Genomic DNA, 54585 nt, shown 5'->3' with positions numbered 1-54585 from the left:
GGTAGCCCCGGCGCTTCGATCACGCGACGCGCCACATCGCCCGGCGACAGCCGCATTGAGCGCACCGGCAGCATGTCGGCTTCGTTGAACGCTTTGGCTGGCGGATGCGGAATCTCGATGCGTGGTGATGTCGCATCGGCGCGTGGTTGCAGGTTGAAGGCTTCGTAGTACGGCAAGGCCGACGCGCCGCCTCGGTCCTCGATGACAATCAACGTGTCGGCCTGGACGATCACCGACAGCCACGGCAGAGAGAGGCAGGCGGCGAGAATGGGCAGGGATTTCATGGCAGATTCCTTCGGGCGGTGATTTCCAGCTTGGAGGCACCCAGTATGCGGGCTAGGTGCTGGCCGACGCTGCGGCGGTAGCGCGCGGCTGGTTCGCCGCCAGCGGGGCGGTGGTAGCGGCCGATGGTGAGCAGCCAGTCGTCGCTTGGGGTGTGCTGTTCACGCAGAATTTCGGCGGCGATGGCGAGGTTGCGGTAGGGGTCGAGCAGGTCGCAGGGCTGCGCATAACGCTCCGCGTGGTAGCCGAGATTGACCTGGCCGAGACCGGCGTCAATGCGCTTGGCGGGTGTGCGCCTGAGTGCCTGGCGCAGCCCGCCGCAAGCCTCAGCACGGGTGGCGTAGCGCTGCGCCTTGCCAGCTACGTTGAGCGTCCACGGCCATGGCACCAGACGGCCACGCAAACGGATGCCGCTCTCTTGCAACGTGATGGCGTACAGCACGGTCGAGGGAATACCGGCGCGCTGCGCAGCGACTTGATAGGCCGGCGGCGGGATTTCCCGCGCCTGGATGGGGCCTGCCAGTGCGCAGGCCAACAGCACGAGTGCGTAGCGGCGTGACATTACGGCTGCCGCTGCCACTGGTTTCCGACCTGGCGTACAACTGCCGGCAGGTCGCCCTGCAAGTTCAGCGATTGCCAGCGTCCCGAATCGTGGTTGAGCGTGATCTGGCCGCTGCGCGTCTTGGCCGGGTCGATGCCGATGCGCTGTGCCCAGGCGCGGATGCGTGCGTCGTCGGCGCGGCTGTCGACGACGTAAATGTCGAACGCCATACCGGCTGCCTGCAGCCGCAGCGTGGATTGATCGCAGACTGGGCAGGCGTCCTTGACGAACACGGCGATTCGTCCACTCGTTGCGGGCGTGATCGGCGAGAATTCCGGGCCGGCATCGGGCAGGATAACGCGCGGTATATCGGCGTGGAGCCGCTGCCAGGCGTCGTCGTAAGCCCGTTGGTAAGCGAGCAGCTTTTCGACGCGGAGGGCTTCGGTCTCGACCTGCAACTCCGCGTAACGCTGCCGTTCCTGGTTGGAGCGTGCTTCGATGCCCAGTGCGGTAAGCGGATCAAGGTTGGGCGAATAGATACCCAGCGGCCCTTGCATGAGCGCCCGGTAGCGCGCCCATTCCTCGGCACCCAGGTTCCAGTCCCGTGCGTACTGCTCGTCGGCGCGTTCGGTGGCCGTCGGCTGCTCGCGGCTGGGAAGGTTGTCGGCGACGAGGTTTTCCGCGCCCTGGGCGAGCCCGCCGGTCAGTAGGACGATAAGTGCGGGGACGATATGGCGCGGCTTCATCTGCTGCTCCTACTGCACGGGAACAGGCAGGCGACGGGTGTCTTCGCCGTAGCGGAACACGGCGGTGTTCGCTTCGATGGTTTCGAGATGCCAGCCGGCTTCGGCCTCGCCGGGGCGCAGCAGGCGAACCTGCGAGAGCGCGTCCGAGATGGATGGCAGAATCGAGAGGAACTGCTCACCGGCGCGCAGCTCGACCCCGATCACTCGGAATGGCGGCTCGATGATCTTCGGTTTGGCGGGTGCGGAAACTCGCGGGCGGGTTGTGGCTGGTGGTGTCGGGCGAGGTGCGGTGAGCCGCATTTCCAGCTGCTCGATGCGGGCTTGCAGCGGCAGCAGGTTGTCCGCTGTCGGGCGGCTGCCGAGCGCCTGTTCGATGGCGTCCAGTCGCTGCTCCAGCGCTTGGCGCTCTGCTTCGTAGCGCGCTTGAGGTAGTGCGTCCGGTTGCTGCTGGGCTTGTTCGATCTGCTGGACCCGTTCTGCCAGGCGTTCTTCCAGCACGTCGACTTGCAGGCTGGGTGTGCTGGTTTCGACCTGTGCCGCTAGCCCCGACAGCGCGACATGATCGATCACAACGGCAGCGCTGATGAGCAGCAGCCAGGTGATAGTAGCTGCGCGCAGCAGCGTGCCGAGCCGGTGTTGCCCTCTGCCTGGCATCGTTGTCATGGCTGCGACTCCCCCGACGACATCGGGCTCTGTATCCGCAGTGGCGGGCGGCGCGTCGGCTGGCTTGTTGAAGGGCTGGATGAAGCAGACGCGACGGGCGCTGTGGTCGACGTGCAGCGTCCGCGCCGGCCCGGCCAAGGCCAGTAGGGCATTGCGCAGCTGCAGCGGGCCAAGGTGATAGTGCGCAGCCGGCAACGGGAGGCTGCCCAGCGTGTCGGTTTCACGTCCGTTGCAGAGTTGGTAGCCGGAACGCTGCAACACATGGCGCAGCGCGTCGGCGACATTGGCGTTAAGGGTGTCGGGAATGGATACGTCGACGACCTGCAACAGCAGATCCTGCTGGGCGACCGTCGGGGTCAGCTCGACAAGGTTGTAGCGACCGTAGCGGGTGAAAGGGACGTCCTGTGACGGAGTTGCTACTTCATCAGGAACGGGAGAGGGCGCTGGAGGCGTTGTACAGCCGGCCGCCAGTGCGGCCAGCAGCAGGCAGCTGCGGTAGGAATTGATGGCATGCATGGCTCGGCTCTCGAAGGTCCAGGCGTGACCATCGACATTTCGCAGAGCGAGATCAGCAAACAAAGGGAACTGCTGTGTTGCCGGTTTTCATGAGGCCCTACGCTGAGCCAATCTCAGGAGTGGTCAAAAAAACGTCAGGTGAATGAGGCGCCCACGGTTGTGAGCATTTCAGGAGTTATCGAAAGGGTTATTCACAGGTTTTGTGGATAACACGAAGCAGGCATCGCTGGGCCTCGACCACAGAGGTTCGATACAGCTTGGCTTATCAAGCAGGCTGACGATCTAGGACAGTACTGGCAGTGGGGCAGCAACCGGCAGAAATCGGCCACTAGCGGCCTGTCGTAAGCGGCATAATCTGTAGACGAGCCACCGATACTGCGCACAAGCGAAACGCTCCAGCTGCTCGATTGAGGCCATCTGGGTAAGGCGTTTACGTCGGGACTAGTCATGCTTCCGCAGTCAGCGGCGAGGTAGTCCCTGAGCTCACTGGAGCCCAGGGTTTCGAAGCAGGCCGTCTTCAGCGTCTTCCTCGATGAATTGACTCTCAAGCCAGCCTTAGCCGCGCTGAGATAAGATCGTCTCGAGCAAACCAGGAAATCGATAGTTCAAATCATCCCTGCGCAACGAGTTCATATGGGTCGTGCCGATGGTTTGGGTTTGGACCAACCCGGCATCTCGCAGCACCCTGAAGTGATGGGACATGGTGGACTTTGGTCGGCCACCGTCCAATTCGCCACAGCTGGCTTCGCCCAGTTCGGCAAGGCGTCGGACGATCTCCAGGCGCACAGGATCGCTCAAGGCGTATAGCAGACGCTCGAGGACGAATTCAGTGACGGGAGGGTGTTTGTAGGGGCGCATGAACGAAGCATACACGGGTTTGCTCTATCTCCATAGTTCGAATACTATCGAATGAACGTAATAGACAACCCTCGGAGAAACCAATGTCTGCGCTGTTCCAACCCTTCACGCTTAAAGACGTCACGCTTCGCAACCGTATTGCGATTCCCCCTATGTGCATGTACTCGTCAAACGATGGCCTGATCAACGAGTGGCACAGTGTTCACTACGCATCCCTTGCGCGTGGCGGGGCGGGGTTGGTGATTGTCGAAGCAACCGCTGTAGCGCCAGAAGGGCGGATCACTCCTGGCTGTGCGGGTATTTGGAACGATGAGCTGGCCCAGGCCTTCGTACCGGTGGTGCAGTCGATCAAGGCAGCCGGCTCGGTCCCCGGCCTGCAGATCGCCCACGCCGGTCGCAAGGCAAGCGCAAACCGTCCATGGGAAGGCGATGACCACATCGCTGAAGATGACGCCCGTGGCTGGCAGACCATCGCTCCATCGGCCATAGCTTTTGGCGGTCACCTGGCCAAGCAGCCGCAAGCCATGACGCTGGAAGACATTGCCCGTGTGCGTGAGGATTTCGTCGCAGCCGCTCGCCGTGCGCGTGACGCTGGCTTCGAGTGGCTGGAGCTGCATTTCGCCCATGGTTATCTGGCCCAGTCGTTCCTTTCCGAACACTCCAACCATCGCGATGACGCCTACGGCGGCAGTTTCGACAACCGTAGCCGCTTCCTGCTTGAAACGCTGGCGGCTGTTCGTGAGGTTTGGCCGGAGCACCTGCCGCTAACCGCTCGTCTAGGGGTTATCGAATACGACGGCCGGGACGAACAGACGCTGACCGAGGCTATCGAACTGACACGTCGCTTCAAAGATGGTGGCCTGGATCTGCTGAGCGTCAGCATTGGTTTCACCATCGCTGAAACCAACATTCCCTGGGCGCCTGGCTTCATGGGCGAAGTTGCCCAGCGCGTGAAGCGTGAGGCGGGGATACCAGTGGCTTCGGCATGGGGCTTCGGCACGCCAAGCGTTGCCGAAGAAGCGGTCAAGAGCGGTCAGCTGGACTTGGCGATGATTGGGCGAGCACATCTGGCCAATCCAAATTGGTCCTATCTTGCCGCCCAAGAGCTGGGCGTAGAGCGTGCGTCCTGGACCTTGCCGGCTCCCTATGCCCACTGGCTTGAACGCTACAAGTGATCCGTCGGGGCGAAGACGGCCGTCATGGCCTAATCGCCCGCTGCCTCAGCGCCGATGTGCGCTGGTGGCTACCTGGCTGGGCCGCTCATGGCTCGGCCCTTCCGATAGATAGCTGAGGATTACGCTATGTCTCGCGTCATACGCTTTCATCGCACCGGTGGACCGGAGGTTCTCCAGATCGACGAGATCGACGTGCCGGCTCCCGGCGCGAACGAGGTTCAAATCAACGTCAGGGCGCTCGGCATCAACCGGGCTGAAGTGATGTACCGCACAGGCCAGTACGTCATCGAACCGACGTTTCCCGCCATGCTGGGCTATGAAGCGGCTGGGACCGTATCTGCAGTGGGTCCCGGTGTGGTCGGCTTCGCTGTTGGCGATGCGGTCAGCGTAGTGCCCGCGTTCTCCTTTGACGAATACGGCTTGTACGGTGAATTGGTCAACGCGCCGGCTCACGCGGTGGTCAAACACCCGGAAGCGCTTTCTTTCACGGAAGCAGCGGCGACCTGGATGAAGTTTGTCACTGCCTATGGCGCACTGATCGAGCTTGGTGGGCTGCAGGCCGGCGAGACGGTGCTAATCCGTGCGGCGTCCAGCAGCGTGGGGCTTGCCGCTATCCAGATTGCGAACATGGTGGGCGCCGTTCCTGTCGCGCTGACCCGCACCAGCGACAAGCGCGAGGCCTTACTTCAGGCCGGGGCGGCGGCAGTCATTGCGACGCAGGAGCAGGACATGGTGGCCGAGGTCATGACGATGACTCATGGCAAAGGCGCTCGCATGGCCTTCGATCCCGTTGGCGGGCCCGAAGTGGCCTTGGTGCTCAAGGCACTGGCGAACCACGGCATCTTCTTCCAGTACGGCGCTTTGGACACTCGGGATATCCCTGTGTCGGTCATGGACCTGCTCGGCAAGCATCTGACGCTGCGTGGTTATCAGCTGTTCGAGATCACCCAGGATCGAGAAAAACTCGAACGGGCCAAGCACTTCATCAACGAAGGGCTCGCCTCTGGGCAGCTGCAGCCGGTAATCGACCGTACATTCAGCTTCGACGAGATGGCCGAGGCTCACCGGTACATGGAATCGAATGCCCAGGTGGGCAAGATTGTTGTAACGCTTTAAACCACGTGCAGGTCTTCGCGGCATGGCCGGTAGGGTCACTGTCGATAAGCCCATGCCAGCTCGATGCGTCTCTCACACATGCACAGACAGGAGGTTCGATGACCACCCCACTCACACTGGTTGCCACATTGGTCGCCAAGGCCGGCTCCGAAGATGAGCTCCAGCAGACGCTGCAGGATCTGCAAGGCGCAAGTCGCGCCGAAGCAGACTGCATCCAATACGACTTTCATAAAGATGCAGAACAGCCTCGCACCTTCCATATGGTTGAGCAGTGGCGAGACGAAGCGGCGCTGACTGCGCACGAGGCCACCCCGCATTTCCAGGCAGCGCTGCCCGTCATCGAACGCGCCGCCGAAAAATTCTCCGTCATGAAAATGTACCGCGTCTCCTGAGGAGCTCCGAATGAAAGCCATTGCACACTTCAAATGTCTGCCTGTTGAGAACCCTGACGCCCTCGTGGAGATCGATCTACCCGAGCCAGTGCCGGGGCCGCGCGACCTGCTGGTAGAAGTCAAGGCCGTATCGGTCAACCCGGTCGATACCAAAGTCCGCCAGGGCTACGTGCCGCATACAGACGAAACACAGCCGCGCATCCTCGGTTGGGACGCTGCCGGCGTGGTCAAGTCGGTCGGTTCCGACGTAACGCTGTTCAAGCCCGGTGACAAGGTGTGGTACGCCGGGTCGCTGATCCGCCCGGGCAGCAACAGTGAGTTGCAGCTGGTAGACGAGCGCATTGTCGGATCGATGCCACAGTCGCTGGAGTTCGCCCAGGCCGCGGCGCTTCCCCTGACGTCTCTGACCGCTTGGGAATTGCTATTTGATCGCCTCGGCGTAGCGCGCGACACCACCGACCGTGGCGAAACGCTGCTGATCATTGGCGCTGCAGGCGGGGTGGGTTCAATCATGACTCAGCTGGCGCGTCAGTTGACCGGCCTGACCGTCATTGGTACGGCTTCGCGCCCTGAAACCCAGGCCTGGGTCACCGAACTCGGCGCCCATTACGTGATCGATCACACCAAGCCACTGAGCGAAGAGCTCAAGCGCATCGGCCTTCCGCAGGTCAGCTACGTCGCAAGCCTGACGCAGACCGATCGGCATTACGAGCAGATCATCGAGTCACTGAAGCCACAGGGCAGGTTGGGCCTGATCGATGACCCGGCCACGCTGGACGTCGTACCGCTCAAACGCAAGAGCCTGTCGCTGCACTGGGAGCTGATGTACACGCGCTCGCTGTACGAGACCGAGGACATGCAGGAGCAGCACAACATCCTCAATGAAGTGGCCCGCCAGATCGATGCGGGTGTGTTGCGCACCACCGTTGGCGAAAACTACGGGCGTATCAGCGCCGAAAACCTACGTCGCGCCCATGCCTTGCTGGAGAGCGGCAAGGCAAAGGGCAAGATCGTTCTGGAGGGCTTCTGACGGTATCTGGCTACCGGCTCATGCGGTAGGTAGCCAATGCTGGATTCAAGAGTAGCGCCCATGAGCGATTCAGTGAGCGCCTTGAAATGCCTCCTATTGAGATCGTCTCGCAAGACCATCACCCAGCCGTCAACGACTTCATCCGAAACGTCCAACTAATAGGAATTGGTAGCGACTCCGGAGGAGGGCGTATCGGATGAGTCAAAAGCCTGATGTAGCGTAATTGTCATGTGAATCGCCCTTAGTTTCATCGATTCCCTCAAGCCTCAAGGGTCGTCTGATCTATTCAGTAAAGCCGGCCCCTTTTGGCCGGTTAGCGACGGCTTGGCCGAGGCCGTCGCTATGCCTCGCACAGTCAAACTTCGGTCTGCTCCGCCATCTCCAAGGCGTCGTCTATCTCGATCCCGGGATATCGGACAGTGCTTTCCAGATTCGTATGACCGAGCAGCAGTTGAACAGCTCTCAAGTTTCCTCCTGCGATAGATCAGGGAAGCCTTGGTACGTCTCATTGTGTGAGTGCCATACATGGCAGGATCAAGACCAATGACCTTCACCCAGGCTTCAACGATACGAGCGTATTGTCGAGTGGATAGGTGTTCAGAGGCGTGCAGCCGGCTCGGGAACAGGTAGTCCTCGCTGCGGAGCAGTGCCCGGTGGATCCAAGTTTCGAGAGCCGTCCTTGTTTGCTCTGTGATCTCAAACTGAACTGGTCTCTGGGTTTTCTTTTGCATCACGATGGCTCGCGATGCAACGTGCTTACCATGGGCAACATCACGAACACGGAGCCTGGTTAAGTCACAGGCTCGCAGCTTACTGTCGATGGCTAAGTCGAAGAGCGCTAGATCTCGGGTCTTGTCGGCGATTTGCAGCCGCACCCGGATCGCCCAGATATCTCTAAGGCGGGGCGGGGCTTTCTGCCCGACCAATTTTCCTTTGTTCCAAGGCTGATGGCTGTAGGTAGTAATTGTGTTCATGGGGTTGTCCTCCGCGTACGGGAAGACAAGGATGGTTAGCCAGGGCAAGGGGCGCTAACCGGCCCAGAGTGTGTAAAAACGCCCCCGGTAAACCCTTGCTATAATTTCCAAGAGTCTCATCGCAAGGGATGCCCATGAAACGGTTTATCCAGGGTGAACACCGAGGTCAAAGCACCTTACTTCCCGAAAGCCTCGACGACTACGTCAGCGATACCAATCCGGTTCGGGTGGTTGACGTTTTCGTCGATGAACTCGACTTGGCCAAGCTAGGTTTTGATGGCGTCATTCCAGCCGAAACCGGCAGACCTGCTTACCATCCCGCTGTCCTGCTAAAGATCTATATCTACGGCTACCTGAACCGCATCCAATCGAGTCGCCGTCTTGAGCGAGAAGCTCAGCGCAACGTTGAACTGATGTGGCTGACCGGGCGCTTGACGCCCGATTTCAAGACCATCGCCAACTTCCGAAAAGACAACAGCAAGGCCATTCGCGGCGTCTGCCGCCAGTTCGTTTTGCTCTGCCAGCAGTTGGGGTTGTTTGACGAAAACCTGGTTGCCATCGACGGCAGCAAATTCAAGGCAGTGAACAACCGTGACCGCAATTTCACCAGCGCCAAACTGAAGCGGCGCATGGAAGAAATCGAGGCGAGCATCAGCCGTTATTTGGCTGCGCTCGATGCGGCTGATCGACAGATTCCTAGCGCCTCCGCGCCAGACATTGCCAGCCTGGAAGATAAAATCGCCAAGCTTAAATCGCAGATGAAAGAGCTTGAGGGGATCGAAACTCAGCTCAACGATTCCCCTGACAAACAGGTTTCGCTGACCGACCCGGATGCCCGTTCGATGATGACGCGCGGCAGCGGTATCTGCGGATTCCACACCATCCGGCCACCCAGTCCACGCTCATCTGGCCAGGCATTCCACGGCCATCTGGCCACCTGTTCCACGGCCATCCGGCCGGGCAGTCGGAGCGCAGCGACGCAGGGGTTGCATTGTTAGTCTGAGGTGCCCGGTGTCGTCAATTTCTTCGTCTGTTTGCGCATCGATTCGCCCTTGAGGTTGATCCGATAAGCGTTGTGCACCAGGCGGTCGAGGATGGCATCGGCCAGGGTCGGATCGCCGATCAGTTCGTGCCAGTTGTCCACGGGCATTTGGCTGGTCACGAGGGTCGAGCGCTGGCCGTAGCGGTCGTCCAGTAGCTCCAGCATGTCACGGCGCTGTTCAACGGTGAACGGGGCCAGACCCCAGTCATCAAGGATCAGCAGGTCGGTCTTGGCATAGCCGCTCATCAGCTTGGCGAAGCGCCCGTCGCCGTGGGCTAGGCCCAACTCTTCCAGCAGGCGTGGCAAGCGCAGGTAACGCACGCTGTAACCCTCTCGGCAGGCCTGGTGGGCCAGGGCGCAGGCCAGCCAGGTTTTACCCACGCCGGTGGGGCCGCCGATGATCAGGTTGAGGCCGTCGCGTAGCCACTGGCCGCCGCTCAGTTGCAGGATCAGCGCCTTATCCAGCCCGCGCGGGCTGCGGTAGTCGATGTCTTCGAGGCAGGCGTTGTGCTTGAGCCGGGCCTGGCGCAGGCGGCTGCTGAGGCGCTTGTCGTCGCGTTCGGTCAGTTCGCGGTCGACCAACAGGCCGAGGCGTTCCTCGAAGCTCAGGCTGTTGATGTCGGGGGTTTTCAGTTGCTCGGCGAGTGCCTTGAGCATGCCGGTCAGGCGCAGGGTCTGGAGCTTGTCCAGGGTCGGATGGGGCAGCATGGTGGGATTCCTTGGGGTCAGTGGTAGTAGGCGGGGCCGCGCAGGTTGGCGTGGTCGTCCGGCAGCAGGGGCAGGTTGGCTTGAGCCAACGGCAGGTTTTCCAGCCCCTGGCGCAGGATCGATTCGAGGCTCTTGTAGCTGCACGCGCCGAGGCTGAGGGCGCGACGGCAGGCCAACTCCAAGCGCACTTCGCCATGGGTCTTGCCCAGGCGCAGGATGCCCAGGCAGGCCCGGTAGCCCTGCTGCGGATGGATGCGCCGTTCGAGGATGTGCCGGATCACGCCGGCCGTGTTCGGCCCGGTCTGCTCGGCCCAGCGGATCAGCCGCTGCGGCGTCCACTCGGCATGCTCGCGATGGCTCTTGGGCATGTGCTCGGCCTGCGTGCTGTGCCTGCCCTTGTGCATTGAGCGAAGGTGACTGGCCACCCGCTGATTGGCGTGGAAGCACTCCACCGTGCGCGCTGTCAGGCGTACTTCCAGTTGTTTCTTCACCAGTTGGTACGGCACCGAGTAGTAGTGCCCATCGACCTCGACGTGGTAGTCGATGTGCACCCGCGCCTTCTTCCACTCGGCGTAGACGTAGGGTTGCTCCGGCAGGGGGCGCAGCGCCGGACGATCCAGAGCTTCGAAGGCCGACTGCCGGGAGCCCGGCAGCTTGCGAAACGGTCGTCGGTTGAGCCGCTCCAGCAATAAGGCGATGGCGCTGTTGAGTTCATCCAGGGAGAAGAACTGCCGATTCCTCAGCGCGGCGAGGATCCAGCGCTCGACCACCTGCACGCCGACCTCGGCCTTGGCCTTGTCGCGCGGTTTACGCGCCCGCGCCGGCACCACCGCCACGCCATAGTGCTCGGCCAGATCGCGGTAGCTCGGGTTGATGTCCGGCTCGTAGCGATGGCTCTTACTCACCGCGCTGCGCAGGTTGTCCGGCACCACGATCTCCGGCACGCCGCCGAGGAAGGCAAAGCAGCGGGTATGCGAGCCCAGCCAGTCCGGCAGCTGCTGCGACCAGGTGGCTTCGGCGAAGGTGTAGCTGGACGCACCGAGCACCGCGACGAACACCTGCGCCTGGCGGATCTCGCCGCTGTGGCGGTCGATCACCGGCACCGTCTGCCCGGCGTAGTCGACGAACAACTTCTCGCCGACGCGGTGCTCCTGGCGCATCACCACGTCCAGCTTGCCCTGCCAGGCCCGGTAGTGCTCGCAGAACCAGCTGTACTGAAAGCCTTTCGGCTGGCTCAGGCGATACTCCTGCCAGAGCAGCGCCAAGGTCACGCCCGGCCGGCGTAGCTCGGCATGCACCCAAGACCAATCAGGCAGTGGCCGCTGCTCGCTGGGCACTGCCGGCGCCGGTGGGAACAGCTGCTGTTCCAGCTCGGAATCGGACAACGAACAGGGCCAACTGAGGCCGCTGGCGGCAAAGCGGTTGAGGTAATCGCCGACGGTGACACGACCGATCTGCACGCTGACCGCAATCTGGCGAGCCGATAGCCCGACCTCGAACTTGAGACGAAGTACTTCGCGAATCTTACGCATGGATAAACGCTCCACGACGACCTCTCTGCTTCGAAAAAGAGGTCGATGGTAGTGAAGAAATCCTGCGTAGCTGCCTACCCGGTTGGGTGGCCGGATGGCCGTGGAATCAGTGGTCGGATACGCGTGGAATGGGTGGCCGGATCACCGTGGAATCGGTGGTCAGATGCTCATGGAATGGGTGGCCAGATGACCGTGGAATCCGCAGCGGTATCGTCGGCTACAACGTGCAGACGGCTGTCGATACGCAGCACCATTTAATAGTTGCTCATGAGGTCACCAACAGCGGTTCCGACCGTGACCAACTCAGCTCAATGGCGAAGCAGGCTCGTGAAGCTGTCGGCGCAGAAACGCTGTCCGTGGTGGCTGACCGAGGCTACTTCAAGGGTGAAGAAATCCTTGCCTGTCACGACGCAAACATCACGGCCTACGTGCCTAAGCCAATGACTTCAAGCGCCAAGGCTGATGGCCGATTCAACAAAGATGCCTTCGTGTATGACTCGACGAAAAACGAATACACCTGCCCGGCGGGAGAGGCACTGATCTGGCGATTCTCCAGCGTTGAGAAAGGCATGAATATGCACTGCTACTGGAGTTCAAAGTGCCAGAGTTGCACGCTGAAAACCCAGTGCACGCCAAGCACAAATCGTCGAGTAAGGCGCTGGGAACATGAAGCTGTGCTGGAGGAAATGCAACGCCGGCTGAACCAAGCACCGGAGATGATGCGGGTTCGAAAGCGGACTGTTGAGCATCCATTCGGGACGCTCAAACAATGGATGGGGGCAACGCACTTCCTGACTCGAAAACTGAACGGGGTGAGCGCAGAAATGAGCTTGAATGTGCTCGCCTATAACTTGAAGCGGGTGATGAAAATCATCGGCACCGAAGGCTTGTTGAAGGCGATGGCGGCGTAAAAGCCCGGCTTTTACTGCCCCAAAGAGGTGCCAAAGCGCTTCATACGCGCTCTGAAGCGTTACCGGCGCTGATCCTGGTAAATAATCGGGAAGTCGCCACGCCCAGGAGCAATGGGCTGAAGCACGCACGATAAGAAAGAGTTTTTACACACTCTGGGCCAAGAGCAGCCGTCGGATGTCTACGAAACTAAGGGTGATTCACCGTGTATCAGTCCGATCAGTTGTCGAGCATTGAGTTCGAGAGTCCTTGCTACCTCACCCGCTGGCACGTCCCATGCCTGAGCCAGCAGCTCAGCCGTTTGGCCTGAGCTCCACGGCATGACTGTGGCACCATTGACCTGGGCGAACGGCCCGTCGCTTTCAGGAACCACGCGATCACGAGGCAGCTTCTTGGCAAGCGCCTTACCAGATGCCGAGTTGAACGCTGCCGGCCCGACGCTGAACCAGCATCCCATATCTGAGGAGGACTTAAGCTCAGCAGCTGTACCCGTAAACCAATGGAGAACTGCTGTACCAAAACCCGGGTGGTCATCGAGAGTCGCCAGCACGTCTGTCACGGCCTGGCGCGAGTGAATGCTAAGCACGCGCCCACCGACGCTGGCGCATTGCGCGACCACAGCAGTGAACACTTCACGCTGAGCGTCGAAGCTGTGCTTGAACCGTTTGGAACCGTCCAATCCGACCTCCCCGACAGCAGATATGTACTTGATCTGCTCAATCAAAGTGTCGAGTTCAGCGTAACGCTCATGGACGATTTCCGGATGCAGTCCCGGCGTAATGAGCACATTTTCATGACCGCCAAGCACTTTGCTGGTGGCGGAAAATGCACGGGGGCTGGTGGTTACCAGCCAGGTGAACATGTTCCTTTCCACCGCTTGCGCGAATACCTCCCGTGCATTGGGATAGAGGTCGAGATGGCAGTGAAAATCCATCAAAGCAATCCGTCTCCGGTCAAAAGTGCCTCCAGCTCATGGATTCCATTGGTAAGCACAGATCGATACTGAGATCGTTCAGGAATAGGGGCAAACGCTAGTGATGCTCCCAGGAACCTGTCGATACCCCTATCTCGCGCCGTAAGTACCGCCAATGCTACAGCCATTGGATCATCTGGCCCGCTGGATTTGCCGCTGCCTACCAACCTTGGGAAGACGTAGCGGGTTGCATCGACTCCTGATGTCCAGGCACCGAAAGCAGCCCTGCGAATCATACAAGGCACGCAGCGACCGCAGTGAGTTCGATTGTACGTACGAAATCGCCCGCAGCTGGTCGTGTCGGACGCTAGCGCTTGTAGGCGCGGCTGATCAAGGCACTCATTCATCATCTGCCCTTTGGTCTTGAACCGGTAGGGCAAGTCCAGCTGCACCGAGACGCCAATACCGTCGAGAACCTGCTGCAGTTTGTTGATGAACAGAGGGTGAGTCGTGCGAGTACTCAGACTCGATACTCGCCCAGGAACCAGTGGAGGGTTCACGCAAATGAATCCGTTTTCTGGGACGTGAATTGTCGGGCGCGCGGCACCGAGCCTGGATGCGGCCAGCACGGCGAAGGCATAGAACGCCAGTGAACGACCACGCGTCGACGGTTCACGCGGGCCTTTGAAGCTGATTCCATGACTCCACTGATAGTGGGCTGTTGCCGCTGACCGAAAACTGACCCAGTAGAGGCTGTTCTGCCGACTGAAAACTGACCCAGGTGTTCAACTGCTTCTGCTCAATTTTTGAGCAGGAGAACACAGGGTGATCAGTATGGAAATGATGGGCAAAATTCGCCGGATGTATTTCCGCGACAAGCTGTCGCTGCATGAGATAGCCAAGCGCACCGGGTTGGCGCGCAACACGATTCGCAAGTGGGTCAGAGCACCTGAGGCCAAGCCGCCGGTCTACCAACGCCGCGCGATCTTCAACAAACTCAGCCCTTTTCACGCCACGCTGGAGCAGGCGCTAAAAGCCGATTCGCTGCGCCCCAAGCAACAGCGGCGCAGTGCCAAGGCGCTGTTGGCGCAAATCAAAGCCGATGGTTATGACGGTGGCTACAGCCAGCTCACCGCGTTTATCCGTGCCTGGCGAGGGGGACAGGACAAGGCGTCGCAGGCCTTTGTGCCACTGACCTTTGCTCTTGGCGAGGCGTTTCAGTTTGACTGGAGCGAGGAAGGCTTGCTGGTCGGCGGCATTTACCGGCGTATGCAGGTGGCACATCTGAAGCTGTGTGCCAGCCGTGCGTTCTGGCTTGTGGCGTATCCGAGCCAGGGCCATGAGATGTTATTTGACGCCCATACACGCTCGTTCGGCGCCTTGGGCGGCGTGCCGCGCCGGGGCATCTACGACAACATGAAGACCGCCGTCGACAAGGTCAATAAGGGCAAAGGCCGGGCGGTGAATGCACGCTTTGCGGTGATGTGCGCGCATTACCTGCTTGATCCGGACTTCTGCAACGTCGCCGCTGGTTGGGAAAAGGGCATCGTTGAAAAGAACGTGCAAGACAGCCGCAGGCGTATCTGGCTAGACGCCCAGGACTGCCAGTTTCACTCCTTCGAGGAACTCAATGCCTGGCTGGGCCAGCGCTGCCGCGCGCTTTGGAACGAGCTGACGCACCCTCAATACAGCGGTCTGAGTGTGGCCGAAGTGCTGGAGTTGGAGCACGCTGAACTGATGCCTGTGCCAGCGCCATTCGACGGTTACGTCGAGCGGCCTGCGCGGGTCTCCAGCACCTGCCTGGTCAGCGTCGGGCGCAACCGCTACTCGGTGCCGTGTGAGTACGCGGGTAAGTGGGTCAGCAGCCGTTTGTATCCGACGCGAATCGAGGTGGTGGCTGACGACGCGCTGATCGCCAGCCATGTCCGCTTGCTGGATCGCGACCAGGTCAGCTATGACTGGCAGCACTACCTCCCGCTGATCGAACGCAAGCCCGGTGCGCTGCGCAACGGCGCGCCCTTTGCTGATCTGCCGGCGCCGCTGCGTCAGCTTAAGCACGGTCTGGGGCGTCATGCCGGCGGTGACCGGATCATGGCGCAAGTTCTGGCTGCCGTACCAGTCGCCGGGCTCGATGCGGTGCTGGTGGCTGTTGAGCTGGTACTGGAAAGCGGCAGCCTGAGCGCCGAACACATCCTCAATGTCGTGGCGCGCCTGGCCGCGACCGAACCACCACCCAGCGTCGAAACCCACTTGTCGCTCAAGGAAGCCCCCGTCGCTAACACGGCGCGCTACGACCGCCTGCGTGGCCAGGCCGAGGAGGTCGGTCATGCGTGATTTGATGGCGGAACTCAAGGAGCTGCGCCTGCACGGCATGGCCACGGCCTGGGCGGAGTTAACTGCTCAGGGTGAGTCGAACACAGCCTCGTCCAAGTGGCTGCTCGAACACCTGCTGGAACAAGAGCACACAGATCGCGCCATGCGCTCGGTGAGCCACCAGATGAACATGGCCAAGCTGCCGATGCACCGCGATCTGGCCGGCTTCGACTTCAGCGCCTCCAGCGCCGACGCTCGCTTGATCAGCGAGCTGGCCAACCTGAGCTTTACCGACACCGCGCAGAACGTGGTGCTGATCGGTGGCCCAGGCACCGGCAAAACCCACCTAGCCACCGCGCTGGCCGTGTCCGGCATCACCCGGCACGGTAAGCGCGTGCGCTTCTACTCCACGGTCGATCTGGTCAATCTGCTGGAGCGCGAAAAACACGACGGCAAAGCCGGGCGGATCGCCCAGGCACTGCTGCGCATGGATCTGGTCATCCTCGACGAACTGGGTTATCTGCCGTTCAGCCAGGCTGGCGGTGCGTTGCTGTTTCACCTGCTGTCCAAGCTGTACGAACACACCAGCGTGGTGATCACCACCAACCTGAGCTTCGCCGAATGGTCGAGCGTGTTCGGCGACGCCAAGATGACCACCGCCCTGCTGGATCGGCTGACCCACCACTGCCACATCGTCGAAACCGGTAACGAGTCCTATCGCCTGCAACACAGTAGCTTGGCGGCCCAGGCCAAGATCAAATCACGGGAGCGAAAGCGTAAGGGCGGCCAGGAACCGGAGGACGATGAGTCGTTCTGATTTCATGGCGACGACGGCCTGCTACATGGCTGCGTGTGGCAGGTCTTAAACAACTGAACTGGGCTAGCGAAGGAGTGGGGGCAACAGCAGCTGCGCTGGTAGACTTATCCACAGTTGCTGGTAACAAAATCAGCAATCCGCCCTGGGTCAAATTTCAATCGGCAGGGTGGGTCAATTTTCCATCAGCGCCAACAGCGCAGATCGTCTAGCGTGACAACCATCGGCGTTTCCACGGCGGGATCGCTCAGTGCCTGTGCAGTGGGACCGCTGCGAGAGAACGCATCGGCCATCAGCTTGCCGGCCATTTCCTGAGGCGTGACGTCAGCCATCTTGACCTCCCGATAGGCCCCGCTCTGCCCGGCGCAGTTGTGCCCAGGCATTCTGGCTTGCACGGCGATCGCTTGCCGTCGAGCTGGTGAATATCGGTGGCAGGCCCGTCTTCACGAATTTCAGGTGGCCTCCGGATGTGCGACAGACGCTCCAGCCATCATCCAAGGCGAACTCGATCAGCGGTAACAGCCGATTGTGGCCACGGCACAGGTCATGGACGCTCGACATGGCTTCGCCTCCTGTCGATCCGGCCGGTCACCTGGGCAAACTGCTCCTGCCAATGCGGGCAGAGTTCGGTTGCCAGGGTACGCATGGTCTCCAGCGCCGCGGGTGCCTGACGCCCGGACGGGCGCCGGTGTTCGATGCGATGTACCGGCTGGCCTGCTGTTGCAGCACGAGAAAATGCCTCGATGGCCGGTACTTCAGTACGCAGAATCTGGATCTCGTTATGTTCACGGAAGATGAGGCGCAGCGTTTGCTGGACCAACCTGGCGCTCGACGAAACGGCCGGAACGCGGTTGATCAGCAAATGCAGCGGTGGCGGTTGGATGCCCAGGTAGCGGTAAGCGGCGATTGCGTCGACAAGTTGGAGCGTGCCGCGCCGAAGTTCGCGGGCTGCCAGAATTTCCGGAGTGATCGGTGACACGGCGAAGTCAGCGGCGAGCATGGCCATCTCAAGTAAAACGCTGCGGGCACCTTGTGTGTCGATCAGCATCACGTCGTAATGTGGCTGGAACAATGACAGCAGGTTGCGTAGCCGCAAGCGTCCATCCGCTGCGTGCAGCAGCAATGTTCCCAGTTGCTGGTGCTCGTCATTGGATAGCACCACATCAAGTCCCTCGATGATGGTGTGCGAAACCAGGTGCGGCAGTGTTCTTTCGTTGAATGCCAGCAGCTCGTAGATGCCGTTCGGGGCACGGCTTGCTAGCTCGTAGTAGGACGACAGCGTGGGCTGACCATCCAGATCGAGCAGGAGCACGCGCTTGCCTGCGTCAGCGAGGAAGCCTCCCAGGTTGGCGGAGACGGTCGTCTTGCCAACGCCGCCCTTGGTCGAAATGATGGCGATCACTTGCATGACTCGCTCCTCTTGGGCAGTGGAGCGATGTCAAGCGCGCTCTTGGAGGCGTTCGGTAATCCATTGGTCGATTTCAGCTGAATCCCAGCCGACAGCGCGGATACCTAGACGTAAGGCCTTGGGAAATTTTCCGTCCTTCATCAGATTGTAAATATGTGCGCGTTTGAATCCAGTTTTGGCTTCAACTTCTGCGCGACGCAGAATGCGTCGATCCGCGATAGAGAAGGTGTGCTCGGTGGACATGGTGGTCACTCCTTTATGCTTGGTAGCACTCGTAGGCGTGACTCGAGTAGATGAGCCACACTGCATGTGTGCACCAAAGAATCGGATCTTGCTGACCACCGGATTCATCGGAGAGCGACTGCGTTCGCTGATCCGATTTCTACTAATCTGAGGACATACCACGTCAAGCTGACCCGTACGCGTTCCATATTGGTAAAGTATTTGGAGCGATCAAGAGCAAAAGGCACACTTAACCTCTGGAAGACCGACGAGCGGAAGCCCCAGTATTTTTTTGTCATGCCGGTGACAGAAAATGTCATGTGCATAATAAGCTTTGTTGTGGTTAGAGCTGAGTGGTGCGGTGCCGCACTCGTAGTGCGTTGTGGCTGGTGTTAAGTCTGGACTCAGCTGACTTTTACAGTCAGGGATCTGACGAAAACAGTAGGGCTCTGGTTGCTGGCACGGAGCCATACGTCTCATTTTGAGAAAGGTTTAGCAAATAGTTGGTGCTGCACCAACTTGCAGGGCTCGCGTGATGAACCTAGCCAGCTCATCCGATGGAGGCTTGTCTAGCATGGCAATGACGGTCGCTGTGCTGGGTACGTCGTCGGTGACAGGGCGTATGATGACGTCAGAGTGCTTGTACAGGGTGGCCTGCGACGACAGCCCTACGCCAATACCGTAGCCTGCTGCCACAAGCATCATCATGGGTTCGTGACCTGAAACGTATTCGGCGACGTTAAGTGATGGCAATGTGGGGGCGCAGAACCAATTGCGAATGACATCGTGCCCGCCCGAGCACCGTTCAGGATGGCAGAGAATCAACGGATGTCGGGCAACCTCGCGAAGCGGTATTTTATCGAGAGAAAGAAGTGGGTGGTTCCGAGGGATCGCGATAGCAGGACGATCTGTCCAGACCACTTCCTTGATGAGCCTACTACCGGGCTCAGTATGCACAGTGAAACCAGCATCAATCTGGTCGTGGTCTAGGGCTTTGACCATTTCGCTGACAGTCATCTCTACGATCTTTATCTCTGTGAGGGGCTCTTCCTCACGACAACACGCCAATAACCTGGTCAGTCTTGGCTGTGCAAGGTTATCGGCTAAGCCGATACGCAACCGACCACGAAATCCTCTTGCTGCAGCATGTACTCGTGCTCGTGCTCCATCCATGCGCATAAGCACATGGCGTGCTTCCTCCTGAAATACCTCTCCAGCCCAGGTCAGGCGAATACGCCCTTGGATACGATGGAACAGGCGGGTTCCTAGCTCTGACTCCAGTTCTTTGATCGCCCGCGAGAGGGGGGAAGGCTCAATATGGACTCTGGTTGCAGCCCGCGAAAAGCTCAGTTCTTCGGCCACAACCAGGAAGTAGCGCAGGTGACGTATTCTCATACCGTAGCTGCCTTACCGTGTCGTGAGTTTGTCCAAAGGTACAGAGCGCATCCTTCGCAAATCGGACCATTGGTCAGTTTTTGTTCTTACAAGTCAGATAGTGAACCAGACAGGAACGGGCGTAGACAATTCGCACGGGTCCCTGTCGATGGGAGTAGCATTGTCAGGATTGAGCACTACGTCCCAGTTGGGGTGGTGGCGATGGGGTTGGAGGGGATAGAGAATTGGACCTGTACCTGCAGTCCATCATGTCCGGGCGAAGGCGCCAGGCTGCAGGAAGCCAGTAGCTGTCTGTGAACTATCTTGGAATAAAATTGGCGTGGGGGTTGCCTGCCTGCCCAGATAAGTCCATACTTGTGTCCGCTAATCAAACAGCGGAATCGGAAACCCCTTTTAAATCAAAAGGTTGAAGGCTAGGCTCTAGTCTCGTTTCCCGCTCCAAATTCTCTTCGCGGCTTCTTCAGGCCTGCGAGGAATCAAAAAAGCGACCTAAGGGTCGCTTTTTTCGTTTTGCGTTCTCGACATTCACCTGGATAGCGTCAACGGTTCGCTACGGCCCAGGCCGGCGTGCTCGCCGAGGCTTGCGGTATCGATCGGTCGACAGCGGCTTGCTTCAGGTGTACTTGGTGAAAATGCTGCGCACGCGTTCCAGGGTCTCGCCGGTATCCTGGGTCTGATCCTGCAGCGCTTCCTCGATCAGGCACGTCAGCATCAGCCGGTAGGCCTTGTCCAACGCACTGCGCGCAGCGGAGAACTGCTGAGCGATCGCTTCACAATCCTCCCCGCGTCTGATCATCGCCTGAATGCCGCGCACCTGCCCCTCGACTCGCGCGAGCCGTTTCAGCATGGCCTGCTGCTGAGTCTGCAGTTCCGCGGATTCAGCGGCAGTGGTCTGGTCATTCATGCGTTTACCTCGAGATCACGAAAGAAGAACTGGCGGGTGTTCCGGTCGCTTGGCCGAGTGGCCTGTATACGGGTAGGGGCATGCTAACGATGACCGCGAGCACGGCCAACTTCTTTCGCTGACGGCTTGCCTTACATTATATAAAAAAATATATTGTATTCATCTTAACCGTACTGGTGACCGTCTCATGACGCCCGAGCTGGACATCGAACAGCTGCGAGCCAATGCAGCCTCCGCCGGCGCCTTGCTCAAGGCCCTGGCCAACCCGGATCGCCTGCTGCTGCTCTGTCAGCTGTCGCAAGGCGAGCGCAACGTCTCCGAGCTGGAACAGCTGCTGGGTATTCAGCAGCCCACATTGTCGCAGCAACTGGCTGTGCTGCGGCGCGAGGGGCTCGTTGCGACTCGCCGTGAAGGCAAGCAGATCCACTATCGAATCAGCAGCCCTGAGGCGCTGGCGGTAATCACGACCCTGTATCAGCTGTTCTGCGAGAGAGGTCAGGCATGACGATCGATTGGATCAATTTCACGCCCTGGACGGCGCTGGCCGGTGGCGTCCTGATCGGCGCGGCTGCTGGCCTGTTCGTTGTGCTCAACGGGCGTATCGCCGGAATAAGCGGTTTGCTTGCGAGCCTGCTCGAACGAGGTGCCGAAGGGCGCGGAGAGAAAGCGCTGTTTCTTCTCGGCATCCTGTTGGCACCACTGTGCTGGTTGCTGATGGCAGAGTTGCCCGCTGCGGAATTCCAGACCAATTGGCTGGGGCTGCTGGCTGCCGGGCTGCTGGTGGGTATCGGCACCCGCTACGGTTCCGGCTGCACCAGCGGTCATGGGGTCTGCGGGATCTCGCGCCTGTCGCCGCGCTCCATCGTCGCCACCTTGGCGTTCATGGCTGCTGGCTTCGCCACGGTCTTTGTGCTGCGTCATCTGCTGGGAGGTTGAACATGCGCAAGTTGACGTCATTCGCCGCCGGGCTGCTGTTCGGGATGGGGCTGCTCCTCTCCGGCATGACCAATCCGGCCAAGGTCATCGGTTTTCTCGATCTCGCCGGTGCCTGGGATCCCTCGCTGGCGCTGGTGATGGTCGGTGCCATCGCAACGGCAGTGCTGCCTTTTACCTGGGCGAAGGCGCGCACCCGTTCGCTGCTCGACGCGCCGATGCAGTTGCCGGCCAAGCGGAAGCTGGATGGTCGCCTGATTGGGGGCAGTCTGTTGTTCGGGGTGGGGTGGGGCGTCGCCGGGATCTGCCCCGGGCCGTCGATCGCCATGCTGTTGGGCGGGCACTGGCAGGTCGTTGTGTTCGTGTTCGCCATGCTCGCTGGAATGCTGTTGTTCTCTGCGCTGGAACGCCGGCGCGCTTGCTGACCGGGAGGTCATTATGAAAGCCAATGTTGGAACCATTGATCGGACACTGCGCATCATCGTCGGCCTGGCGCTGATCGCCTTGAGCCTGGCCGGCGTGATCGGCGTCTGGGGCTGGATCGGCGTGCTGCCGCTGGCCACGGGTATTTTCCGTTTCTGTCCGGCTTACACGCTGCTCGGCATCAAGACGTGCAAGAGCTGCAGCGCCAAATCCTGACGTGTGTTTGAAAAAGAGGCCGACGATGATGTCGGCCTCTTCTTGTTTATCGAGGGTGCCGAGCTAGTCGAAGCTCGGCAGGCTCGGCTTGACGACGGGCTTGTGCGCGGCGGTCCAGGCATCGAAACCACCGGCGATCGATTTCACCTGCAAATAACCCATGTCCTGCAGCGCTACTGCCGCCAGGGCAGCACGTCCGCTGGTCTTGCAGTAGAGGACGATGTTCATGTCCCGCGCGGCGAGTTCCGGGGTGGCGCTCAGCTTGAATTCCAGAACGCCCCGGGGAATGTTCAGCGCACCGTTTATATGGCCTTCGCGGTACTCGTCCGCCTCGCGGACATCGATCAGCACATCCGCTGCCTGAATCGCTGCCTCGGCGTCAGCGAGCGGTATTTCCTGGATGTGGCGCCGGGCCTGTTCGACGAGTTCGTGTGCGTTCTTCATCCTGCGTTCTCCTTGATGCTGGCAAAGCGTTCACGCGGCCGTTCGAGTGCGTGAAAGGTGGTATCCGGGTCCAGTGCAAGCAGCGCCTCGTACTGGCTGATGAAAACCTGGCCGCCGAAGTCAGAGAGGAAATTGCTGTGGCGCAGTCGATCCATGACCGGTCCTTTGACTTCGGACAGATGCAGCTGGATGCCGGCGGCGTGCAGTCGTGCCGTGATGGCCTCTAGGCTCTCCAGCGCACTGGCGTCGATGAGGTTGACGCCGGGACACATCAGCACCAGGTGTTCGGCCTGCGGATGACGGCCGATCAGCTCGGCGATGCGGTCTTCGAGAAAGCGCGCGTTGGGAAAATAGAGGCTTTCGTCGACCCGTACCGAGAGGACGCGGGGGCTCTGCACCACGGCGAAACGCTCGACGTTGCGGAAATGTTCGCTGCCCGGCAGCTGCCCGACCACGGCGATATGTGGCTGGCTGGTGCGCCAGAGAAAGAGCAACAGCGACAGGCCGACACCCAGAAGAATGCCGCTCTCCACACCAATCAGCAGCACGCCGAGCATGGTTGCCGCCATAGCGGCGGCGTCCTGTCGGGAGTAGCGCCATGTGCGCCTGAGTGCGGAGAGGTCCACCAGGCTGAGCACGGCGACGATGATCGTCGCGGCCAGCACTGCGTGAGGCAGGTTGTGGAATAGCGGAGTGAACAGCAGCACGGTAATGCCGATGCCCAGGGCGGTGAGGGCGCCGGCCAGCGGCGTCTGCGCGCCGGCGTCGAAATTGACCACCGAGCGGGCGAAACCGCCGGTCACCGGAAAGCCGCCACTGAGGGCCGCGGCGACATTGGCACCGCCGAGCGCAACCAGTTCCTGATTGGGCTCGATGCGTTCGCGACGCTTGGCTGCCAGGGTTTGCGCCACCGACACCGACTCGACGAAGCCGACCAGGCTGATCAGCACCGCCGCAGGCAACAGCTGCAGAATCAGAGCCGGGTCCAGCATTGGCAGACTCAGCGAGGGCAGGCCGCGCGGTACTTCGCCGACGACCCGCACGCCGACATCGGCAAGCCCGAAGGCGCTGACCGCCGCGATTGCCAGTAGCAGGGCGGCGACCGGGCCGATCTTGGTCAGCGTGCCGGCAATATGCGCGTTCATGCCCAGATGCTGCAGGCAGACGGAGAGCCGGCTGCGGACCAGATAGAGGAATAGCAGGGTGTTGCCACCGATGGCGAGCGTCGGCAGATGCGCCCCAGGCAGCGCCGTGAGCAGCGCGGCAAGCAGCTGCACGGCGTTCTCGCCGTCGATCGAGATGCCGAGGATGTGCTTGAGCTGGCCGAGGGCGATGAGAATCCCCGACGCGCTGATGAAGCCGGAAATCACCGGATGGCTGAGGAAGTTCGCCAGGAAGCCCAGGCGCAGCGCCGCCATGAGCAGCAGCACCGCGCCGGAAAGCAGCGCCAGCAACATGGCCGCTGCGGCGTATTCCGCGCTGCCCGGGGCGAACAGCGGCCCGAGAGCGGCGGCGGTCATCAGCGAAACCACCGCTACCGGGCCGACCGCCAGGGTGCGGCTGGTGCCGAACAGCGTATAGGCGATCAGTGGCAGCATGCTGGCGTACAGGCCGGTCACCGGCGGCAGGCCGGCGAGCATGGCGTAGGCCAGGCTCTGCGGGATCAGCATCAATGTCACGATCAGTGCGGCCAGACCGTCCTTCGTCGCGGCCGCGCGATCGTAGTGCCTGGCCCACGCCAGCATGGGTAGATAGCGGGCCAGGCGCTGCTTCATCCCTTCTTCTCCTGGGTGAAGTCGCAGGCGTTGCGTGCCTCGGTCGAGCGCGGTTCGAAGTCCAGATGCTTCGGTTCGGCCAGCCATTCATGCCCCTTGAGCATCATGTCGAAGTAGATCGAGGGCATCCATTGCGTCTTCAGCTTCCAGGCCAGCCGCCGCGGCACCTTCGGGTCGAGGGGGAAGGTCGGCAGCAGCTTTCCGCCGTAGCCGAACTCGGCGAGGATCACCTTGCCGTACTCGACGGTCAGCGGGCAGGAACCGTAGCCGTCGTAGAGCGCCCGCGGGCCGCTGCCCTTGAGTACGCTCAACACGTTCTCGGCGACCACCGGTGCCTGCTTGCGGACCGCCGCGGCGGTCTTCGCGTTGGGCGCGGAGCAGACGTCGCCAAGGCTGAAGATATTGCCGAAGCGCGGATGCCGCAGCGTCTCGTGCTCGGCCTCGAACCAGCCGTCGGCGTTGGCCAGGGCGCTGTGGCGGATGAAGTCCGGTGCGTGCTGCGGCGGCACCAGGTGCAGCAGATCGAAGTCCCGCTCCACCGTGCTGTGCTGTCCGGCGCCGTCGGTGACCTTGAACCAGGCCTTGTGCGCGGGCCCGTCCACCGCCACCAGGGAGTGGTTGAAGTTCAGTCGGGCACCGTAACGTTCGACGTACTGCATCAGCGCGGGTACGAAGTCGGCAACGCCGAACAGCACTGCACCGGCCGAGCAGAAGTCGACCTCGATATCCTTCAGTACGCCGTGCTGGCGCCAGTGATCGCAGGACAGGTACATGGCCTTCTGCGGTGCGCCGGCACACTTGATCGGCATGGGTGGCTGGGTGAACAGCGCCTTGCCGCCGCGCAGGTTCTGCACCAGCTGCCAGGTGTAGGGTGCGAGCTCGAAGGCGTAGTTGGAGGTCACGCCGAACTTGCCGAGGCTGTCGCGGGCGCCTTCGATGGCGTCCCAGTCGAGGCTTAGGCCCGGGCAGACCACCAGGGCACGATAGCCGATGCGGCTGCCGTCCTCGAGGACCACCTGCTGGTGCTCGGGTTCGAAGGCCTCTGCGGCTGCGCGAATCCACTGTGCCCTGGACGGAATGCAGCGGCTCATCGCGCGCTCGGTATTGGCACGGTCGAACACGCCGGCCCCCACCAGCGTCCAGCCGGGCTGGTAGTAGTGCTGGTCACGCGGTTCGATGAGGGCGATGCGCAGTTCGGGGTCGCGCTTGAGCAGGCTGGCAGTCACTGCGCAGCCGGCCGCGCCAGCGCCGATCACCAGAACGTCGTAACGCGGTGTGGCGGCAAAGGTCGAGGCGGCCGGAAGCGGCTGGTCGATGATCGACTGCCAGTACTGCTGCATGCGCGGCAGCAGGCCGCTGAGGTCGTAGCTTGCCTGCTGGGCAGTTTGCAGCAGCACCTGTGGGTCGAGATGGTGTGCCTCGGCCAGCGCCCAGAGTGAGGCAGAACGGGTACCGGTGCGACAGAAGGCCAAGGCCGGGCCCTTGATCCGTTCCAGCAGTGCTCGGAAGGCCGCAACGTCAGCTTCGGTGATCTGTCCGGATTCCACGGGGAGATGGTGATACTCCAGGCCGGACGCCTCGGCAGCGGCGCGCATGGCCTCGCTCGACGGCTGGCCCTCGCCCTCATTGTCCGGACGGTTGTTGATGACGCAGCGGAAGCCATTGCTGGCCAGCAGTGCCATGTCGGCCGGTTGCAGCTGGGCCGCGACGGAGAGAAAAGGGGTCAGTCGTTTTATTGTTTGCATGTCGACGTCCTCCGCATTCGGGGGTTACAGCACGTCCAGGGGGATCTTCAGGTAGCCCGTCCCGTTGCTTTCGGGCTCGGGCAGTTCGCCGCCGCGCATGTTGATCTGCACCGAAGGCAGGATCAGGGTGGGCATGCCCAGCGTGGCATCGCGTGCGGTGCGCATGGCGACGAACTGCTCCTCGCTGATACCGCTGTGGATATGCACGTTGTGCTCGCGCTCGGCGGCGATGGTGGTCTCGTAGAGAAACTCCTCACGCCCGGGCGCCTTGTAGTCATGGCACATGAACACCCGGGTCTCGTCTGGCAGGGTGAACAGCTTCTGGATCGACTGGTACAGGGTGCGCGCGTCGCCGCCGGGAAAATCGCAGCGGGCGGTGCCGTAGTCGGGCATGAACAGGGTGTCACCGACGAAGGCGGCGTCACCGATGACGTAGGTCATGCAGGCCGGGGTGTGGCCCGGGGTGTGGAGGGCGCGGGCCTGCACGTTGCCAACCTGGAAGCGGTCGCCGTCGTGGAACAGGTGATCGAACTGACGGCCATCGGTGGCGAACCCGCTGCCTGCGTTGAACAGCTTGCCGAAGGTGTCCTGCACCACGGTGATGCGATCACCGATCGCCAGTTTGCCGCCCAGGTGCTGCTTGAGATAGGGCGCCGCGCTCAGATGGTCGGCATGCACATGGGTTTCCAGCAGCCACTGCACCCGCAGGTCCTGGTTGCGCACGTAGTCGACCAGGTGCTGCGCGCTTGCATGGGAGGTGCGGCCGGATGCCGGGTCGTAGTCCAGCACCGAGTCGATCACCGCACACTGGCGCGTTTCCGGGTCGCTGACCACGTAGCTGTAGGTAAAGGTCGCGGGATCGAAGAAGGCTTCGACGTGGGCATTCATGGCGCGGGGCTCCTCTTCAGATTAATACCGGTGGGGGTATCTGTCCGGAGAGATCTTAGCCCTGAATTAGGTTATATGCTTAGATTTATTGGTTATTAGTGAAAGCCGCGAAATTCGTCCGGACGACCCGGCACAACGGCTCGCTGGGGCTGCCGCTGAGTTCAGCTTGCAAGCGGGTTGGCGGCATCGCTGACGATGCGGCCGTCGACCAGCTGGATGGTGCGCTCGCAGTCTGCGGCGAGTCGCGGATCGTGAGTGACAACCAGGATGGCGCAGCCGAACTGGGCGTTCAGGCGGTGGAACAGCTCGAACACGCTTTGCGCGGTGCGCGTATCGAGATTGCCGGTCGGCTCGTCTGCCAGCAGCAGCGGTGGACGGGTCACCAGCGCACGGGCAATGGCGACCCGCTGCTGCTGGCCACCAGAGATCTGCGTGGGTTTCTTGTCGGCGAACGGGCCGAGGCCGACCTCCTCGAGCAGGGCGCGCGCCAGGTCGGTCTCCGCCCGGGAGGGTTTGCCGTGGCGGATCATCAGCGGCATCAGCACGTTCTCCAGCACGCTGAACGCCGAGATCAGGTGATGGAACTGAAACACGAAGCCGATCGCCTGATTGCGCAGCTGCGTGCGCGCTTCGTCGTCGCTGTCGCGTGTCGCCTGGCCGAGTACATACAGCTCGCCGGAGCTGGGCGTATCCAGCAGGCCGATCAGGTTCAGCAGAGTGCTCTTGCCGGAGCCGGACGGGCCGACCAGCGCGGCCAGCTCGCCGCGCCGAAGCTGCAGGTCGATGCCGTGCAGCACTTCGGTCTCCAGGGGTGTGCCGATGTTGAAGGCCTTGCGCACCTGTTCCAGGCGCAGGACTTCCTCGGCAGGGGCCATTGGTGCGCGTTCACACATAGCGGATCGCCACCGCCGGGTCGTAACGCGCCGCACGTCGCGCGGGCATCGCCGCCGCCAGCACGCCGGTGACCGTCGCCACCAGCATGGCCAGCGGCACCAGCGTGGGGTCGACCGGAATGATGAACAGCCGCGGGCCGAACAGGTTGAACACCTGCACCAGTCCCCAGCCGACCAGCCCGCCGCAGGCCGAGCCGAGCAGCCCGAGTAGCCCGCCCTGCAGCAGGAATACGCGCAGGATCTGCCCGCGCGGGCTGCCCATGGCGCGCAGGATGCCGATCTCGCGGGTACGCTGGACCACACTCACGGCCAGTACGCTGGCGATGCCGAAGGCCACCGAGATGCCGACGAACGCACGGATCATCTCGGTGGTCATGCTTTGCGAGCTGAGCGCGTTGAGCAGCTGGCCGTTGGTTTCCATCCAGCTTTCGGCGCGTAACCCGGTCAGGCGCGCCAGGCGCCTGGCAACTTCGTCGGCCTGGAAGATTTCGGCGACCGTGGTATCGATCACTGTCACGCCGCCGGGCAGGTCGAGCAGCGTCTGCGCCTGCTTGAGGTCGAGATAGACGTAGCGCGCGTCCAGCTCGCGCACGCCCAGCTCGAAGATGCCGGCGATGTCGACGACCGCTTCGCGGCCTTCGCCGGCATCCAGGCGCAGCTTGTCGCCGATGCCCAGGCCGAGGTCGCGGGCCAGCTCCTTGCCGATCACTGCGTTGCCCGCACCCACCAGGAAGCGGCCGGCGATCAGGTCGTCGGCCAGCGGGATGATGCGCTGATAACGCGGTGGATCGATGCCCAGCAGCGCCACGGAGGCCCGGGCGACGCCGCGCCGGGCAATGGCCGGGCCGCTGATCACCGGCGACACCGCGAGAATCTGCACGTCCTGGTCGAGGACGTCACGCACGTCCCGCCAGTTGATGATCGAACGCAGACGCTGGGCGCGCGGGCTTTCCAATACCAGCGACCAACTGTCGGCGGCGGCTGGAAGCGTGCGGTTGACCTCGTCCGGGGGCAGGATGCGGATGTGGGCCTGGGTGCCGAGGGTTCGTTGGATGACGTTGGCCTGCAAGCCGGTGATCAGGGCGGTAATGAAGACGATCACCGCCGAACCGACGGCGATGCCGAAGGTGATCAGCAGTGTCTGCATGCGGTTGTCCAGCAGGAAGCGCAGGGCGATCTTCCATTCGATCCACAGCGAGTCGGCCAGGCGCATGCGCTCAGTCCTGGCTGCCGCTGGGGATGGGTTGTACGCGCGGCCGCACGCGCTGACCTTCTTCGGCGTCGCCGATCAGCACCAGATCGCCGGCCTCCAGCCCCTCGCTGATCTCGCTGAGCGCCGTGCCCAGCATTCCCAGTCGCACACCGACGCGCTCGACCACGCCATCGCGCACCCGTAGCACCTGGGCGCGCGACCCGTCGCGGGCGCGCAGCGCATCATTGGGCAGCACCAGTGCCTGCTCGCGCCGGCCTGTCTCGATGTTCACCGACACCGTCATGCCCTGGCGGAGAAAGGCTGCTGGCTCCTGCAGGTCCAGATGGACATCAATGGTACCGCGCGCCGTGTCCACGCTCGGTGCGATGAAGCTCACCTTCGCCGTCAGCACGCGGTCCGGATAGGCGTCGGCGATGATCCGGGCGCTCTGTCCGTGCTCGATCGGTGCCAGGCTCTTCTCGTCGAGGGGCAAGAGGATTTCGCTGCTGCCGGAGCGGGCGATGGTCAGCAGTGTGCGGCCCGGCTGAACCAGGTCGCCCGGCTCAACGTCGCGCGACTGAACGATGCCGTCGACCTGGGCGTGAATACGGGTTCGGGCCAGGTTCGCACGGGCGACCTCCAGACGCTGCCGCAGGACCTGTTCCTCGCTGCCACCTTCGGCCAGCGCTGTGGCGGCGAAGCGGGCGCGATCACGCACCACGCGTGCGGTCAGCTCCGCGCGGCGCGCCTGCTCCAGCGGCTCGGAAGCCAGCAGCTTGCGCTCGAACAGCGTTTCGCGGCGCTGCAGTTCGCGGCTGGCCTGTTCCAGATTGTGTTGTGCCTCGCGCAGGGTGGCCTGCGCCTGCGGTCGAGTGGAATCGATGAGCTGCTGCAGCGCCGCTTCGGCCTCGCGCAGGCGCGCGCGCTGTTCGTCGTCGCGCAGTTCCAGCAGCAGATCGCCGGCGTTCACCGCGTCGCCTTCCCGCACATGGCGTGCAGCAACCACGCCGGTGATTTCGCTGCCGACCTGCGCCAGCGACTGGCTGTCCACTTCACCACTGGCCACCACGCGCTGCACCAGTGGGCGAGCTTCCAGGCGGTAGGCCGGCAGTTCCGGGCCCTGCAGCTGGCGCCAGATCAGCCAGCCGCCAATCGCCAGTAGCGCAATGGCCAGGATAACTACACGGCGGATGGATCTTACGGCAGGCACGACGGACCACTCCCTGATACGGCCCGTGACGGCCATCGAAACGGTGCAAGCTTACGGACATCCTCGGCGTGCTTACAACGCGCGCTGCAAGCGACACGATGCCCTGCGCCTATCGTAACCATAGCCTCTGGCATGGGGCAGGGCGGAGTACACTGGGGCTCCCGCATCGAGGATCCCGAATATCATGGCGTCCACCGTCCAGAGCCCTGCTGCCACCCTGCGTTCCGCCTGGCTTGCGCAAGCCCAGGCCAATCCCTGGATCACCATCGGCCTGGCCGCAACGGCAGTCGCCGTCCTGCTGCTGTTGCTGGCCGGAGCGGTCAACGCATTCCAGAGCAGCGCGGCGAGCAACGTTCGCTACGCGTTGCTGGGAGGCAGCGCCGGGTTTGTTGCGACGGCGGTCGGCGCCTTTCTGGCGATCGGGCTGCGCGACATTTCCACCCGCACCCAGGACAGCATGCTCGGCTTCGCCGCAGGCATGATGCTTGCGGCGAGTGCCTTTTCGCTGATTCTGCCGGGGCTCGCAGCGGGCCGTGAGCTGTTCGGCAACGGTCCGGCCGCTGCCGCGACCGTTGTGGCCGGTCTCGGTCTGGGCGTGCTGCTGATGCTGGGGCTGGACTACTTCACGCCCCACGAACACGAGAGCACCGGGCCGTGTGGGCCTGAATGCGAACGTCTGAACCGGGTCTGGCTATTCGTGCTCGCCATTGCGCTGCACAACATTCCCGAAGGCATGGCCATCGGCGTCAGTTTCGCCAACGGCGACATGAGCGTTGGTCTGCCGCTGACCACCGCCATATCCATCCAGGACATTCCCGAAGGCCTCGCGGTGGCTTTGGCACTGCGCACCACCGGGCTGTCGGCGCTGGCGTCGGTGCTGGTCGCTGCGGCGTCCGGGTTGATGGAACCGATCGGGGCACTGGTGGGCATCGGCATGTCCAGCGGTTTCGCCATCGCCTATCCCGTCAGCCTGGGCCTGGCCGCCGGCGCAATGATCTTCGTGGTATCCCACGAGGTGATTCCCGAGACTCACCGCAACGGCCATCAGACCCCGGCGACGCTCGGCCTGATGGTTGGCTTCGCGGTCATGATGTTCCTGGATACCGCGTTGGGCTGATGCCTCAGGGTTTGTCCGGCTCGGTCTGCATCACCAGCTCGACGCGGCGGTTGCTGGCGCGTCCGCGCTCGTCAGCATTGTCGGCGAGCGGTCGGGTGTCGGCGTAGCCGGTGGCACTCAGGCGCGTCGCTTCGATGCCTGCCAGCTGCAGGTAGCGCACCACGCTGCTGGCGCGGCTGGCGGAAAGCTCCCAGTTGGAAGGAAAGCGCTCGGTCTGGATCGGCAGGTTGTCGGTATGCCCTTCAACGACGATGCGAAAGGCGTTCGCCGCCAGCGTCGGCACCAATCGGTCGATCACTTCCAGCCCGGCGTCCTCCAGTTCGGCTCGTCCGGAGCCGAAGAGTATCTCGCTGCTGATGCGGAAGCTGATGCTGCCTTCGTTGACGATGACCTGGATGTCATCGCCCAGCGCCATGCCTGGCGTCGTCGGCATGCTCTCTTGCGGGTCATCCGGTTGCGCATCGGCGGCGGGCGTCGGCACTGGTGCGATCGATGGAATCGGTGCGGCGGGAGCCGGCAGCGCCACGCCCAGTTCCCCGGCCGCGAGCATGGCCGAGGCGGCGGGGTCGTTCTGCTCGCCGTCGCCCTTGCCGGCCAGCGCGAGCATGATCACCAGCATCACCAGCAGCAGCGTCAGCATATCCAGATAGGTGATCAGCCAGGCTTCCTGCTCTTCTTCCCGCTGCGGCTCGATATGCCAGCGGGAGAAGCGGCTGCCCTGGGATGCTTGCCCGTTCACCGTCAGTCTTCCTGCGGTCTGACGCGCGGCGCCGCAGGCGTACCGTCGCGGATTTCATCGTCGTGGTGGGCGATGAACGATTTCAGCGTCTCGCGCATGTACGCCGGGCTACGGCGGTTGCACATCATCGAGATGCCTTGCATCACCAGGTTCATCAGGGCGACCCGCTGCTCGGTACGCCGCTCCAGCTTCACCGCCACCGGCTTGAGAATGAGATTGGCCAGCAGCACACCGTAGAAGGTGGTCATCAGCGCAACGGCCAGGCTGCGACCGATCAGGTCCATGTCACCGCTGCCGAGCATGAACATCAGGTTGATCAGGCCCACCAGCGTGCCGATCATGCCGAACGCTGGCGCGTAGCTGGCCATCGCGCGGAACAGCTGCGCCTCGGCGTTCTCCCGTGCGCGTAGCCGGGCGATCCGCCATTGCAGCACCTCCAGAATGTCCTCCTCCGGGGTGTTGTCGATCACCAGCTGCACGCCGGTACGCAGGAAAGGATTGCTGACCTGCTCGACAGCCTTTTCCACCGCGGGCAGATCGCCGCTGATCCACAGCCGCGAAATCTGCACCAGCTCGTCGAGATCCTGACGGGTGTACAGTCGCTCGTTGCGCAGCACGGTCCAGAGCAAACCGAATACCCGAGTGACTTCGCGCAACGGATAACTGATGAAGGTGGCAGCCAGAGTGCCGACCAGCACGATGCCGAGGCTGGGCAGGTCGATGAAGAGCGCCGGTTCCTTGGCCGCGAAAAGCAGGACGACCGCCAGCAGGCCGATGCTCGCGACGATGCCGATCAGGGTGGAGGGGTTCATCGGGGCTCCGCTGAGAGGGTTGTTGCAGAAAACGCGGGATGATAACAGCGGGCCCGGGGGCAGGGCTGACCTGGATCAGGACCGGGTCAGCCATCCATCGTCAGAGGTTTTCCAGCAGCCGCCGGGCGGCTTCCTGGCCGCTGAGCCAGGCGCCTTCCACCCGGCCGGACAGGCACCAGTCGCCACAGGCGTACAAGCCCAGGCCGGCGTCGGCCAGGGCAGTCCATTCGTGGGCCTGTGCCGGGCGGGCATACAGCCAGCGGTGCGCCAGGGTGAACTCGGGGGCTGGTACAACGCAGTCGATCAACTCCGCGAAGGCGCCGTGCAGGCGCTCGATCACCGCCTCCTTCGACAGATCCAGGTGCTGACGGCTCCAGCTGCTGGTGGCGTGCAGTACCCAGGTGTCCAGCGCGCCATCGCGCCCCGGCTTGCTGCGATTACGCGCGATCCAGTCCAGGGCGTCATCCTGGACGAAGCAGCCTTCCAGCGCCGTGCCCAGCGGTGTGGCGAAGCCCAGGGCGACGGCCCAGGTCGGCTCCATGGCAACGCTGGCGGCGACCGCCGCGAGTTTCGGCGCGCCAGAGAGCAGCGCGGCGGCCTGCGGCGCCGGCAGGGCGATGACGACATGGCTGAAGGGCCCATGGCTGGCGCCGGTGGCGTCCACCAGCGTCCAGTACTGTTCGCCACGGAACACTTCGGTGATGCGACAGCTGAAGGTGACCGGCATTTCGCCGAGCAACCCGCGGGTGATCGCGCTCATGGTCGGGGTGCCGACCCAGCGCAGCTGCTCGTCGGCAGAGGGGCTCAGCTGCCCGTCGCGGGACTGGAACAGGGTGGGCGTCCACTGATCCACCCAGCCCCCGGCCTGCCACTGGCGCACGGTTTCGGCGAAACGGCGGTCACGTGCCGTGAAGTACTGCGCGCCGAGGTCGAGTGAGCCGGCGTCGCTGCGCTTGCTGGCCATGCGACCGCCGCTGCCGCGGCTCTTGTCAAAAAGGTGTACGGCCTGCCCGGCATCGTGAAGCGTGCGGGCGGCGGAAAGTCCTGCGATTCCGGTTCCGATGATGGCGATTGGAGCCTTGCTCATGATTACCTCGTGTGCTGTTGCCATCAGCCGCACAGGCGAAGCGCCGCGCAGCACGTTTTCATGACAAGCGTTCGATCGCTTGAGCCTGCTCATCCTCGAACAGACATCGTCCTTTGGCTAGAGGCTTTCGACGCAATGCGACATCCCGGTCGCCGGTTTCGGCAGTTGCTGACCAGCGGTCGGTGCCTCGGGCTGTTCAGCGCAATTCCGCCCAGGCTCAGTCTGTGGTTGTAAGTTGCTGATAAGCCGGTACAATGGCGCCGCTCGCCGCCAGGCGGGTTTCGTTATGGTGGGCCCTGCCGGTCCCCTCGCAACGATCAGCCGTGAACCCGGTCAGGCCCGGAAGGGAGCAGCCGCAGCGGTGACATCGTGTGCCGGGGTGTGGCTGGTAGGGTTCACCTCCATAACATATCTCCTTGATTTCTAACGGTTTTTCGCTCTGATCACGCCAGTGATCCATAGGGTGATCCACCGTGTCTTCCGTCCCTTCCTACCTCTGGTTATCCCGACACTCGATCTTCTATTTCAGGATTGTGGTGCCTGGAGTTCTGCGTCCGCTTTTCCCTTGTTCCGAGATCCGCCGTTCGCTGCAGACACGCTGCAAGCGTGAAGCCTTGATCCGTGGGCGCGAATTGCTCCTGCAGGTTCAGAAGCTCTACACCCAGGCATTCCAAGGCATTCGGCCATCCCTCGACTCCCTGCGTGGTGCCTGGGAGGCGGGCGGTAAGCGAGTTGCTAGTTGGGCTGCATGGCTCCGTCAGCAGCAATTGGTTGCGCTTGCGGAGAAGCCGTCGGATCAAGGGGAGGGAGGCAGGGTGAGAGGGCCGCAGAAGCCCCGGAGTGCCGTTTCAAGAGCCAAACGAGAGCAGTCGGATAGGCTGGTAGCGGATGCACCTAGCATGCGGATTCCACGGTCATCTGGCCACCCATTCCATGAGCATCTGACCACCGATTCCACGGTGATCCGGCCACCCATTCCACGCGTATCCGACCACTGATTCCACGGCCATCCGGCCACCCAACCGGGTAGGCAGCTACGCAGGATTTCTTCACTACCATCGACCTCTTTTTCGAAGCAGAGAGGTCGTCGTGGAGCGTTTATCCATGCGTAAGATTCGCGAAGTACTTCGTCTCAAGTTCGAGGTCGGGCTATCGGCTCGCCAGATTGCGGTCAGCGTGCAGATCGGTCGTGTCACCGTCGGCGATTACCTCAACCGCTTTGCCGCCAGCGGCCTCAGTTGGCCCTGTTCGTTGTCCGATTCCGAGCTGGAACAGCAGCTGTTCCCACCGGCGCCGGCAGTGCCCAGCGAGCAGCGGCCACTGCCTGATTGGTCTTGGGTGCATGCCGAGCTACGCCGGCCGGGCGTGACCTTGGCGCTGCTCTGGCAGGAGTATCGCCTGAGCCAGCCGAAAGGCTTTCAGTACAGCTGGTTCTGCGAGCACTACCGGGCCTGGCAGGGCAAGCTGGACGTGGTGATGCGCCAGGAGCACCGCGTCGGCGAGAAGTTGTTCGTCGACTACGCCGGGCAGACGGTGCCGGTGATCGACCGCCACAGCGGCGAGATCCGCCAGGCGCAGGTGTTCGTCGCGGTGCTCGGTGCGTCCAGCTACACCTTCGCCGAAGCCACCTGGTCGCAGCAGCTGCCGGACTGGCTGGGCTCGCATACCCGCTGCTTTGCCTTCCTCGGCGGCGTGCCGGAGATCGTGGTGCCGGACAACCTGCGCAGCGCGGTGAGTAAGAGCCATCGCTACGAGCCGGACATCAACCCGAGCTACCGCGATCTGGCCGAGCACTATGGCGTGGCGGTGGTGCCGGCGCGGGCGCGTAAACCGCGCGACAAGGCCAAGGCCGAGGTCGGCGTGCAGGTGGTCGAGCGCTGGATCCTCGCCGCGCTGAGGAATCGGCAGTTCTTCTCCCTGGATGAACTCAACAGCGCCATCGCCTTATTGCTGGAGCGGCTCAACCGACGACCGTTTCGCAAGCTGCCGGGCTCCCGGCAGTCGGCCTTCGAAGCTCTGGATCGTCCGGCGCTGCGCCCCCTGCCGGAGCAACCCTACGTCTACGCCGAGTGGAAGAAGGCGCGGGTGCACATCGACTACCACGTCGAGGTCGATGGGCACTACTACTCGGTGCCGTACCAACTGGTGAAGAAACAACTGGAAGTACGCCTGACAGCGCGCACGGTGGAGTGCTTCCACGCCAATCAGCGGGTGGCCAGTCACCTTCGCTCAATGCACAAGGGCAGGCACAGCACGCAGGCCGAGCACATGCCCAAGAGCCATCGCGAGCATGCCGAGTGGACGCCGCAGCGGCTGATCCGCTGGGCCGAGCAGACCGGGCCGAACACGGCCGGCGTGATCCGGCACATCCTCGAACGGCGCATCCATCCGCAGCAGGGCTACCGGGCCTGCCTGGGCATCCTGCGCCTGGGCAAGACCCATGGCGAAGTGCGCTTGGAGTTGGCCTGCCGTCGCGCCCTCAGCCTCGGCGCGTGCAGCTACAAGAGCCTCGAATCGATCCTGCGCCAGGGGCTGGAAAACCTGCCGTTGGCTCAAGCCAACCTGCCCCTGCTGCCGGACGACCACGCCAACCTGCGCGGCCCCGCCTACTACCACTGACCCCAAGGAATCCCACCATGCTGCCCCATCCGACCCTGGACAAGCTCCAGACCCTGCGCCTGACCGGCATGCTCAAGGCACTCGCCGAGCAACTGAAAACCCCCGACATCAACAGCCTGAGCTTCGAGGAACGCCTCGGCCTGTTGGTCGACCGCGAACTGACCGAACGCGACGACAAGCGCCTCAGCAGCCGCCTGCGCCAGGCCCGGCTCAAGCACAACGCCTGCCTCGAAGACATCGACTACCGCAGCCCGCGCGGGCTGGATAAGGCGCTGATCCTGCAACTGAGCGGCGGCCAGTGGCTACGCGACGGCCTCAACCTGATCATCGGCGGCCCCACCGGCGTGGGTAAAACCTGGCTGGCCTGCGCCCTGGCCCACCAGGCCTGCCGAGAGGGTTACAGCGTGCGTTACCTGCGCTTGCCACGCCTGCTGGAAGAGTTGGGCCTAGCCCACGGCGACGGGCGCTTCGCCAAGCTGATGAGCGGCTATGCCAAGACCGACCTGCTGATCCTTGATGACTGGGGTCTGGCCCCGTTCACCGTTGAACAGCGCCGTGACATGCTGGAGCTACTGGACGACCGCTACGGCCAGCGCTCGACCCTCGTGACCAGCCAAATGCCCGTGGACAACTGGCACGAACTGATCGGCGATCCGACCCTGGCCGATGCCATCCTCGACCGCCTGGTGCACAACGCTTATCGGATCAACCTCAAGGGCGAATCGATGCGCAAACAGACGAAGAAATTGACGACACCGGGCACCTCAGACTAACAATGCAACCCCTGCGTCGCTGCGCTCCGACTGCCCGGCCGGATGGCCGTGGAACAGGTGGCCAGATGGCCGTGGAATGCCTGGCCAGATGAGCGTGGACTGGGTGGCCGGATGGTGTGGAATCCGCACCTAGCAACGCTCCACGCTTCTCCAAGGTGGTTCAGGAGTGCCTGGAGCAGCAGTCACAAGAAGGCGTGGCTGCGAAGACGCTATCCGACAAGCGTTCCGTGGCTGAGCTGATGACTCGGATCTTGGGTGATCTGCCTGTCGATCTCATCACTCGCCAGGATGCCCGCAAGTTCCGAGAGGTGGCACTCAAGCTGCCGCCAAGGATGAACCAGCTTCCCGAGGGGCAATCGCTGGAGCAGATCATCGAGGTCGCAACTACTACGATCAGCCTCACCACGTTCAACAATTACGTGAAGAACCTGACAACCTTCTTCTCCTACGCCATCCGTGAGGGCTACTGCGAGCGCAACCCGTTCGATGGGCTTCGGGTCAGGCAGCGAGGCAAGGTCAGCGAGGAGCGAAGCGTCTTCACTGAGGACGATCTGCGCCGTCTGTTCTCGAAGCAGGTTTACGCATCAGCCAACTCGACTCAGCCGCACAAGTACTGGCTGCCACTGCTCGGTCTTTACACCGGGGCGAGACTTAACGAGTTATGCCAGCTCTATCTGGATGATGTGGTCTGCATCAACGGCATCGACTGCCTCCACATTCGGGCGACTAGGCCCGATCAGAAGCTGAAAACCGTCACCTCGGAAAGACTCGTGCCTATCCACTCGAAGTTGAAAGCGCTGGGGTTCCTCGAGTTCGTCCAGTCGCAGCGGGAGGCTGGCCGCCAGCGTCTTTTCGCGGAGCTGACCTTGCACAAGGCACATGGTTACGCTGCGGCTCCATCCAAGTGGTTCACTCGGGTTCGTGATCAGTTGGGCTTCCGTGATGGGGCAGAGCGCAAGGACTTCCACAGCTTCCGCCACACGCTTGCTGATCACCTGAAGCAGAAGGGAATAGTCGAGTCGCTGGTCGGCGGCATTCTTGGCCACCAGAGCGGCGGGATCACGTTCAGTCGGTACGGGAAGGACTTTAGGCCGGAAGTGCTGGCTCCGGTGGTGGAAGCGGTGGACTTTGATGTTGTGGAGTGGCTTCGATAACCGAGGCATGTGTGCCTTCCTGCTGCCAGAAGCAGAATCGAGGAAGGAGCAGGGATTCGCCTTGAAGTAGAGAAGCTCTGCTCCTTTGGCTCGGTCAATATTGCATTTTCTTAGGCGGCAGCGTGCTGTTCTTCAGGCGCGGCGTCCAAAAAGTAAGCGTCAACCGTTTCGATAGTGCCAGTGGTCTCCAACAGTACCTCCGCGACCATGTAGTGATGGCCCTTAAGATCCGCTAGATAGCCGATCTCGCCATACATTTCTTCTGTCGGGGCAAAGTTGTACAGATCCTTATCGGCGGTTGACTTGCGAGTGACGACGACTTTCTGGCCAATGTTGAATGGGCGAGTTGTTTCCATTTTGATCTCCTTCTGAGTTGCGTGTTTGCCCGACGATGGTTTCAGCAGCATCTGGGGCTCCAATACTGTGTGGTAATCGCTTTCAAGGTACGCACGAAGGTAGCCAGGGATTCCTGACGCAGCGCCACGCAGTTGTCGAAGACGACAGCCTTCGGTGCCATCTCCTTGTTCTCCAGGGCGAGCTGCTCGTTCTTCTCTGCCAGCTCGGCAGCCAGACGCAGGGCTTCGGGGAACGACTGGGGAACCTTCATTGCCATCGACTCGGCGGGCTGGGTGATTGTCAGCTCGGCCTTCTTGTTGAGGATGTCGTCGATGACCATGTCGCAGAAGACTGCGAACTTCACGTCCAGCCAGCGGGCGAAGAAGACGGCCAGCTTCGGGTGACCCCAGGTGCCGGGAGTGCGCCCGCCTCGGAAAGCCTGGACGATAGGGCAGTCCGTGGATTTCACGGTTTGAGTCAGGGCTTCAACGTACTCAACAGTCTCGGGCGACCGCATGAAGTTGCTCAGGTCTTTTCCGAACTTCTTCGCAGCGTCGGTCATGTTGAAGTAGCCGTCCTCGCGGAAGGTGAAGACGTTGCCGTTGTACTCGCGGGTGATCAGTTGCTTGCTCATGTTCTGTCCTCCAGAAAAGACGAAGCCCGCTCAGAGGCGGGCTATGGGTGTTCGCTTGTAGCTGACCCGGTGAATCGTCGGGTCAGGTCAGTGGCCGATCAGGGCTTTCAGGTTCTCGGCGGTCTCCTTGGCAGCCTGGGCTTCTGCGATCAGCAGCAGGTTCTTCTCTTGCAGTCGGTCGATCTGCTCGGTGTTGCGGCTGACCTCGATGTTGTTGGTGGCGGTCAGTTGTTCGAGCTGGTCGATGGTCTTCTTGAAGGACTTGAGAATCTTGTTGAGCTGGATCATGCGGGCCTCTCGTCGGGAGGCAGGACCGAGAGTTGAACTATGCGTGTGCGGTTAGCTGGACTGGCCGATTGGGGCGCGATGCCGCTACAGCCTCGATAAAGACTGGCGCTGCCAACTATTGAGTAACGCATTCAATTCTGTACTGCAAAAGAGGCGAAAGTGGAAACGTTGAAGCGCCCAGGCGCGGTTTGCTATCTGTAGCGAATCTGACAAATGGATCGGAGGATTCAGCCAATGATCGGCAATCAATTTGGCTTCAGCGTCTCTATTGGCAAGGCACGTTTTTGCTTATTCATCGGTGACGTGTACGTCCGAGTGCCGAGGTGCTTTGAGTTGGCCTGGAATAGCTCTGGTTTCTATTTCGGTAAGGACGGAGTCTGACGCACATGGAAACCACATTCAGCAAACACGCCCTGGCTTATGATCGGTATGCACTTGTCCAGCTTTTCAAAGCGATTGAGGAGTTCCGTGGCGTTGACCCAGAGATGCCAGCACAAGGCGTGGCATTGTTCCTCTACTCGGCGATCTACCCTGGCTGCACGATGGCGGATCTGCAGAAGAACCTCGGGATGACCCAATCGTCCTGCTCAAGGAACGTCTCGGCCTTGTCGGAATGGCATCGTCTCGAAAAACCAGGACTCGGATTGATAGTGGCATCGCCAGATCCGATGGAACGCCGCAGGAAGATCGTGCAATTGACCGAGAAGGGGCAGCAACTGGCCGTCTCCCTGACCGAGGCGGTGATGAACCCGGTTCGACTGTCGTCGTTCTCGAAGGCGGCACGGTAAAAAATAACCCCCAGCACCAAGCCGATAAGTCGGCCTCCTGGCTGTCCAGGCGAAGGGTGATGGGGGTTCTGTTAGTTACTGTTTGTAGGCGCCAGCCGGAGCACCGGAAGGTTCATCTGCTGGGCTGCTTTCCATCTGCGTTTGTCTGCGGCCAGGATCTCGCTCAGCAACGGATGTTGGACGGTGCCTCCAGCAGTCGTAGCCAAGCCCGAAGCTCTCCGGCTCCTTGCCTTCCTCACTTCGCTGGCGATGCTCTTCATCAGCGAGACCCTTCTGAGGTTCTCTGCTTGGATCGAGCTACCAGCTTGAAGTCGGTCTGCCAGACGATGCAGAGCAGGTACACCAGGGGAACCAAAGGCCAGAGCAGCAGGGCGCCCAGGAAGATCAGTTCAGGCAGACGCATCAGGCTACCTCCGCTTGGGTCTTGATGTAGTCGCTCGGGTCGACGCTGTTTCCGTAGGGCTGGTTCAGTACGGCTTCGATCTGCGACAGTGTCATGCCGCCAGCCAGCATGGTCAGGGCGGAGTCGTAGGCCCGGCTGTATTGATTGAGGTCATCGGCAGTGAGGGAGTCCCGAATGGGGCGGCCTATCTTGGCTCGCCATTCGCTGGCGGACAGTCCGGTCATCACTCGGCATACGAGCGACATCAGGCACGCTTTCATCGACATAGCCTCCTGCCTGACGATGCTCTTTGGTAGCTCTCCAGACTTAGCCTTCTCGCCAGCGATGACAAACGCCCGATGAGCGACCTGATTGTCGATCTCCGTGAGCATGGAGCCCCGGATCGGGGTGTAGCGGATGAGCTTGAAGGCCAGCTCTTCCAAGTCGAGTAAGTACGAGCGGACAGCGTCTCCCTCAGCAGTCCTTGCCATCATTGCCAGATGGGCTGAGCAGTTGCGACTGAGCGAGTAGTCTGTTCTTGGGCGGCCCTTGGTCGCAGTGGTGTGTGGGGTCACTTCACCTTTTTCCATGAACACGGAAAAAGTCACTGCCTCATGATCTGTCCAACTGGGGAACTTCCCCCAGGGTTTGCCAATGTTCTCCCACAGCTTCCGGGCGTCAATGCATGGTTCTGTTCTGCTCTCAACAAAGGGAAGTATCCGGCGAACCCGGATCATCCTCTCGGTCTGCTCCTCGCTGAAGCCAAGAGTCTGCATGACGTGCTTCGGGCAGGTGGAGGGGGTGTAGTTGAAGGTCTTTCCAGTTCGTTTGCTTTTCATGGCGTAGATGTTCCTTTTGGTTCAGCCGTCAGAGTCCCTTCCATCCATGCCACCAGCTCCCATCTACAAGGGAAACACGGACGGCTCGGACGGCTGGACAAAACGGGCTGGGTTTGAGGGGGAATCTGCAAGGGATGCAGGGTTGATGCTGGTGACCTGCCCAGGAGATCCCCGGTGCCTGGATGCCATCCATGGGCCAAAGCCTGGGCAGCAGTGGTTGCCTAGGTCGCTACTGTGCTGAGGCTAGGGCTGATGGATGACAGAGGCGAATGGGGAAACTCCTGGGCGGAGTCATCTGGAGGTACATGAAGATGAGCAGGAGGTGGTCTGGCAGTGGGGCTTGGGCTTCCTGACAGCCACTGACGGGGATGATCGCTGACAACATCGTCATCGGTGATCATCGTGAACCGCCCCGGCTTTCCCGGAGGCTCCAACTCTTGAGAGGATGGAGCCATGAAGACGACGACGAAGTACTCCCCGGAAGTCCGCGAGCGAGCGGTTCGACTGGTATTGGAACATCAAGGCAACCACGAGTCGGAATGGGCAGCGATTTGCTCGATTTCTGCCAAGATCGGTTGTACCGCCGAAACACTGCGCCGTTGGGTACGCCAGGCCGAGCGCGATACTGGCAAACGTGAAGGCCAGACCAGCAGCGAACGCGAGCGGATCAAGGCGCTGGAACGTGAGGTGCGTGAGTTGCGCCAGGCCAACGAGATCCTGCGCAAGGCGTCCGCGTATTTTGCCCAGGCGGAGCTCGACCGCCGCTTCAAGCCATGAAGGCGTTCGTCGACGAGCATCGTGCGGTTTATGGAGTCGAGCCGATCTGCCGGGTACTGCCGATCGCTCCATCGACCTACTACGCCCATGCACATTGCCAGGCCGCTCCCGAGCGGCGTTCTCCGCGAACACGGCGTGACGAGGTACTGAGCGGGCATATCCAGCGGGTCTGGGAGGAGAACTTCCAGGTCTACGGCGTGCGCAAGGTCTGGCGGCAACTCAAGCGCGAAGGCGTAGTGGTGGCCCGCTGCACGGTGGAGCGACTGATGCGGCGACTGGGTCTACAAGGTGTCGTACGCGGCAAACCGGTCAAGACTACGATCAGCGACAAGGCCACCCCGTGCTCGCTGGACAAGGTCAATCGCCAGTTCCGCGCCGAGCGGCCAAACGCGCTCTGGGTGTCGGACTTCACCTACGTCAGCACGTGGCAGGGCTTCGTCTACGTGGCCTTTGTCATCGACGTATTCGCCCGGCGTATCGTCGGCTGGCGCGTGTCCAGCTCAGCCCGCACAGACTTTGTTCTCGATGCGTTGGAACAGGCGTTGTATGCCCGCCGACCGGTCGGCCAGGGCAGCCTGATCCATCACAGCGACCGTGGCGTGCAGTACGTCTCGATCCGCTATACCGAGCGCCTAGCTGAAGCTGGGGTCGAGCCCTCGGTGGGCAGCGTGGGCGACTCCTATGACAATGCCTTGGCCGAGACCATCAATGGCCTGTACAAGGCCGAGGTGATCCATCGTCGTTCCTGGCAGAATCGGGAGGCAGTGGAGCTGGCGACGCTGGAGTGGGTGGACTGGTTCAACCACCGACGGCTACTGGAGCCCATCGGGAACATGCCGCCGGCAGAGGCCGAAGCGATCTACTATCAGCAACTTACCGAGTCGGCCCAAGCGGCATGACTCACACCAAAGAGCCTCCGGAATTCCCGGGGCGGTTCATCGATCCTGTGTCAGCAGGGTTGGGGAGGCATCAAGAGCAACTTGCGGTGCAGCTTGAAGAGCATCTGGCAGTGTCCCCCGCAAGACAGACTTGATGCTGTCTCATTGCTTCGTTCTTCATTGATGGATTGATGGTAATAACCATGGATGAAGGACAGCTCAAAGACACTCATAGAGTGGCTTCGCCATCCACCGCTACACCCCGCGAGTCATCGCAGGTAGCCAGCCTCGACTGAGTGCCATCACCTCTCAGCCAGCTATGTCAGGTTCGTCATCACCCGTGACTGCTGGCCGATCTGTCGGGGCAGTGAGAGGGGCTGTACGCCTGAAGCTCAAAGTAGCAGTAGGTACTCGGCGGTCGCCTCGCTGGGCTGTTGCCTTTCCCAGGCTCGGTGCATCTCTCCGGCTGTTTGCGGCAGGTATGACCGAGCATCATGGTTGAGGATCGAACGTGCGAGATTGCGCGTTCTCCTCTCCATAACTGTGTGATAATCGATCTCCGTCGAACGTGCTGCTATCGCATCAAGTTATCTTGCTGAGCTAAGCCGGGAGTCTGGATGATCAGGAATATATACCTTGTAATCAGTGTTAGATAATCTGGCTTGATAGATAGGAATAGATCGGCCTATATCCGTGCTGGCTTTTTCTACTGCTGCTCTGATCAAATGAAGGTCGTCTGCACTTGTTCGGACTCCTACAATTACTGAAGAGAGAAAGTGCTCTCTAGAGTATGGATAAACTCCCGGCCCTCCGGTGACATCTAAAATCCTCTCTTCTTCCTCGTACTCCCAGTCAGGACTCTTGGTAAGAAGGTAGTCTTCGATGTTGCGGCCCGATGCCCCCCAATCTAAAATAGGCGTTTCTTTGCAATAATTAACTGGCATGGGGATGATGCTTTCTAAAAGCTCGCGTGGAGAATTCATGTCTATTTTGAATTCAACCACGAAGCCGCTATGATCCTTTGCGTAGTGCGCCCACATTAGTGGATTGCAAGGATTCCGGCTCACGCAAAAAACTCCGACTGTAGACATTAGGCTCTTGGCCCACTCGCCTGACTCCACGCATTTTCGTGCATTGGCAATGAACTGAGTCTTCTTCATGAGTCTCCTTGCAGGGCTTAGCCCCATGGAGTCTCCGACACGCTTTATTAAATCAGGTCTTCTTCTGAATATCTCATCGATGGATTTTAAATCGTATGCAGGTGAGCTATCGAAAGGATCGTTGAAGTTAGTCGGACTGCTAAAATAAAGGGTACCTTCCGTTATTATTTTTAGGTTGGATGGATTGCAGTCTCGGTATTTGTATCGAAATAGGCGGGTATCGGTATCCATTGTGTAGCCCCAAGAATCCGTTAATTGCAAAGAAATAATCTACGCCTACAGATGGCTTCACATGTTTTTGATGTCTTGCAAGCCCGTTTCACGCCAGCCGTCGAGATCCCCCAGTGGCTGCTCGTATCCGCGATGCTGGCGCTACTATCCTTCCTCCAGTTAGCCAAAGCCTGATCATCGATCACCTTGGTTGGCTAGGCCGCGGGCAGGAGGCCTTGATTGGCAAAGTTAGGCTGTATTATTTCTGTATCACCATGATGGTTGATTAGCGGCTTTATCCCTTCAATTTGTAAAAGTCGATGAACTAATGATGATAGCTTATCTGAAGATCGATCTTCCCCAAGAATAATGCCGCAAGACTGAAGCGTGGGGCTAGCAGGTGATTCTCCAAAAACACTTAGTGAGCCATAATGGAAACTCCTAAAAACCCCTTGGTCATCAGGGTGCAATATTGACATCGACGCAACTAAGGGCTCCGACTGTCCGATCCTGTGAATCCCATGAACATATTTCATGGTGAGATCGGGGAGATAATCCACGAAAGACTTGTCGGCATAACTATACTTGGCGTCAAGTATGATTAGGCGAATCGAATTATTGGGGCGCGTTACCTTTATCGCAATGTCAGGAACTCTCTTGCTATTTATACCTGTCTGGCTGCGAGGCCTTACTTTTTTAGATTCTTTGTTTATGGTGTACCCCTCGCTATTGATTATGCCGTCTACTTGCTGCAGCTTATGACCGGCTGCCCAGAATTCTGGCTCCCGAAGTATTTCGATGGAGTGCCCATTTTGATCGATAAATGACGTGCACAACGGGCGATCTTTAATCTTGCTGCTTGGGCTATCACTTTTGTCTAGGAACTGATTTGCAGCTTCCAAAACCCTGAAATAGCTATATGCTTCAAAGAGCATTGGAATGCTCTCGATTGCAAATAGGTTTTCGTAAGCGCTCCAGTCTACCTGCCCCTTTTCATGCCACTTGATTATTTCAAGAAACAAGTCTCTGTAAGCATGTTTTCCATGAGCCTTAGGTGTAATAATCGGGCGTTCTAAGATAGATATCTTTACAGGAACCTTTCGCTCAAGTAAGGTTTTAAATTGATTTAGAATTGAGATTAGCGCGTCAATCTTGTTTATTTGAGTGCCTATTAATTGAGCTTTAAATCGAGTCGCCTTTTCAAAGAAAGATATGTATCCAGTAGGTAGATTTGTAGCATTTGCTCGTTTGGCTATCTCCGAGTCCATACGGGTGCCTAATGTCTGCGCAGTTCTGATTAATTGGTCAATGAATCCATGAATCACTCGATTCTCGTAAATATCAGTCTGCTCGGCGAGTACTGGAAGGAGCAGGGCGGATGCTTTGAAATGATCCCCATCGTAATAAATATGAGCATCTTCTGAGTGATCTGTTGATTGAAGTACAGATAAATTCTCCATCAGCCATCCAATAGAGGAGTCATCTAACTCTTCTCGCCCACTCAGGGGGATGAGCTTATGCTCTGGAACCAGTCGTGTAAGCGGGTTATGCAGAACATGGGGCAGTAAGTCTTTGAGAGCTAAAATAGCGTGCTCTAGGCGTTCAAAAGCATAGTTTGGAGATACCAAGCCATCTTCGAATCCTACTGTATGCCGAGTTGCGCTAAATACTGAATGGAGCGCCTCGCTGGAAATACTGGCCAGGTACTCAAACATTTTCTCAACTTTGTCAGCTGAGCTCTTGGTGGCAGCAACTTGTAGTGGCTGAAAGTTAACCAGGTCGATGAGCTCTAGATTTTCATTAAAGAGAAGCACATTAAGCTCTGCAATTCCGAAGTAATTCCAGAACAACTTGCTATTTGTTGCATATTCCCTGGCATCTGGCGACCAAATGAATTTTACTAGATCGAGATCCTCCTCGCAGTCCACAGTTCTGGAGCATGTAATGCTATGTTGGTAGAGCTGCAGCACCGCTGAGCGATATTTCTTCGGGACTAATAACTCGAATTGAATTATCTCATCCTCTAGCACCCAAGGTATTTCCGCCTCGGGCGCTGAAGACAAGTCCTTTAGGCTGAATCTGTGGCCTCGACGACTGCCATTTTTAATTTCAAAATGAAGTTCCATGGAGGCCCCTTAAAAGAACGAGTAAGTTCCAGTAAAGTCATTGCCGCTTGTCAGGATTCTCTCAAGATGTTTGTTAGAGCGCGGGAAAGCCTTTCCAAGTGCATCTTGTACTTTTAGAATTCTATTCCTGAATTTAGAGCCGTAACCCTCAATGTGAGGCAATATATGTTGAGATACGGCAAAATCAAATGCAACATCCGGATCCATAAGTTCGTTAGCCACTGCAGCCGTATAGTAATTCGTAATGGCTGCGCGCTTTCGATGAGATATTCTCACCGGCTGCCCAAGCTCTGCGTCACGCTGACCTAGGGTTGTAATTAACTCCTCCAAGAGAACTTTGTGGGACGTAGATAGCTCTGCGTCATCGCTTGTACTTTTAAAGAATTTCTCAAATAGCGCGTAGTCGATTGCGCCATCAAGCATCAAGTCTTTTGTTTCAAAGCCATAGTCTATATCATCTTCATGATCAATCGAAATAACTGGAACTCGGTCTATCAATCTAGAAGATAAGCGCTCTGTAGTTGAATCATGGTTTATTGTTGCGATAAAGCGGACGTTTTTTCCCACTTTGAGGTAGCGCTTAGCCGGGTCGGGCATTCCAGTATCTATCGGGCGATTACGGCCTTCTTCATCACACATGCCCAAAAAATCAGACCAGTAGTGTTCCATTGGAGAAAGATTTGCCTCATCCAGCAACACCATTTGTAGAGTGCGTGTTCCAGAGTCCTTCCTATCAAGGAAATCATAAAGACCAGTACGGGCACGTTGGTACGTACTATTCAAGCTATTGTAGAATCCCAAGATATCTCGCCCCGAAACCCAGCCGCGTGAAACTGGCATATAGAGAAAGTTTTTATGAGTGTCAGGAGATCCTAATTTTAAAGCTTGAGCCATACGAACTACGGTAGATGTCTTCCCTACCCCAGGAGGCCCAGCGAGCACAGTTAGGAACGACTGCGTAGTGCTAATTAGTAGATTGCTCAGTTCTGCACTGGAAAATGTCTTACCGTTATCCCAGTCAAGATAACTTCTTACGCGATCCACGAGGTCAGAGGCATGGGCTGGATTAATAGATGCAAAGTCTACAGGTGCATATTCGATCTGAGATTCCTGCGTGACATTTCCGCCTTTTAAAACTCTGCCAATTACATGGTACTCACTGATTCTTTTTGAAAGCTCATCGGTGTTTTGAAGCTGGTCTTGATAGGCTTTGGCGGCAACTTCGAGTCGCTTATTGTTTTCTTGATAGAAAATATCTGCGCGCTCCATTGCTTCAATATTATTTGCAATATTTAGGCGCGAGCAAATTTCTTCCAGCTCTATTGTTTTTTGCTCTAATGCTTTTTCTTTATTATTTATTTCTTCTTGAAGCTGTTGTTCGCGCGCCCGCATGAGCTCCTGAATTTGCTCGTCTGCTTCAGCTTTTACATCAGCAATCTTTTGTTCCGCTTCTGCTTTTGCTTTCTCCACTTTTCCGTGAACGCTTGTTAACTCATCTTGTTTTGTGTTGATTTGTGCTTCAATGGTATAGAGTTTTTGTTTTAGTTCGGTTTCGCGACGATCAACGTCATTCTTGATTTTTTGAATATGAGCGCCAAGTAGCGTCTCTTGATTGGCTTCAACATACTGGGTTAAAAATCTGGCTCCAGCTGTTGATTCAAAGTAATCCTTGACTATTTGGTATCCGACATCAGATTCACTAAGGTATCTATTTAGCATACCTTTTAGACGTTCTAGACGCTCATCCTTTGTATTCGACGCGCGTCGAAGACGCTCGAACTCAGCGATAGAGGTTGATAGTCTCTCAGCTTCTTTCTTAGAAATATTTTTGGTGTTTTTTCCAACTTGAAGCTTGTTGAAGTGCTTAATAAGTTTGCGGTCGGCTAAGAAATCCTGCGTCGTATGCCGATGGTTGGCCAGGTCATTCGCCGAGGTTAGAAAGGTACAGTTCTGTCCATTAATTGTTATATTAACTAGGCAATCATATATCTCGCGGGTATCGAATACTCCTAAATAATCTGTTCCGAAGGAAAGCTTCGGTGTTGCCGCAGCCTCTACAACTTGTGTTGATTCGCCAGGCGCGGTTGAGGCTTGAACTGGCCCGTAAAGTTTGTACTCATCATTGTCTAAAATAAAGAATAACCCTGAAGGGGCTTTTACTGACTCACTTAGAATTCCTGTCTCTATTGGCGGAAGTTTGCAATTTACTACCGGAAGCAAGCTATTAGGAGGGAGAGGTGTTGCGTCCTTGCCCATTGCCCAGTAGCGATCAATGCCATGTTCTTCTGTTTTTTGCTCGTCTTTATGGTGTTCTTCGATTATAAATAGCTGATTTTCCTCATACGAGGTATCGATTATAGAATAACCTTTTGAAATGTAGACGCCGGATGGAAATCTAGATTTTTCTAAAGTGCGATAGTTGCCATTTTCATCTATTAGTAACACTGGCTTTACAACGCCGCGATCCTCCCCTACCACGCGGTCTTTGTAAACAACTAGGCTTTCTATTTTACTCATTATGAAGCTCTCTCTTTCTTGCCTTTGAATTAATGTGAAACATCAGGAGGCATTCCCGATATAGGTAATTTAGCTTTAGAGATAATCGAATAGTATCTGCCAGCTATTACTGCTATTCAGATAGACTCATCTTTGATTTCTACTTTATTGAGATTGGAGCTAGGGGTTAGCTTGAGCATCACCAGCATCCTTGCGTAAACAGACCTTTTGAACTTGATTATCTACACTAGGTTATTGCTTTTTCACAAGTATTTTTTAGTGGCATATTGCCATTCGATCTAGCTTAGCTGCGCGTGTCTGTGGATGAGCCGATGTTAAAGGTCTACTAGGTTCTGTACGAAAAGTCTGAACGGTCAAAATCGGCGCCATGACAGGCTGGAGGCCCGCATGGCAAAACGCTACGAACGCCCAGATGCGGCTTTGGAGCTGATCGCCGATTTGGTTACCCCTCAGACAGAAAATGGGGCGACCTCGCAGTGAAGATCGACTGATGCTCAACGGCATCTTCTGGATCTTTTGCTCCGGTGCTGCCTGGCGCGATCTTCCGGAGCGATTTGGCCCATGGTCGACTGCATATCAACGCTTTCGTGATTGGGGAGACTACGGCACGTTCGACCAGGCGTTTGAACGTTTACACATCCGCCTGAATCAGGACGGGCTGATCGATCTGGATACCTAGATGATCGACTCCACGGTGGTGCGAGCAACCCGAATCTCTTCTGGCGCTGGGGAAAAGGGGTGGCACAAGAGCCGGTAGACCATGCGCAGGAGCGCAGCAGGGGAGGCCTGACTGCCAAGATTCATATGGTTTGCGATGCCACGGCATCTCCCTACGTTTTTTGCTGTCGTCGGGTCAGGCCAGCAACATCTCGATGCACAAGCACTCATGGATCAGATTCCTATCCTTGGCAAACAAGGTCGTCTTGCAAGCGCTGTCGCTGGTTGCTTGCAGACAAAGGCTACGATGCCGAGCGTTTGCGGCAGTACTGTGATCGTTACCGGACGCAGCCTGTGATTCCGCAGCGAACCATAGAGCGTAAGCTCAAGCCGGGGCTGCCTCGACTGTTCGACCGCCCGGAATACCGGCACCTGAACATCAGCGAGCGAATGTTCGGCTGGCTGAAGGAGAATCGCAGAATTGGCAGTCGCTACGACAAGCTGGCAAGAAGTTTGGCCGCTATGGTCACTCTGTCTTGCACGCTGCAGTGCTTACAACAGTGCTTTTCGTACACAGCCTAGTAGACTTAAAGCAAAAAATAAGACGTACCAAGCCAGCTTCGTCGTAATTTTCAGGCTTGCAAATGGCTGGCTACGGGGCTCTGCAAGCCCGCTTCACGGCAGCCGTTGAGATCCCCCAGTGCTTCGCGGTATCCGTAATGCTGGCCTCGTTCTCTTTCCTCCAGATAGCCACGGCCTGATCATCGATTACCTTGGGTGCCCCCAGCTTCTTGCCCTGTGCCCTGGCTCGCTCGATCCCGGCCATCTGGCGGGCTTTGATGTTGGCTCGCTCCAGCTCCGCTACGGCAGCCAGCATGGTGAGCATGGCTTTGCCTACCGGGCTGGATAGGTCGAATCCTTCGCGCATCGAGACCACGGTCACGCCCTTGGCCTTAAGGGCTTCCACTGTCTCCAGCACGTCGATGGTGTCTCTGCCTAGGCGGTCGATGGCGGCCACGACAACCGTGTCTCCCTTCCTGGCGTAGGCATGGAGTGCCTTGAAGCCTTCCCGCTGCAGTGCCTTAGTGGCCCCGCTAGTGGCCTCATCGGAGAACCACTCGTTCACATTGAAGCGTTGGCTGATGGCGTGGCGCTGGGCCTCGGTGGTCTGGTCGTCGGTACTGACTCGTACGTAGGCGATGGTGGCGGTCATGGCTGATAGCTCCTTGAGCGCTATGGTGGATCTTAAAGCTGGCTCAAGATGCTATTGAGTGGATCGGTAGAAATCAACAGTTCTGATCCATCTAGAGGCCACGTCGTTTCGTCTGGCTCAAGCTGTGCTCAGGTTGGCTCGGAAGGTACACCTTCTGATCCACCCCCTGAGTGCGCACGGGAACCCATCTCGCGGTCTTGCGGGCTGATCTGTCCTTCCATCGAGACCTCTGGCCAGAGCGCGGTACTCGTTCACATGGAAGTGAGATCGAGGCCCGTGGGGTGGTCGTCGTGCCCCGGCTCACCCTCGCTGTCGACAGGGAAGCCTGAGCATCGTGTTTGATCGGGGAGGGGGTGCCCTGTTTTTTCAGGCGAGGAGGGGTGGGTACCGGGGGGAATCGAGTGGGACGGCTCGATGGATAGGGGCTCGCATTTTTTGCAAAAAATGGCCGGTGGGGTGTGGCCAGGTGATCCAAAAGGGATCCAGAAGTGATCCGAAACGGTGATCCAAAGTGCTCGCAACGGCATACGTCAGCTCTATAGAATGGCGTCCAACTTGAAAGCAGTGTGATGAGCAATAATCGCTGGAAGCCAGGATTTACGAGGGCTGCCGGTCCCCTCGCAACGATCAGCCGTGAACCCGGTCAGGCCCGGAAGGGAGCAGCCGCAGCGGTGACATTGTGTGCCGGGGTGTGGCTGGCAGGGTTCACCTCCATAACGACCTTCTCGCGTCCCCCTTCTTGATTCACGACGGCCGGTTGTCCGTGGCCTGAGTGTGCGCGCCTGTCCTGTCCCTTCGGTTGTTAGTCACGCGGTTCTTCACCCCGGATCGGCTCATGTATCCTGCGCGGCATTTTCAAAGGCGCCGTCGCCGTTAACGGTTCAAGGAGCATGCTTTGTCGGTCAGGGCGAGTTGGGACATTTTCTGCGCGGTCGTGGATAACTTCGGTGACATCGGCGTCACTTGGCGCCTGGCCCGTCAGCTGGCTGCCGAGCACGGCCAGCAGGTGCGGCTGTGGGTGGACGATCTGGATACCTTCGCCCGGCTGTGCCCGGCGGCCAGCGCGCAGGCTGATCAACAGATGCACGAGGGCGTCGATGTCCGCCGCTGGTCCAGCCAGTGGCTGGGTGCCGAGCCGGCCGATGTCGTCATCGAGGCGTTCGCCTGCAACCTGCCGCAGGCCTATATCAACGCCATGGCCGCGAGCGGGCGGCGTATCCTCTGGCTGAATCTCGAATACCTCAGCGCCGAGGACTGGATCGTCGGATGCCATGCGTTGCCGTCCTTGCAGCCCAACGGTGTACAGAAGTACTTCTTCTTTCCCGGCTTCGAGGCCGAGACCGGTGGCCTCATCCGCGAGGCGGACCTGATGCTGCGCCGCGCCAGCTTTCAGGGCGATCCTGAGCGGCAGGCCGGTTTTCTCGCGACGCTGGGCGTGGTGCGCCAGCCGGAGGCGCGTTTGCTGTCGCTGTTCGCCTACGAGAACACAGCCGTTGCTGGCTGGCTGGACGTGCTTGCCGCCGACTCACGCGTCAATCAGCTGCTGGTGCCAGAGGGGCGGGTGCTGGGCGATGTCGCGGCCTGGCTGGGTGTTGCGACGCTCGAGCCGGGGGCCTGCCACCAGCGCGGTAGCCTGCAGATCTCCATCGTGCCGTTCATGACGCAGGACGAGTACGACCTGCTGCTGTGGAGCTGCGACTTCAACGCGGTGCGCGGCGAGGAGTCGTTCATCCGTGCCCAGTGGGCGGGGCGTCCGCTGGTGTGGCACATCTATCCGCAGGAGGACGACGCGCACTGGGACAAGCTCAATGCATTTCTCGAGCTCTACTCGCAGGGGCTATCGCCTGCTGCCGCTTCGGCGCTGCGAGAGTTCTGGCATGCGTGGAACGCGGGAAAGGGCGCCGAGCAGGCGTGGACCGGATTGCTGGGCCAATACCCGACGCTACTGGAGCACGCCGAAACCTGGACCCACGCGCAGGTCGCCAATGGCGATCTGGCCGGAAAGCTGGTGTTTTTTTACACGGATTGGCTATGATACGCGGCCTGTTTTTTTGTCTCTAATTCCCTTCGGATATTTCGTATGAAAACCGCACAAGAGTTCCGTGCCGGCCAGGTGGCCATCATCAACGGCGCACCCTGGGTCATCCAGAAAGCCGAGTTCAACAAGTCCGGCCGCAACAGTGCCGTGGTCAAGATGAAGCTGAAGAACCTGCTCAACGGTTCGGCTACCGAGACCGTTTACAAGGCTGACGACAAGCTGGAGCCGGTCATTCTCGAGCGCAAGGAAGTGACCTACTCCTACTTCGCCGACCCGCTGTACGTCTTCATGGACAACGAGTTCAACCAGTACGAAATCGAAAAAGACGACCTGGAAGGCGTGATGACCTTCATCGAAGACGGCATGACCGACGTCTGCGAAGCGGTCTTCTACAACGACAAGGTGATCTCCGTCGAACTGCCGACCACCATCGTTCGCGAAATCGCCTACACCGAGCCGTCCGTACGTGGCGACACTTCCGGCAAGGTCATGAAGACCGCCCGCCTGAAGAACGGTGCCGAGCTGCAGGTTTCCGCTTTCTGTGAAATCGGCGACTCGATCGAGATCGATACCCGTACCGGCGAGTACAAGTCCCGCGTCAAGGCCTGATCCTCGGCCTGCGGTGGACAGAAAAAAAGCCCAGCTCGATGCTGGGCTTTTTCGTTTCTGTGCGCGTGTCAGCTCGCCCAGATCCAGCCGACCAGGCCGTAGCAGAGCAGGGAAACCAGCAGCACACCGAACAGGTTGAGCACGAAGCCGGCCTTGATCATCGCCTGGATCGGCAACTGTCCCGTGCCGAATACGATGGCGTTGGGTGGTGTCGCGACTGGCATCATGAAGGCGCAGCTGGCAGCGACCGCGGCCGGAATCGCCAGCATTTCCGGGGACCGCCCCTGGGCCACGGCAAGCGCACCGAGCAATGGCAGGAAGGCCGCTGCAGTCGCGGTATTGGAGGTGATTTCGGTGAGGAAGATGATCACCGTCACCACCAGCGCGATCATCGCCAGCAGGGGCAGGGCATCGAAGGCGCCGAGGCTGCTGGCGATCCATTCGGCCAGCCCGGACACACCGATGACGCCGGCCAGCGAGAGGCCGCCGCCGAACAGCAGCAGCACGCCCCACGGCGCCTTGTTGGCCTGTTCCCAATCCATCAGAAACACCCGTTTGTGCAGGTCAACTGGAATCAGGAACAGTGCGATCGCTGCGGCCATGGCAATGCTGGTGTCGTTCACGCCGTCGATATAGTCGGCCAGCAGTGGCTGGAAGATC

Annotated in this window: 52 protein-coding genes, 2 other RNA genes, 5 pseudogenes and 1 other annotated feature (2 of these 60 only partly in view); of the genes and pseudogenes, 24 read left to right on the top strand and 35 right to left on the bottom strand. The window is 59.8% G+C overall.

What is annotated here, in order from left to right; translation table 11 throughout:
- From PSTAB_RS12305 to PSTAB_RS12280, 5 genes and pseudogenes are all read right to left on the bottom strand, one after another.
- Positions 1–284: the 5' portion of an integrating conjugative element protein gene (locus PSTAB_RS12305; RefSeq protein WP_013983162.1), read on the bottom strand. 244 nt of this gene lie to the left of the window's left edge; the window shows 284 of its 528 coding nt (coding positions 1–284); it begins with the start codon at positions 282–284; the stop codon falls past the left edge of the window.
- The gene (locus PSTAB_RS12300; protein WP_013983161.1) at positions 281–844 is read right to left on the bottom strand and encodes a lysozyme family protein; all 564 of its coding nucleotides are present in this window, start codon (positions 842–844) and stop codon (positions 281–283) included. Before PSTAB_RS12300 ends, PSTAB_RS12305 begins: the two co-directional genes overlap by 4 nt.
- Positions 844–1569 (bottom strand): TIGR03759 family integrating conjugative element protein, encoded by a 726-nt coding sequence (locus PSTAB_RS12295; RefSeq protein WP_013983160.1) that lies wholly within the window; start codon positions 1567–1569, stop codon positions 844–846. Before PSTAB_RS12295 ends, PSTAB_RS12300 begins: the two co-directional genes overlap by 1 nt.
- A 687-nt stretch (positions 1570–2256) precedes the next feature.
- Positions 2257–2748: pseudogene (pilL2, locus tag PSTAB_RS12285) on the bottom strand (PFGI-1 class ICE element type IV pilus protein PilL2); the annotation flags it as partial.
- Positions 2749–3303: 555 nt separating this feature from the next.
- Complete coding sequence (locus PSTAB_RS12280; protein WP_193384072.1) at positions 3304–3606, bottom strand: ArsR/SmtB family transcription factor; 303 nt, start codon at positions 3604–3606, stop codon at positions 3304–3306.
- An 83-nt stretch (positions 3607–3689) separates the two neighbouring features.
- Between PSTAB_RS12280 and PSTAB_RS12275 the strand changes: the two genes are divergently transcribed.
- From PSTAB_RS12275 to PSTAB_RS12260, 4 genes are all read left to right on the top strand, one after another.
- Positions 3690–4781 (top strand): NADH:flavin oxidoreductase/NADH oxidase, encoded by a 1092-nt coding sequence (locus PSTAB_RS12275; protein ID WP_013983157.1) that lies wholly within the window; start codon positions 3690–3692, stop codon positions 4779–4781.
- A gap of 126 nt (positions 4782–4907) precedes the next feature.
- Entirely contained in the window at positions 4908–5897 is a 990-nt protein-coding gene (locus tag PSTAB_RS12270; RefSeq protein WP_003288730.1) for a zinc-dependent alcohol dehydrogenase family protein, read from the top strand.
- 98 nt (positions 5898–5995) lie between these two features.
- On the top strand, positions 5996–6289 hold the full coding sequence (locus PSTAB_RS12265) for a putative quinol monooxygenase (RefSeq protein WP_003288729.1): 294 nt from the start codon (positions 5996–5998) through the stop codon (positions 6287–6289).
- Positions 6290–6299: 10 nt separating this feature from the next.
- Positions 6300–7319: a zinc-binding alcohol dehydrogenase family protein gene (locus PSTAB_RS12260; RefSeq protein ID WP_003288728.1), complete on the top strand. Its 1020-nt coding sequence runs from the start codon at positions 6300–6302 to the stop codon at positions 7317–7319.
- A gap of 355 nt (positions 7320–7674) precedes the next feature.
- Here the strand turns inward: PSTAB_RS12260 and PSTAB_RS12255 are convergent.
- Positions 7675–8293, bottom strand: a pseudogene (locus PSTAB_RS12255) (tyrosine-type recombinase/integrase).
- 134 nt (positions 8294–8427) lie between these two features.
- On the opposite strand from PSTAB_RS12255, the pseudogene PSTAB_RS12250 reads away from it, so the two are divergent.
- Positions 8428–9171: pseudogene (locus PSTAB_RS12250) on the top strand (transposase); the annotation flags it as partial.
- Positions 9172–9287: 116 nt separating this feature from the next.
- On the opposite strand, the gene istB (PSTAB_RS12245) reads toward PSTAB_RS12250, so the two are convergent.
- Both istB (PSTAB_RS12245) and istA (PSTAB_RS12240) read right to left on the bottom strand, forming a co-directional pair.
- Positions 9288–10043 carry an IS21-like element helper ATPase IstB gene (istB, locus tag PSTAB_RS12245; protein ID WP_013981287.1) on the bottom strand — a complete coding sequence of 252 codons (756 nt, stop codon included), beginning with the start codon at positions 10041–10043 and terminating at the stop codon, positions 9288–9290.
- A gap of 17 nt (positions 10044–10060) precedes the next feature.
- A complete protein-coding gene (gene istA, locus PSTAB_RS12240) occupies positions 10061–11575 on the bottom strand; it encodes an IS21 family transposase (RefSeq protein WP_013981288.1) in 1515 nt (504 codons plus the stop codon).
- A gap of 194 nt (positions 11576–11769) precedes the next feature.
- Here istA (PSTAB_RS12240) and PSTAB_RS12235 point away from each other — a divergent pair.
- A pseudogene (locus tag PSTAB_RS12235) lies at positions 11770–12486 on the top strand (transposase); the annotation flags it as partial.
- A 179-nt stretch (positions 12487–12665) separates the two neighbouring features.
- On the opposite strand, the gene qatD reads toward PSTAB_RS12235, so the two are convergent.
- Positions 12666–13418, bottom strand: coding sequence for a Qat anti-phage system TatD family nuclease QatD (gene qatD, locus PSTAB_RS12230; RefSeq protein WP_013983154.1), 753 nt, complete (start codon positions 13416–13418; stop codon positions 12666–12668).
- An 813-nt stretch (positions 13419–14231) separates the two neighbouring features.
- Between qatD and istA (PSTAB_RS12225) the strand changes: the two genes are divergently transcribed.
- Positions 14232–15731, top strand: coding sequence for an IS21-like element ISPst3 family transposase (gene istA, locus PSTAB_RS12225; RefSeq protein ID WP_148263437.1), 1500 nt, complete (start codon positions 14232–14234; stop codon positions 15729–15731).
- Complete coding sequence (istB, locus tag PSTAB_RS12220) at positions 15724–16527, top strand: IS21-like element ISPst3 family helper ATPase IstB (protein WP_013983152.1); 804 nt, start codon at positions 15724–15726, stop codon at positions 16525–16527. The genes istA (PSTAB_RS12225) and istB (PSTAB_RS12220) overlap by 8 nt, the downstream gene beginning before the upstream one ends.
- A gap of 182 nt (positions 16528–16709) precedes the next feature.
- On the opposite strand, the gene PSTAB_RS21740 is transcribed toward istB (PSTAB_RS12220), so the two are convergent.
- The 6 genes from PSTAB_RS21740 to PSTAB_RS12200 form a co-directional block, all read right to left on the bottom strand.
- On the bottom strand, positions 16710–16856 hold the full coding sequence (locus PSTAB_RS21740; protein WP_013983151.1) for a hypothetical protein: 147 nt from the start codon (positions 16854–16856) through the stop codon (positions 16710–16712).
- Complete coding sequence (locus PSTAB_RS21930) at positions 16849–17085, bottom strand: hypothetical protein (RefSeq protein WP_080564986.1); 237 nt, start codon at positions 17083–17085, stop codon at positions 16849–16851. Before PSTAB_RS21930 ends, PSTAB_RS21740 begins: the two co-directional genes overlap by 8 nt.
- Positions 17069–17932 carry a ParA family protein gene (locus PSTAB_RS12215; protein ID WP_013983150.1) on the bottom strand — a complete coding sequence of 288 codons (864 nt, stop codon included), beginning with the start codon at positions 17930–17932 and terminating at the stop codon, positions 17069–17071. The genes PSTAB_RS21930 and PSTAB_RS12215 overlap by 17 nt, the downstream gene beginning before the upstream one ends.
- A 30-nt stretch (positions 17933–17962) precedes the next feature.
- Positions 17963–18175, bottom strand: a complete 213-nt coding sequence (locus PSTAB_RS12210; protein WP_003289333.1) for an AlpA family transcriptional regulator — start codon at positions 18173–18175, stop codon at positions 17963–17965.
- Between the two features lie 471 nt (positions 18176–18646).
- Entirely contained in the window at positions 18647–19549 is a 903-nt protein-coding gene (locus PSTAB_RS12205) for a LysR family transcriptional regulator (RefSeq protein ID WP_041771756.1), read from the bottom strand.
- Between the two features lie 613 nt (positions 19550–20162).
- On the bottom strand, positions 20163–20453 hold the full coding sequence (locus PSTAB_RS12200; protein ID WP_013983149.1) for a metal-sensing transcriptional repressor: 291 nt from the start codon (positions 20451–20453) through the stop codon (positions 20163–20165).
- 187 nt (positions 20454–20640) lie between these two features.
- Between PSTAB_RS12200 and PSTAB_RS12195 the strand changes: the two genes are divergently transcribed.
- From PSTAB_RS12195 to PSTAB_RS12180, 4 genes are read left to right on the top strand one after another with little or no spacing between them, the layout of a single operon-like run.
- Positions 20641–20958 (top strand): ArsR/SmtB family transcription factor, encoded by a 318-nt coding sequence (locus PSTAB_RS12195; RefSeq protein ID WP_011913642.1) that lies wholly within the window; start codon positions 20641–20643, stop codon positions 20956–20958.
- A complete protein-coding gene (locus PSTAB_RS12190; RefSeq protein WP_013983148.1) occupies positions 20955–21389 on the top strand; it encodes a YeeE/YedE family protein in 435 nt (144 codons plus the stop codon). Before PSTAB_RS12195 ends, PSTAB_RS12190 begins: the two co-directional genes overlap by 4 nt.
- Positions 21390–21391: 2 nt before the next feature.
- Positions 21392–21811: a YeeE/YedE family protein gene (locus PSTAB_RS12185; protein WP_013983147.1), complete on the top strand. Its 420-nt coding sequence runs from the start codon at positions 21392–21394 to the stop codon at positions 21809–21811.
- A gap of 13 nt (positions 21812–21824) precedes the next feature.
- Entirely contained in the window at positions 21825–22025 is a 201-nt protein-coding gene (locus tag PSTAB_RS12180) for a YgaP family membrane protein (RefSeq protein WP_013983146.1), read from the top strand.
- 63 nt (positions 22026–22088) lie between these two features.
- Here PSTAB_RS12180 and PSTAB_RS12175 read toward each other — a convergent pair whose 3' ends face one another.
- The 7 genes from PSTAB_RS12175 to PSTAB_RS12145 form a co-directional block, all read right to left on the bottom strand.
- Positions 22089–22469 (bottom strand): rhodanese-like domain-containing protein, encoded by a 381-nt coding sequence (locus PSTAB_RS12175; protein WP_011913639.1) that lies wholly within the window; start codon positions 22467–22469, stop codon positions 22089–22091.
- A complete protein-coding gene (locus PSTAB_RS12170) occupies positions 22466–24244 on the bottom strand; it encodes a SulP family inorganic anion transporter (RefSeq protein ID WP_013983145.1) in 1779 nt (592 codons plus the stop codon). Before PSTAB_RS12170 ends, PSTAB_RS12175 begins: the two co-directional genes overlap by 4 nt.
- The gene (locus tag PSTAB_RS12165; RefSeq protein ID WP_013983144.1) at positions 24241–25989 is read right to left on the bottom strand and encodes a bifunctional protein tyrosine phosphatase family protein/NAD(P)/FAD-dependent oxidoreductase; all 1749 of its coding nucleotides are present in this window, start codon (positions 25987–25989) and stop codon (positions 24241–24243) included. Before PSTAB_RS12165 ends, PSTAB_RS12170 begins: the two co-directional genes overlap by 4 nt.
- A gap of 24 nt (positions 25990–26013) precedes the next feature.
- Positions 26014–26877: an MBL fold metallo-hydrolase gene (locus PSTAB_RS12160; RefSeq protein WP_013983143.1), complete on the bottom strand. Its 864-nt coding sequence runs from the start codon at positions 26875–26877 to the stop codon at positions 26014–26016.
- 161 nt (positions 26878–27038) lie between these two features.
- Positions 27039–27752 (bottom strand): ABC transporter ATP-binding protein, encoded by a 714-nt coding sequence (locus PSTAB_RS12155; protein ID WP_013983142.1) that lies wholly within the window; start codon positions 27750–27752, stop codon positions 27039–27041.
- A 10-nt stretch (positions 27753–27762) separates the two neighbouring features.
- Positions 27763–28983, bottom strand: coding sequence for an ABC transporter permease (locus PSTAB_RS12150; RefSeq protein ID WP_013983141.1), 1221 nt, complete (start codon positions 28981–28983; stop codon positions 27763–27765).
- 4 nt (positions 28984–28987) lie between these two features.
- Positions 28988–30172, bottom strand: coding sequence for an efflux RND transporter periplasmic adaptor subunit (locus PSTAB_RS12145; RefSeq protein ID WP_013983140.1), 1185 nt, complete (start codon positions 30170–30172; stop codon positions 28988–28990).
- Positions 30173–30356: 184 nt separating this feature from the next.
- Here PSTAB_RS12145 and PSTAB_RS12140 point away from each other — a divergent pair, with 184 nt between their 5' ends.
- Positions 30357–31289, top strand: a complete 933-nt coding sequence (locus PSTAB_RS12140) for a ZIP family metal transporter (RefSeq protein WP_013983139.1) — start codon at positions 30357–30359, stop codon at positions 31287–31289.
- 4 nt (positions 31290–31293) lie between these two features.
- On the opposite strand, the gene PSTAB_RS12135 is transcribed toward PSTAB_RS12140, so the two are convergent.
- From PSTAB_RS12135 to PSTAB_RS12125, 3 genes are all read right to left on the bottom strand, one after another.
- Complete coding sequence (locus PSTAB_RS12135; protein WP_013983138.1) at positions 31294–32028, bottom strand: OmpA/MotB family protein; 735 nt, start codon at positions 32026–32028, stop codon at positions 31294–31296.
- A 2-nt stretch (positions 32029–32030) separates the two neighbouring features.
- Positions 32031–32840, bottom strand: coding sequence for a motility protein A (locus tag PSTAB_RS12130; RefSeq protein WP_011913630.1), 810 nt, complete (start codon positions 32838–32840; stop codon positions 32031–32033).
- Positions 32841–32940: 100 nt separating this feature from the next.
- Positions 32941–33927 carry an NAD(P)/FAD-dependent oxidoreductase gene (locus PSTAB_RS12125; RefSeq protein ID WP_041771755.1) on the bottom strand — a complete coding sequence of 329 codons (987 nt, stop codon included), beginning with the start codon at positions 33925–33927 and terminating at the stop codon, positions 32941–32943.
- A gap of 297 nt (positions 33928–34224) precedes the next feature.
- Here PSTAB_RS12125 and ffs (PSTAB_RS20970) point away from each other — a divergent pair.
- The 5 genes from ffs (PSTAB_RS20970) to PSTAB_RS12110 all read left to right on the top strand — a co-directional run bounded on the left by ffs (PSTAB_RS20970) (position 34225) and on the right by PSTAB_RS12110 (position 38473).
- An RNA gene (gene ffs, locus PSTAB_RS20970) (signal recognition particle sRNA small type) lies at positions 34225–34321 on the top strand.
- Between the two features lie 79 nt (positions 34322–34400).
- A complete protein-coding gene (locus PSTAB_RS22090; RefSeq protein WP_335324172.1) occupies positions 34401–34925 on the top strand; it encodes a DUF6538 domain-containing protein in 525 nt (174 codons plus the stop codon).
- 106 nt (positions 34926–35031) lie between these two features.
- Positions 35032–36546, top strand: a complete 1515-nt coding sequence (istA, locus tag PSTAB_RS12120) for an IS21 family transposase (protein WP_013981288.1) — start codon at positions 35032–35034, stop codon at positions 36544–36546.
- A gap of 17 nt (positions 36547–36563) precedes the next feature.
- Positions 36564–37319, top strand: a complete 756-nt coding sequence (gene istB, locus PSTAB_RS12115) for an IS21-like element helper ATPase IstB (protein WP_013981287.1) — start codon at positions 36564–36566, stop codon at positions 37317–37319.
- Between the two features lie 116 nt (positions 37320–37435).
- Positions 37436–38473 (top strand): site-specific integrase, encoded by a 1038-nt coding sequence (locus tag PSTAB_RS12110; protein ID WP_232244005.1) that lies wholly within the window; start codon positions 37436–37438, stop codon positions 38471–38473.
- A gap of 110 nt (positions 38474–38583) precedes the next feature.
- On the opposite strand, the gene PSTAB_RS12105 is transcribed toward PSTAB_RS12110, so the two are convergent.
- The 3 genes from PSTAB_RS12105 to PSTAB_RS12095 all read right to left on the bottom strand — a co-directional run bounded on the left by PSTAB_RS12105 (position 38584) and on the right by PSTAB_RS12095 (position 39731).
- Complete coding sequence (locus PSTAB_RS12105) at positions 38584–38880, bottom strand: hypothetical protein (RefSeq protein WP_041771754.1); 297 nt, start codon at positions 38878–38880, stop codon at positions 38584–38586.
- Positions 38871–39443 (bottom strand): KilA-N domain-containing protein, encoded by a 573-nt coding sequence (locus PSTAB_RS20925; RefSeq protein WP_013983133.1) that lies wholly within the window; start codon positions 39441–39443, stop codon positions 38871–38873. The genes PSTAB_RS12105 and PSTAB_RS20925 overlap by 10 nt, the downstream gene beginning before the upstream one ends.
- Before the next feature lie 87 nt (positions 39444–39530).
- On the bottom strand, positions 39531–39731 hold the full coding sequence (locus PSTAB_RS12095; protein ID WP_013983132.1) for a hypothetical protein: 201 nt from the start codon (positions 39729–39731) through the stop codon (positions 39531–39533).
- Positions 39732–40117: 386 nt separating this feature from the next.
- On the opposite strand from PSTAB_RS12095, the gene PSTAB_RS12090 reads away from it, so the two are divergent.
- Entirely contained in the window at positions 40118–40519 is a 402-nt protein-coding gene (locus tag PSTAB_RS12090) for a MarR family winged helix-turn-helix transcriptional regulator (protein WP_041771753.1), read from the top strand.
- A gap of 259 nt (positions 40520–40778) precedes the next feature.
- Here the strand turns inward: PSTAB_RS12090 and PSTAB_RS21790 are convergent, their stop codons facing one another.
- The gene (locus tag PSTAB_RS21790; protein WP_013983129.1) at positions 40779–40922 is read right to left on the bottom strand and encodes a hypothetical protein; all 144 of its coding nucleotides are present in this window, start codon (positions 40920–40922) and stop codon (positions 40779–40781) included.
- A complete protein-coding gene (locus tag PSTAB_RS21585; RefSeq protein ID WP_148263415.1) occupies positions 40922–41740 on the bottom strand; it encodes an antA/AntB antirepressor family protein in 819 nt (272 codons plus the stop codon). The genes PSTAB_RS21790 and PSTAB_RS21585 overlap by 1 nt, the downstream gene beginning before the upstream one ends.
- Positions 41741–42193: 453 nt before the next feature.
- Between PSTAB_RS21585 and PSTAB_RS12075 the strand changes: the two genes are divergently transcribed.
- Positions 42194–43416, top strand: a protein-coding gene (locus PSTAB_RS12075) for an IS3 family transposase (RefSeq protein WP_095460747.1) whose coding sequence is annotated in 2 segments (ribosomal slippage) — positions 42194–42479 and positions 42479–43416 — 1224 coding nt in all. Because the reading frame shifts where the segments join, the coding sequence is not laid out codon by codon here.
- Positions 42472–42588, top strand: a sequence feature (AL1L pseudoknot). Its footprint overlaps the gene before it by 117 nt.
- Positions 43417–43982: 566 nt before the next feature.
- On the opposite strand, the gene PSTAB_RS21275 is transcribed toward PSTAB_RS12075, so the two are convergent.
- From PSTAB_RS21275 to PSTAB_RS20960, 3 genes are all read right to left on the bottom strand, one after another.
- On the bottom strand, positions 43983–44786 hold the full coding sequence (locus PSTAB_RS21275) for a DUF2971 domain-containing protein (protein ID WP_080564984.1): 804 nt from the start codon (positions 44784–44786) through the stop codon (positions 43983–43985).
- Positions 44787–44980: 194 nt separating this feature from the next.
- Positions 44981–46891 carry a hypothetical protein gene (locus PSTAB_RS21580; protein WP_013983127.1) on the bottom strand — a complete coding sequence of 637 codons (1911 nt, stop codon included), beginning with the start codon at positions 46889–46891 and terminating at the stop codon, positions 44981–44983.
- A gap of 9 nt (positions 46892–46900) precedes the next feature.
- Positions 46901–49408: an AAA family ATPase gene (locus PSTAB_RS20960; RefSeq protein ID WP_013983126.1), complete on the bottom strand. Its 2508-nt coding sequence runs from the start codon at positions 49406–49408 to the stop codon at positions 46901–46903.
- A 387-nt stretch (positions 49409–49795) separates the two neighbouring features.
- Between PSTAB_RS20960 and PSTAB_RS21270 the strand changes: the two are divergent.
- A pseudogene (locus PSTAB_RS21270) lies at positions 49796–50647 on the top strand (IS5 family transposase).
- A 70-nt stretch (positions 50648–50717) separates the two neighbouring features.
- Here PSTAB_RS21270 and PSTAB_RS12050 read toward each other — a convergent pair.
- Entirely contained in the window at positions 50718–51278 is a 561-nt protein-coding gene (locus tag PSTAB_RS12050; RefSeq protein WP_013983123.1) for a recombinase family protein, read from the bottom strand.
- Between the two features lie 607 nt (positions 51279–51885).
- Here PSTAB_RS12050 and ffs (PSTAB_RS20955) point away from each other — a divergent pair.
- The 3 genes from ffs (PSTAB_RS20955) to efp all read left to right on the top strand — a co-directional run bounded on the left by ffs (PSTAB_RS20955) (position 51886) and on the right by efp (position 53925).
- Positions 51886–51982, top strand: an RNA gene (gene ffs / locus PSTAB_RS20955) — signal recognition particle sRNA small type.
- 191 nt (positions 51983–52173) lie between these two features.
- Positions 52174–53313: an elongation factor P maturation arginine rhamnosyltransferase EarP gene (gene earP, locus PSTAB_RS12045; RefSeq protein WP_013983122.1), complete on the top strand. Its 1140-nt coding sequence runs from the start codon at positions 52174–52176 to the stop codon at positions 53311–53313.
- Between the two features lie 45 nt (positions 53314–53358).
- Positions 53359–53925, top strand: a complete 567-nt coding sequence (gene efp / locus PSTAB_RS12040; protein WP_011913626.1) for an elongation factor P — start codon at positions 53359–53361, stop codon at positions 53923–53925.
- Positions 53926–53993: 68 nt separating this feature from the next.
- Here the strand turns inward: efp and PSTAB_RS12035 are convergent, their stop codons facing one another.
- Positions 53994–54585: the 3' portion of an SLC13 family permease gene (locus PSTAB_RS12035; RefSeq protein WP_013983121.1), read on the bottom strand. The gene runs 857 nt beyond the window's last position; 592 of the gene's 1449 nt are visible here — the last part of the coding sequence; its start codon lies beyond the right edge, outside the window; it ends in the stop codon at positions 53994–53996.

The organism is Stutzerimonas stutzeri, assembly GCF_000219605.1.
Lineage (GTDB): Bacteria > Pseudomonadota > Gammaproteobacteria > Pseudomonadales > Pseudomonadaceae > Stutzerimonas > Stutzerimonas stutzeri.
Note: the sequence above shows the minus strand (reverse complement) of the source record. Positions and strands in the feature narration are given on the sequence as shown.

What these genes read in the sequence shown, in the direction of transcription:
- PSTAB_RS12300 (WP_013983161.1), bottom strand. Translation starts at nt 844, where the DNA reads ATGTCACGCCGCTACGCACTCGTGCTGTTGGCCTGCGCACTGGCAGGC.
- PSTAB_RS12295 (WP_013983160.1), bottom strand. Translation starts at nt 1,569, where the DNA reads ATGAAGCCGCGCCATATCGTCCCCGCACTTATCGTCCTACTGACCGGC.
- PSTAB_RS12280 (WP_193384072.1), bottom strand. Translation starts at nt 3,606, where the DNA reads ATGCGCCCCTACAAACACCCTCCCGTCACTGAATTCGTCCTCGAGCGT.
- PSTAB_RS12275 (WP_013983157.1), top strand. Translation starts at nt 3,690, where the DNA reads ATGTCTGCGCTGTTCCAACCCTTCACGCTTAAAGACGTCACGCTTCGC.
- PSTAB_RS12270 (WP_003288730.1), top strand. Translation starts at nt 4,908, where the DNA reads ATGTCTCGCGTCATACGCTTTCATCGCACCGGTGGACCGGAGGTTCTC.
- PSTAB_RS12265 (WP_003288729.1), top strand. Translation starts at nt 5,996, where the DNA reads ATGACCACCCCACTCACACTGGTTGCCACATTGGTCGCCAAGGCCGGC.
- PSTAB_RS12260 (WP_003288728.1), top strand. Translation starts at nt 6,300, where the DNA reads ATGAAAGCCATTGCACACTTCAAATGTCTGCCTGTTGAGAACCCTGAC.
- istB (WP_013981287.1), bottom strand. Translation starts at nt 10,043, where the DNA reads ATGCTGCCCCATCCGACCCTGGACAAGCTCCAGACCCTGCGCCTGACC.
- istA (WP_013981288.1), bottom strand. Translation starts at nt 11,575, where the DNA reads ATGCGTAAGATTCGCGAAGTACTTCGTCTCAAGTTCGAGGTCGGGCTA.
- qatD (WP_013983154.1), bottom strand. Translation starts at nt 13,418, where the DNA reads ATGGATTTTCACTGCCATCTCGACCTCTATCCCAATGCACGGGAGGTA.
- istA (WP_148263437.1), top strand. Translation starts at nt 14,232, where the DNA reads ATGGAAATGATGGGCAAAATTCGCCGGATGTATTTCCGCGACAAGCTG.
- istB (WP_013983152.1), top strand. Translation starts at nt 15,724, where the DNA reads ATGCGTGATTTGATGGCGGAACTCAAGGAGCTGCGCCTGCACGGCATG.
- PSTAB_RS21740 (WP_013983151.1), bottom strand. Translation starts at nt 16,856, where the DNA reads ATGGCTGACGTCACGCCTCAGGAAATGGCCGGCAAGCTGATGGCCGAT.
- PSTAB_RS21930 (WP_080564986.1), bottom strand. Translation starts at nt 17,085, where the DNA reads ATGTCGAGCGTCCATGACCTGTGCCGTGGCCACAATCGGCTGTTACCG.
- PSTAB_RS12215 (WP_013983150.1), bottom strand. Translation starts at nt 17,932, where the DNA reads ATGCAAGTGATCGCCATCATTTCGACCAAGGGCGGCGTTGGCAAGACG.
- PSTAB_RS12210 (WP_003289333.1), bottom strand. Translation starts at nt 18,175, where the DNA reads ATGTCCACCGAGCACACCTTCTCTATCGCGGATCGACGCATTCTGCGT.
- PSTAB_RS12205 (WP_041771756.1), bottom strand. Translation starts at nt 19,549, where the DNA reads ATGAGAATACGTCACCTGCGCTACTTCCTGGTTGTGGCCGAAGAACTG.
- PSTAB_RS12200 (WP_013983149.1), bottom strand. Translation starts at nt 20,453, where the DNA reads ATGAATGACCAGACCACTGCCGCTGAATCCGCGGAACTGCAGACTCAG.
- PSTAB_RS12195 (WP_011913642.1), top strand. Translation starts at nt 20,641, where the DNA reads ATGACGCCCGAGCTGGACATCGAACAGCTGCGAGCCAATGCAGCCTCC.
- PSTAB_RS12190 (WP_013983148.1), top strand. Translation starts at nt 20,955, where the DNA reads ATGACGATCGATTGGATCAATTTCACGCCCTGGACGGCGCTGGCCGGT.
- PSTAB_RS12185 (WP_013983147.1), top strand. Translation starts at nt 21,392, where the DNA reads ATGCGCAAGTTGACGTCATTCGCCGCCGGGCTGCTGTTCGGGATGGGG.
- PSTAB_RS12180 (WP_013983146.1), top strand. Translation starts at nt 21,825, where the DNA reads ATGAAAGCCAATGTTGGAACCATTGATCGGACACTGCGCATCATCGTC.
- PSTAB_RS12175 (WP_011913639.1), bottom strand. Translation starts at nt 22,469, where the DNA reads ATGAAGAACGCACACGAACTCGTCGAACAGGCCCGGCGCCACATCCAG.
- PSTAB_RS12170 (WP_013983145.1), bottom strand. Translation starts at nt 24,244, where the DNA reads ATGAAGCAGCGCCTGGCCCGCTATCTACCCATGCTGGCGTGGGCCAGG.
- PSTAB_RS12165 (WP_013983144.1), bottom strand. Translation starts at nt 25,989, where the DNA reads ATGCAAACAATAAAACGACTGACCCCTTTTCTCTCCGTCGCGGCCCAG.
- PSTAB_RS12160 (WP_013983143.1), bottom strand. Translation starts at nt 26,877, where the DNA reads ATGAATGCCCACGTCGAAGCCTTCTTCGATCCCGCGACCTTTACCTAC.
- PSTAB_RS12155 (WP_013983142.1), bottom strand. Translation starts at nt 27,752, where the DNA reads ATGGCCCCTGCCGAGGAAGTCCTGCGCCTGGAACAGGTGCGCAAGGCC.
- PSTAB_RS12150 (WP_013983141.1), bottom strand. Translation starts at nt 28,983, where the DNA reads ATGCGCCTGGCCGACTCGCTGTGGATCGAATGGAAGATCGCCCTGCGC.
- PSTAB_RS12140 (WP_013983139.1), top strand. Translation starts at nt 30,357, where the DNA reads ATGGCGTCCACCGTCCAGAGCCCTGCTGCCACCCTGCGTTCCGCCTGG.
- PSTAB_RS12130 (WP_011913630.1), bottom strand. Translation starts at nt 32,840, where the DNA reads ATGAACCCCTCCACCCTGATCGGCATCGTCGCGAGCATCGGCCTGCTG.
- PSTAB_RS12125 (WP_041771755.1), bottom strand. Translation starts at nt 33,927, where the DNA reads ATGAGCAAGGCTCCAATCGCCATCATCGGAACCGGAATCGCAGGACTT.
- istA (WP_013981288.1), top strand. Translation starts at nt 35,032, where the DNA reads ATGCGTAAGATTCGCGAAGTACTTCGTCTCAAGTTCGAGGTCGGGCTA.
- istB (WP_013981287.1), top strand. Translation starts at nt 36,564, where the DNA reads ATGCTGCCCCATCCGACCCTGGACAAGCTCCAGACCCTGCGCCTGACC.
- PSTAB_RS12105 (WP_041771754.1), bottom strand. Translation starts at nt 38,880, where the DNA reads ATGCTGCTGAAACCATCGTCGGGCAAACACGCAACTCAGAAGGAGATC.
- PSTAB_RS20925 (WP_013983133.1), bottom strand. Translation starts at nt 39,443, where the DNA reads ATGAGCAAGCAACTGATCACCCGCGAGTACAACGGCAACGTCTTCACC.
- PSTAB_RS12095 (WP_013983132.1), bottom strand. Translation starts at nt 39,731, where the DNA reads ATGATCCAGCTCAACAAGATTCTCAAGTCCTTCAAGAAGACCATCGAC.
- PSTAB_RS12090 (WP_041771753.1), top strand. Translation starts at nt 40,118, where the DNA reads ATGGAAACCACATTCAGCAAACACGCCCTGGCTTATGATCGGTATGCA.
- PSTAB_RS21790 (WP_013983129.1), bottom strand. Translation starts at nt 40,922, where the DNA reads ATGCGTCTGCCTGAACTGATCTTCCTGGGCGCCCTGCTGCTCTGGCCT.
- PSTAB_RS21585 (WP_148263415.1), bottom strand. Translation starts at nt 41,740, where the DNA reads ATGAAAAGCAAACGAACTGGAAAGACCTTCAACTACACCCCCTCCACC.
- PSTAB_RS21275 (WP_080564984.1), bottom strand. Translation starts at nt 44,786, where the DNA reads ATGGATACCGATACCCGCCTATTTCGATACAAATACCGAGACTGCAAT.
- PSTAB_RS21580 (WP_013983127.1), bottom strand. Translation starts at nt 46,891, where the DNA reads ATGGAACTTCATTTTGAAATTAAAAATGGCAGTCGTCGAGGCCACAGA.
- PSTAB_RS20960 (WP_013983126.1), bottom strand. Translation starts at nt 49,408, where the DNA reads ATGAGTAAAATAGAAAGCCTAGTTGTTTACAAAGACCGCGTGGTAGGG.
- PSTAB_RS12050 (WP_013983123.1), bottom strand. Translation starts at nt 51,278, where the DNA reads ATGACCGCCACCATCGCCTACGTACGAGTCAGTACCGACGACCAGACC.
- efp (WP_011913626.1), top strand. Translation starts at nt 53,359, where the DNA reads ATGAAAACCGCACAAGAGTTCCGTGCCGGCCAGGTGGCCATCATCAAC.